The organism is Leifsonia shinshuensis (assembly GCF_031456835.1).
GTDB classification, from domain to species: Bacteria; Actinomycetota; Actinomycetes; order Actinomycetales; family Microbacteriaceae; genus Leifsonia; species Leifsonia shinshuensis_C.
This window is the reverse complement of record NZ_JAVDVK010000001.1, coordinates 218,597-273,225: the sequence shown is the minus strand read 5'-3', so window position 1 is coordinate 273,225 and position 54,629 is coordinate 218,597. Positions and strand designations below refer to the sequence as shown.

General features: G+C 71.1%; 58 protein-coding genes (2 of these 58 running past the window's edge). 21 read left to right on the top strand and 37 right to left on the bottom strand.

The features are described 5' to 3' along the window. The 3 genes in view from J2W45_RS01435 to J2W45_RS01425 are tightly spaced (at most 14 nt apart) and all read left to right on the top strand, a layout consistent with a single transcriptional unit that may run on beyond the window. Positions 1-545: the 3' portion of a sulfite oxidase-like oxidoreductase gene (locus J2W45_RS01435; RefSeq protein ID WP_310128394.1), read on the top strand. 49 nt of this gene lie to the left of the window's left edge; 545 of the gene's 594 nt are visible here — the last part of the coding sequence; the start codon falls outside the window, past its left edge; its stop codon occupies positions 543-545. 14 nt (positions 546-559) lie between these two features. Then, complete coding sequence (locus J2W45_RS01430; protein ID WP_396427103.1) at positions 560-1,312, top strand: FAD-binding oxidoreductase; 753 nt, start codon at positions 560-562, stop codon at positions 1,310-1,312. Further along, positions 1,309-1,575: a DUF6510 family protein gene (locus tag J2W45_RS01425; protein WP_310128391.1), complete on the top strand. Its 267-nt coding sequence runs from the start codon at positions 1,309-1,311 to the stop codon at positions 1,573-1,575. Before J2W45_RS01430 ends, J2W45_RS01425 begins: the two co-directional genes overlap by 4 nt. A 159-nt stretch (positions 1,576-1,734) precedes the next feature. Here the strand turns inward: J2W45_RS01425 and J2W45_RS01420 are convergent, their stop codons facing one another. Next, positions 1,735-3,546, bottom strand: coding sequence for an APC family permease (locus J2W45_RS01420; protein WP_310134855.1), 1,812 nt, complete (start codon positions 3,544-3,546; stop codon positions 1,735-1,737). Positions 3,547-3,880: 334 nt separating this feature from the next. Further along, positions 3,881-5,383 carry an SDR family NAD(P)-dependent oxidoreductase gene (locus J2W45_RS01415; RefSeq protein ID WP_310128389.1) on the bottom strand — a complete coding sequence of 501 codons (1,503 nt, stop codon included), beginning with the start codon at positions 5,381-5,383 and terminating at the stop codon, positions 3,881-3,883. Between the two features lie 29 nt (positions 5,384-5,412). Here J2W45_RS01415 and J2W45_RS01410 point away from each other — a divergent pair, with 29 nt between their 5' ends. Further along, a complete protein-coding gene (locus J2W45_RS01410) occupies positions 5,413-5,835 on the top strand; it encodes a DUF1622 domain-containing protein (RefSeq protein ID WP_310128387.1) in 423 nt (140 codons plus the stop codon). Here the strand turns inward: J2W45_RS01410 and J2W45_RS01405 are convergent. Beyond that, positions 5,832-6,230: a DUF5997 family protein gene (locus tag J2W45_RS01405; protein WP_310128386.1), complete on the bottom strand. Its 399-nt coding sequence runs from the start codon at positions 6,228-6,230 to the stop codon at positions 5,832-5,834. The two genes, J2W45_RS01410 and J2W45_RS01405, sit on opposite strands and share 4 nt — an antisense overlap. 33 nt (positions 6,231-6,263) lie before the next feature. On the opposite strand from J2W45_RS01405, the gene J2W45_RS01400 reads away from it, so the two are divergent. Next, positions 6,264-6,914, top strand: a complete 651-nt coding sequence (locus J2W45_RS01400) for a LysR family transcriptional regulator substrate-binding protein (RefSeq protein ID WP_310128384.1) — start codon at positions 6,264-6,266, stop codon at positions 6,912-6,914. Positions 6,915-6,944: 30 nt separating this feature from the next. Continuing rightward, positions 6,945-8,279, top strand: coding sequence for an alpha-hydroxy-acid oxidizing protein (locus J2W45_RS01395; RefSeq protein WP_310128382.1), 1,335 nt, complete (start codon positions 6,945-6,947; stop codon positions 8,277-8,279). A 66-nt stretch (positions 8,280-8,345) separates the two neighbouring features. On the opposite strand, the gene J2W45_RS01390 is transcribed toward J2W45_RS01395, so the two are convergent. The 4 genes from J2W45_RS01390 to J2W45_RS01375 form a co-directional block, all read right to left on the bottom strand. Further along, the gene (locus J2W45_RS01390) at positions 8,346-8,753 is read right to left on the bottom strand and encodes a cupin domain-containing protein (protein ID WP_310128380.1); all 408 of its coding nucleotides are present in this window, start codon (positions 8,751-8,753) and stop codon (positions 8,346-8,348) included. Between the two features lie 38 nt (positions 8,754-8,791). Further along, positions 8,792-9,715, bottom strand: a complete 924-nt coding sequence (locus J2W45_RS01385) for an NADP-dependent oxidoreductase (protein ID WP_310128378.1) — start codon at positions 9,713-9,715, stop codon at positions 8,792-8,794. Positions 9,716-9,832: 117 nt separating this feature from the next. Beyond that, complete coding sequence (locus J2W45_RS01380) at positions 9,833-10,861, bottom strand: 6-phosphofructokinase (protein WP_310128375.1); 1,029 nt, start codon at positions 10,859-10,861, stop codon at positions 9,833-9,835. A 96-nt stretch (positions 10,862-10,957) separates the two neighbouring features. Continuing rightward, complete coding sequence (locus J2W45_RS01375) at positions 10,958-11,572, bottom strand: CYTH domain-containing protein (RefSeq protein ID WP_310128373.1); 615 nt, start codon at positions 11,570-11,572, stop codon at positions 10,958-10,960. 76 nt (positions 11,573-11,648) lie between these two features. On the opposite strand from J2W45_RS01375, the gene J2W45_RS01370 reads away from it, so the two are divergent. Together J2W45_RS01370 and J2W45_RS01365 are read left to right on the top strand one after the other, a co-directional pair. Continuing rightward, complete coding sequence (locus tag J2W45_RS01370) at positions 11,649-12,071, top strand: DUF3224 domain-containing protein (RefSeq protein WP_310128371.1); 423 nt, start codon at positions 11,649-11,651, stop codon at positions 12,069-12,071. Between the two features lie 28 nt (positions 12,072-12,099). Continuing rightward, positions 12,100-12,285, top strand: coding sequence for a hypothetical protein (locus tag J2W45_RS01365; RefSeq protein WP_310128370.1), 186 nt, complete (start codon positions 12,100-12,102; stop codon positions 12,283-12,285). Positions 12,286-12,332: 47 nt separating this feature from the next. On the opposite strand, the gene J2W45_RS01360 is transcribed toward J2W45_RS01365, so the two are convergent. Then, a complete protein-coding gene (locus J2W45_RS01360; protein WP_310128369.1) occupies positions 12,333-14,492 on the bottom strand; it encodes a DEAD/DEAH box helicase in 2,160 nt (719 codons plus the stop codon). Between the two features lie 169 nt (positions 14,493-14,661). Continuing rightward, positions 14,662-15,009 (bottom strand): DUF6804 family protein, encoded by a 348-nt coding sequence (locus tag J2W45_RS01355; RefSeq protein WP_310128367.1) that lies wholly within the window; start codon positions 15,007-15,009, stop codon positions 14,662-14,664. A 178-nt stretch (positions 15,010-15,187) separates the two neighbouring features. On the opposite strand from J2W45_RS01355, the gene J2W45_RS01350 reads away from it, so the two are divergent. Next, positions 15,188-16,639: a basic amino acid/polyamine antiporter gene (locus tag J2W45_RS01350; protein WP_310128364.1), complete on the top strand. Its 1,452-nt coding sequence runs from the start codon at positions 15,188-15,190 to the stop codon at positions 16,637-16,639. A 21-nt stretch (positions 16,640-16,660) separates the two neighbouring features. Continuing rightward, positions 16,661-17,917, top strand: a complete 1,257-nt coding sequence (locus J2W45_RS01345) for an arginine deiminase (protein WP_310128363.1) — start codon at positions 16,661-16,663, stop codon at positions 17,915-17,917. A gap of 131 nt (positions 17,918-18,048) precedes the next feature. Here the strand turns inward: J2W45_RS01345 and J2W45_RS01340 are convergent, their stop codons facing one another. Beyond that, a complete protein-coding gene (locus J2W45_RS01340; RefSeq protein ID WP_310128362.1) occupies positions 18,049-18,477 on the bottom strand; it encodes an RbsD/FucU domain-containing protein in 429 nt (142 codons plus the stop codon). A 193-nt stretch (positions 18,478-18,670) separates the two neighbouring features. On the opposite strand from J2W45_RS01340, the gene J2W45_RS01335 reads away from it, so the two are divergent. The 3 genes from J2W45_RS01335 to J2W45_RS01325 are packed head-to-tail and all read left to right on the top strand — an operon-like array spanning position 18,671 to position 20,858. Continuing rightward, positions 18,671-18,949: a metal-sensitive transcriptional regulator gene (locus tag J2W45_RS01335; RefSeq protein ID WP_310134853.1), complete on the top strand. Its 279-nt coding sequence runs from the start codon at positions 18,671-18,673 to the stop codon at positions 18,947-18,949. 8 nt (positions 18,950-18,957) lie between these two features. Beyond that, entirely contained in the window at positions 18,958-19,491 is a 534-nt protein-coding gene (locus tag J2W45_RS01330) for an O-acetyl-ADP-ribose deacetylase (protein WP_396427049.1), read from the top strand. Continuing rightward, entirely contained in the window at positions 19,488-20,858 is a 1,371-nt protein-coding gene (locus J2W45_RS01325) for a M20/M25/M40 family metallo-hydrolase (protein WP_396427048.1), read from the top strand. Before J2W45_RS01330 ends, J2W45_RS01325 begins: the two co-directional genes overlap by 4 nt. 117 nt (positions 20,859-20,975) lie before the next feature. Here the strand turns inward: J2W45_RS01325 and J2W45_RS01320 are convergent, their stop codons facing one another. From J2W45_RS01320 to J2W45_RS01300, 5 genes are all read right to left on the bottom strand, one after another. Continuing rightward, the gene (locus tag J2W45_RS01320) at positions 20,976-21,569 is read right to left on the bottom strand and encodes an SGNH/GDSL hydrolase family protein (RefSeq protein ID WP_310128358.1); all 594 of its coding nucleotides are present in this window, start codon (positions 21,567-21,569) and stop codon (positions 20,976-20,978) included. A gap of 373 nt (positions 21,570-21,942) precedes the next feature. Beyond that, positions 21,943-22,803: an aldehyde dehydrogenase family protein gene (locus J2W45_RS01315; protein WP_310128356.1), complete on the bottom strand. Its 861-nt coding sequence runs from the start codon at positions 22,801-22,803 to the stop codon at positions 21,943-21,945. Next, a complete protein-coding gene (locus J2W45_RS01310) occupies positions 22,800-24,311 on the bottom strand; it encodes an aldehyde dehydrogenase family protein (RefSeq protein ID WP_310128354.1) in 1,512 nt (503 codons plus the stop codon). The genes J2W45_RS01315 and J2W45_RS01310 overlap by 4 nt, the downstream gene beginning before the upstream one ends. A 35-nt stretch (positions 24,312-24,346) precedes the next feature. Further along, positions 24,347-25,396, bottom strand: coding sequence for a deoxyribose-phosphate aldolase (gene deoC, locus J2W45_RS01305; protein ID WP_310128352.1), 1,050 nt, complete (start codon positions 25,394-25,396; stop codon positions 24,347-24,349). 13 nt (positions 25,397-25,409) lie between these two features. Continuing rightward, positions 25,410-26,414: a sugar-binding transcriptional regulator gene (locus J2W45_RS01300; RefSeq protein WP_310128350.1), complete on the bottom strand. Its 1,005-nt coding sequence runs from the start codon at positions 26,412-26,414 to the stop codon at positions 25,410-25,412. Positions 26,415-26,504: 90 nt separating this feature from the next. Between J2W45_RS01300 and J2W45_RS01295 the strand changes: the two genes are divergently transcribed. Next, a complete protein-coding gene (locus J2W45_RS01295; RefSeq protein ID WP_310128348.1) occupies positions 26,505-27,485 on the top strand; it encodes an ROK family protein in 981 nt (326 codons plus the stop codon). Between the two features lie 74 nt (positions 27,486-27,559). Here J2W45_RS01295 and J2W45_RS01290 read toward each other — a convergent pair whose 3' ends face one another. From J2W45_RS01290 to J2W45_RS01265, 6 genes are read right to left on the bottom strand one after another with little or no spacing between them, the layout of a single operon-like run. Further along, a complete protein-coding gene (locus J2W45_RS01290) occupies positions 27,560-28,792 on the bottom strand; it encodes an MFS transporter (protein WP_310128346.1) in 1,233 nt (410 codons plus the stop codon). Next, a complete protein-coding gene (locus J2W45_RS01285; RefSeq protein ID WP_310128345.1) occupies positions 28,792-29,805 on the bottom strand; it encodes a bifunctional riboflavin kinase/FAD synthetase in 1,014 nt (337 codons plus the stop codon). The genes J2W45_RS01290 and J2W45_RS01285 overlap by 1 nt, the downstream gene beginning before the upstream one ends. Further along, complete coding sequence (locus J2W45_RS01280) at positions 29,802-30,275, bottom strand: hypothetical protein (protein WP_310128343.1); 474 nt, start codon at positions 30,273-30,275, stop codon at positions 29,802-29,804. Before J2W45_RS01280 ends, J2W45_RS01285 begins: the two co-directional genes overlap by 4 nt. Before the next feature lie 30 nt (positions 30,276-30,305). Next, positions 30,306-30,674 (bottom strand): hypothetical protein, encoded by a 369-nt coding sequence (locus J2W45_RS01275; RefSeq protein WP_310128341.1) that lies wholly within the window; start codon positions 30,672-30,674, stop codon positions 30,306-30,308. After that, positions 30,671-31,594: a tRNA pseudouridine(55) synthase TruB gene (gene truB / locus J2W45_RS01270; protein ID WP_310128339.1), complete on the bottom strand. Its 924-nt coding sequence runs from the start codon at positions 31,592-31,594 to the stop codon at positions 30,671-30,673. Before truB ends, J2W45_RS01275 begins: the two co-directional genes overlap by 4 nt. Then, positions 31,591-32,262, bottom strand: a complete 672-nt coding sequence (locus J2W45_RS01265) for a TetR/AcrR family transcriptional regulator (protein WP_310128338.1) — start codon at positions 32,260-32,262, stop codon at positions 31,591-31,593. The genes truB and J2W45_RS01265 overlap by 4 nt, the downstream gene beginning before the upstream one ends. Before the next feature lie 73 nt (positions 32,263-32,335). Between J2W45_RS01265 and J2W45_RS01260 the strand changes: the two genes are divergently transcribed. Together J2W45_RS01260 and J2W45_RS01255 are read left to right on the top strand one after the other, a co-directional pair. Beyond that, positions 32,336-33,832: a DHA2 family efflux MFS transporter permease subunit gene (locus tag J2W45_RS01260; RefSeq protein WP_310128335.1), complete on the top strand. Its 1,497-nt coding sequence runs from the start codon at positions 32,336-32,338 to the stop codon at positions 33,830-33,832. A 30-nt stretch (positions 33,833-33,862) separates the two neighbouring features. Then, positions 33,863-34,867 (top strand): ketopantoate reductase family protein, encoded by a 1,005-nt coding sequence (locus J2W45_RS01255; RefSeq protein ID WP_310128334.1) that lies wholly within the window; start codon positions 33,863-33,865, stop codon positions 34,865-34,867. A 7-nt stretch (positions 34,868-34,874) separates the two neighbouring features. Here the strand turns inward: J2W45_RS01255 and J2W45_RS01250 are convergent, their stop codons facing one another. Beyond that, positions 34,875-35,465, bottom strand: coding sequence for a nucleoside/nucleotide kinase family protein (locus J2W45_RS01250; protein ID WP_310128333.1), 591 nt, complete (start codon positions 35,463-35,465; stop codon positions 34,875-34,877). Between the two features lie 39 nt (positions 35,466-35,504). Here J2W45_RS01250 and J2W45_RS01245 point away from each other — a divergent pair, with 39 nt between their 5' ends. After that, entirely contained in the window at positions 35,505-36,368 is an 864-nt protein-coding gene (locus tag J2W45_RS01245; protein WP_310128330.1) for an A/G-specific adenine glycosylase, read from the top strand. Here the strand turns inward: J2W45_RS01245 and J2W45_RS01240 are convergent. The 4 genes from J2W45_RS01240 to J2W45_RS01225 all read right to left on the bottom strand — a co-directional run bounded on the left by J2W45_RS01240 (position 36,353) and on the right by J2W45_RS01225 (position 40,396). After that, entirely contained in the window at positions 36,353-36,652 is a 300-nt protein-coding gene (locus tag J2W45_RS01240) for a YciI family protein (RefSeq protein ID WP_310128329.1), read from the bottom strand. The genes J2W45_RS01245 and J2W45_RS01240 overlap by 16 nt on opposite strands. Positions 36,653-36,719: 67 nt before the next feature. After that, on the bottom strand, positions 36,720-37,187 hold the full coding sequence (gene rbfA, locus J2W45_RS01235; RefSeq protein ID WP_310128327.1) for a 30S ribosome-binding factor RbfA: 468 nt from the start codon (positions 37,185-37,187) through the stop codon (positions 36,720-36,722). An 80-nt stretch (positions 37,188-37,267) separates the two neighbouring features. Then, positions 37,268-40,042: a translation initiation factor IF-2 gene (gene infB, locus J2W45_RS01230; RefSeq protein ID WP_310128325.1), complete on the bottom strand. Its 2,775-nt coding sequence runs from the start codon at positions 40,040-40,042 to the stop codon at positions 37,268-37,270. 102 nt (positions 40,043-40,144) lie between these two features. Then, complete coding sequence (locus J2W45_RS01225; RefSeq protein WP_310128323.1) at positions 40,145-40,396, bottom strand: YlxR family protein; 252 nt, start codon at positions 40,394-40,396, stop codon at positions 40,145-40,147. Between the two features lie 136 nt (positions 40,397-40,532). Here J2W45_RS01225 and J2W45_RS01220 point away from each other — a divergent pair, with 136 nt between their 5' ends. After that, positions 40,533-42,986 (top strand): cell wall-binding repeat-containing protein, encoded by a 2,454-nt coding sequence (locus J2W45_RS01220; protein ID WP_310128321.1) that lies wholly within the window; start codon positions 40,533-40,535, stop codon positions 42,984-42,986. Between the two features lie 36 nt (positions 42,987-43,022). Here J2W45_RS01220 and nusA read toward each other — a convergent pair whose 3' ends face one another. Beyond that, complete coding sequence (nusA, locus tag J2W45_RS01215) at positions 43,023-44,030, bottom strand: transcription termination factor NusA (protein WP_310128319.1); 1,008 nt, start codon at positions 44,028-44,030, stop codon at positions 43,023-43,025. Positions 44,031-44,138: 108 nt separating this feature from the next. On the opposite strand from nusA, the gene J2W45_RS01210 reads away from it, so the two are divergent. Further along, positions 44,139-44,930: a DUF1206 domain-containing protein gene (locus J2W45_RS01210; RefSeq protein ID WP_310128317.1), complete on the top strand. Its 792-nt coding sequence runs from the start codon at positions 44,139-44,141 to the stop codon at positions 44,928-44,930. A 1-nt stretch (position 44,931) separates the two neighbouring features. Here J2W45_RS01210 and J2W45_RS01205 read toward each other — a convergent pair whose 3' ends face one another. The 6 genes from J2W45_RS01205 to J2W45_RS01180 form a co-directional block, all read right to left on the bottom strand. Beyond that, the gene (locus J2W45_RS01205) at positions 44,932-45,444 is read right to left on the bottom strand and encodes a GNAT family N-acetyltransferase (RefSeq protein WP_310128316.1); all 513 of its coding nucleotides are present in this window, start codon (positions 45,442-45,444) and stop codon (positions 44,932-44,934) included. Further along, positions 45,437-45,709 (bottom strand): type II toxin-antitoxin system TacA family antitoxin, encoded by a 273-nt coding sequence (locus J2W45_RS01200; protein ID WP_310128314.1) that lies wholly within the window; start codon positions 45,707-45,709, stop codon positions 45,437-45,439. Before J2W45_RS01200 ends, J2W45_RS01205 begins: the two co-directional genes overlap by 8 nt. A 64-nt stretch (positions 45,710-45,773) precedes the next feature. Continuing rightward, on the bottom strand, positions 45,774-47,747 hold the full coding sequence (locus tag J2W45_RS01195) for an ABC transporter ATP-binding protein (RefSeq protein ID WP_310128313.1): 1,974 nt from the start codon (positions 47,745-47,747) through the stop codon (positions 45,774-45,776). 11 nt (positions 47,748-47,758) lie between these two features. Next, on the bottom strand, positions 47,759-49,492 hold the full coding sequence (locus tag J2W45_RS01190; protein ID WP_310134850.1) for an ABC transporter ATP-binding protein: 1,734 nt from the start codon (positions 49,490-49,492) through the stop codon (positions 47,759-47,761). Next, positions 49,492-50,139 (bottom strand): TetR/AcrR family transcriptional regulator, encoded by a 648-nt coding sequence (locus tag J2W45_RS01185; RefSeq protein ID WP_310128311.1) that lies wholly within the window; start codon positions 50,137-50,139, stop codon positions 49,492-49,494. The genes J2W45_RS01190 and J2W45_RS01185 overlap by 1 nt, the downstream gene beginning before the upstream one ends. A gap of 45 nt (positions 50,140-50,184) precedes the next feature. Next, complete coding sequence (locus J2W45_RS01180) at positions 50,185-51,153, bottom strand: aldo/keto reductase (protein WP_310128309.1); 969 nt, start codon at positions 51,151-51,153, stop codon at positions 50,185-50,187. Between the two features lie 131 nt (positions 51,154-51,284). Between J2W45_RS01180 and J2W45_RS01175 the strand changes: the two genes are divergently transcribed. Together J2W45_RS01175 and J2W45_RS01170 are read left to right on the top strand one after the other, a co-directional pair. Beyond that, the gene (locus J2W45_RS01175) at positions 51,285-51,782 is read left to right on the top strand and encodes a methylated-DNA--[protein]-cysteine S-methyltransferase (protein ID WP_310128307.1); all 498 of its coding nucleotides are present in this window, start codon (positions 51,285-51,287) and stop codon (positions 51,780-51,782) included. A gap of 65 nt (positions 51,783-51,847) precedes the next feature. Continuing rightward, positions 51,848-52,480 (top strand): DNA-3-methyladenine glycosylase I, encoded by a 633-nt coding sequence (locus tag J2W45_RS01170; RefSeq protein ID WP_396427102.1) that lies wholly within the window; start codon positions 51,848-51,850, stop codon positions 52,478-52,480. Positions 52,481-52,833: 353 nt separating this feature from the next. Here J2W45_RS01170 and J2W45_RS01165 read toward each other — a convergent pair whose 3' ends face one another. The 4 genes in view from J2W45_RS01165 to atpD are tightly spaced (at most 2 nt apart) and all read right to left on the bottom strand, a layout consistent with a single transcriptional unit that may run on beyond the window. Next, complete coding sequence (locus tag J2W45_RS01165; RefSeq protein ID WP_310128305.1) at positions 52,834-53,643, bottom strand: YaaA family protein; 810 nt, start codon at positions 53,641-53,643, stop codon at positions 52,834-52,836. Between the two features lies 1 nt (position 53,644). After that, positions 53,645-54,205, bottom strand: coding sequence for a P-loop nucleotide/nucleoside kinase family protein (locus J2W45_RS01160; RefSeq protein ID WP_310128303.1), 561 nt, complete (start codon positions 54,203-54,205; stop codon positions 53,645-53,647). A gap of 1 nt (position 54,206) precedes the next feature. Beyond that, a complete protein-coding gene (locus J2W45_RS01155; protein WP_310128301.1) occupies positions 54,207-54,467 on the bottom strand; it encodes a F0F1 ATP synthase subunit epsilon in 261 nt (86 codons plus the stop codon). Between the two features lie 2 nt (positions 54,468-54,469). Next, a protein-coding gene (atpD, locus tag J2W45_RS01150) for a F0F1 ATP synthase subunit beta (protein ID WP_310128299.1) crosses the window boundary here: on the bottom strand, positions 54,470-54,629 show its 3' end. Its footprint extends 1,304 nt past the window's final position; the window shows 160 of its 1,464 coding nt (coding positions 1,305-1,464); its start codon lies off the right edge, out of view; it ends in the stop codon at positions 54,470-54,472.

Below are 54,629 nucleotides of genomic sequence, written 5' to 3'. Positions count from 1 at the left end.
CCCGCCTCCCTCCCGGTCAGTACCTGACCGAGGGCTTCCCGGTGCTGTCCGCCGGGCCGACGCCCCGCATCGCGAAAGACGACTGGGCGTTCACGATCACCACCGAGAAGGGCGACGTGCACCGCTGGAGCTGGGACGAGTTCCTCGCGCTCCCGCAGGAGGACGTCAGCACCGACATCCACTGCGTGACCAGTTGGTCCAAGCTCGGCACCTCGTGGCGCGGCGTGGCCCTCGACACCCTGTTCAAGGATGTCGACACCAGCTTCGAGTACACGATGGCGCACAGCTACGGCGGCTACACGACCAACGTGCCGCTCGCCGACCTGCTGAACGGCAAGGCGTGGGTCGCTCACAGCTTCGACGGCAAGGACCTGGAGCCGGAGCACGGCGGTCCCGCGCGACTCCTCGTGCCGCACCTGTACTTCTGGAAGAGCGCCAAGTGGGTCTCCGGGCTGCAGATGCTGCCGCAGGACCAGCCCGGCTTCTGGGAGCAGAACGGCTACAACATGTACGGCGACCCGTGGAAGGAACAGCGCTACTGGTGAGCAGCGTATGGCGAGTGGCCGACGTGGTCGACACGCGGATGGAGACACCGACGGCCCGCACCATCCGGTTGCGCATCCAAGGATTGCACGGCCACCTGGCCGGTCAGCACGTCGACATCCGGCTGACCGCGCCTGACGGCTACCAGGCGGTCCGTTCCTACTCCATCGCGTCCGGCGGAGGCCGCGGCGCGCTGGACCCGCACGAGCTGCCGGACGATGAACTCGAGCTGACGGTCGAGGAGCTCGCCGACGGCGAGGTCTCGCCGTACCTGGTGCGCGGGCTGCAGAACGGCGACCAGCTGGAGGTGCGCGGACCGGTCGGCGGCTGGTTCGTCTGGCGTCCGGGCGACGACACTCCCGTCCAGCTGATCGCCGGCGGCTCGGGCGTCGTGCCGCTCATGTCGATGGCGCGCGCACACGCCGCGGCGACCAGCACGGCACCGTTCCGGATGCTGTACTCGCTGCGCGCGCCGTTCTCCGGCTACTACACCGATGAGCTCGGCACTCTCGCCGCCGACGCCGCGGCCCCGTTCCGCGTCGACTACGTGTACACGCGGCAGGCGCCGCCCGGCTCGGACGCGAAGCCCGGCCGCCTCACCGCCGAGGGCCTGATGCAGCGGGTGCTGCCGGCCTCCGACTCCCCCACCTTCTTCATCTGCGGTTCGACGCCGTTCGTCGAGGCGGTCTCCGGCTGGCTGGTCGATGCCGGCCACGACCCGGCACGCATCCGCACCGAGCGCTACGGCGGCATCGGAGGCACGCCATGACAGGCCAGGACTACCTCGACGGCAACGCGGCCGCGGGGATGCTGTCGGAGGTCTTCGCCGCCGACGTCACCACAGCGGTCGGCTGCTGCGTCAACTGCGGCGACGAGTCGGTCGTCGCCCGCGGACGGGTCTACGTGGACGAGCACGGCCTCGTGGTGCGCTGCTCCGTCTGCGGCGACGTGCTCGCCGTCGCCTCCGAGCGCGCCGGCCGCCTCATGCTCGACCTGCGCGGCCTCGCCTGGCTGGAGTTCGCGGTCGAGTAGCCCCGCGATCGGCGGAGATCCGGCGCCGATCGTCGGAGATCCGGCGCCGCTCGTCGGAGATCTGGCCATTTCGGCGCGAAATCTCCCTCCGCAGAGCGTTGCGTCGGAGATTCGGAGGGTGCTCTCCGACGATAGGCACCCCCGAGCGCAGCCCTGGCCTCAGGACACGTGCACTGCCGGCCGCCGCTTCACGTCCTTCTCCGCCTCGCGCAGCACCTCGCGCGTCACGGGCGCGACCTCGCCGACCCCCGTGATGAGGTACCGGAACATGTTCGAGATCGGGTTGCCTTCCGTCCACTCGAAGTAGATCGCCGGCACCACGCCCGTGATGTCGCGCATCTCGAGCAGCACCGCCGCGATCGTGTTCGGCACGTTGCCGCTCTTCACCTGCAGCACGCGGTAGCCGTGCTTGACCACGCCGTGCACCACCAGGTCCTCCTCGAAGTCGGAGGAGTCGGAGCGGAGCACTTCGAGGAAGATCGTGCGGGAGCGCTGCGGGATGTGGCTGAACTTGCGCTCGTCCTTGTTCTTCTGCGCGTACTCCGTGCCCGTGTCGACGTCGGGCTCGTGCGAGATGATGCGGATCTCGCCCTCCTCCGCATCCTCGAGGATGAAGTCCAGCGCGGTCACGTCGAAGGTCACCGAGGTCGCGCGCAACTGGAACGACCGCCCGACGCGCGACACGATCGACACCACCAGGATGCCGAGGATGAACAGCGTCGCGATCCGGAGGCCGTCCGGGCGCTCGATGATGTTGTCGATCGTCGTGTAGACGAAGATCGCCGTGATGACGCCGAACACGACGGTGCGCTTCGGCTGCCGCTTGCGGTACGCCGACAGCGTCACCGCGAGGGATGCGGACGTGATGAGCACCAGGACGCCGGTCGCGTACGCGCCGCCCTGCGCATCCACGCTCGCCTGGAAGATCAGCGTGATGAGGAACGCGATCGCCGTGAAGACCAGCACCAGCGGACGCACGGCCCGCGCCCACTGCGGAGCCATCCCGTACCGCGGCAGGTAGCGCGGCACCAGGTTCAGCAGACCGGCCATCGCGGAGGCGCCGGCGAACCACAGGATCAGGATGGTGCTGATGTCGTAGACCGTCCCGAACCCGTTGCCGAGGTACTCGTGCGCCAGGTACGCCAGCGCGCGGCCGTTGGCCGGTCCGCCGGGCTGGAAGTCCTTCTGCGGGATGAGCAGCGTCGTGGTGAAGCTCGACGTGATGAGGAAGACGCTCATGATGATCGCGGCCGTGGTGAGCAGCCGGCCGGCGCCGCGGATGCGCCCCTTCGGGTACGCCGGGTCGTCGTCCGGGCGGCCCGTGATCTGCGGCATGACGGCCACGCCGGTCTCGAAGCCGGAGAGGCCCAGGGCGAGCCGCGGGAACACGAGCAGCGCGACACCCACCACGATCAGCGGGTCGCCGTTCTGGCGGAACAGCGCGCTCCACCAGTCGTCGATCGCCGTCGGGTGCTGGAAGACCTCGACGATGGATGTGCCGACCACGACGACGTTCAGCGCCAGGTAGACCGCGACCAGCACCACCGCGATGCCGATCGCCTCCTTGAAGCCCTTCAGGAACACCGCGCCCAGGAGCGCCAGCAGGAAGAGGGTGATCAGGACGTTGTTGCCCTGGAACCAGCTCGGCGCGAACGGGTTCTCGACGGCGTGCGCGGAGGCGTCCGCGGCGGACAGCGTGATGGTGATCATGAAGTCCGTGGCGGCGAAGCCGAGCAGCACCAGCACGAGCAGCTTGCCCGCCCACCAGGGCAGCAGCCGCTCCAGCATGGCGATCGAGCCGGAGCCCTTGAAGCTCTCCCGCGCCACCCGGCGGTACACCGGGAGCGCGCCGAGCAGCGTCAGGGCGACGAGCACCAGCGTGGCGAAGGGCGACACCAGCCCGGCGGCGAGCGCCGCGATCGCGGGCTGGTAGCCGAGGGTCGAGAAGTAGTCCACACCGGTGAGGCACATGACCTGCCACCAGGGGTGCGTGCGGTCGGGGTTGCGGCCGTGGGGTCCCTGCTGGGTGCCGCGCTCGTCCACGAGGCCGGTGAGCAGCCAGTGTCGCACCCACCCGCCCTTCGCGGACTCGGGCACGGGCCGCGCCTGACCGGGCACGGGGATGGCGCTGCGTGGGGTGACGCGCGGAACCGGCGACGGCGCACCCGGCGCCTGCGCGGTCGGCGCCTGAGCATCCGGCACGGCTGACGCAGCCTCCGTACCCGCCGCCTCGGGCGGCGTCCGTCGTCGCGGAGTACCCGGCATCCGCGTCCCTCCGCTCACGTCCCCGTCGCCAGCGTAGCGGTCACCACGCCGAGGCACGGTAGTCCTTGAGGAACACCCCGTGAACGTCCTCACCCGCCTCGCCGCGGACGATCGGGTCGTAGACCCGGGCGGCGCCGTCGACCAGGTCGAGCGGCGCGTGGAAGCCCTCCTCGGCGAGCCGCACCTTGGTGTGGTGCGGGCGCTCGTCCGTGATCCATCCCGTGTCGACGCTGGTCATCAGGATGCCGTCGCTCTCGAACATCTCCCCCGCGCTGGTCCGCGTGAGCATGTTCAGCGCGGCCTTCGACATGTTGGTGTGCGGGTGACCCGGCCCCTTGTAGCGGCGGCCGAAGACACCCTCCATCGCGGACACGTTGACCACGTACGAGCGTCCGGCCGCCGCGAGCGAGGGTCGCAGCCGGTCGATCAGGATGAACGGCGCCGTCTGGTTGCACAGTTGCACCTCGAGCAGCTCCAGCGCGTCGATCGCGCCGATGGTCTGCGTCCAGCTGTTGACGTGCGCGACGTCGGGGACCAGCCCGCCGGCGTCGATCGCACTGCCGTCGGCGTGCCGGGCGAGCGACGACGAGCCGGCGCTCATCGCGGCGGTGGCCAGGTCGTCCGCGGTCAGCGCGGCGGGTCCGGCGAGCTCCGCGATGGTGCCGCGCACATCCGCCGCCGAGAGCAGCGGATGCGCCGCGACCGACCGCTCGAGGGCGAGAGGATGCGGGTCAGCGGTGTGACCGAACGTCTCCAGCTCGGGCAGCGGGCCGTCCGGCAGGGGCTGGGTCTCCGCGTCCGCGAGCAGCGAGTACGCGCCGGGCGAGCGGCGCACCGTCTGCGCGGCGTTGTTGATGAGGATGTCGAGGGGCCCGCGCTCCGCGACGGAGTCGGCGAGCGCGATCACCTGCGAGGGGTCGCGCAGGTCGATGCCGACGACGCGGAGCCGGTCGATCCACTGCCCGGCATCCGGCAGCTGCGAGAACCGCCGGACGGCGTCGCGCGGGAACCGCGTCGTGATGGTCAGGTGGGCGCCGTCGCGCAGCAGTCGCAGGGCGATGTGCATGCCGATCTTGGCGCGGCCGCCGGTCAGCAGGGCGCGCTTGCCGGTGAGGTCGGTGCGCGCGTTGCGCTTGAGGTGGCTGAACGCCGCGCAGGACGGGCACAGCTGGTGATAGAACCAGTCGACCTCGGTGTACTGCTGCTTGCAGATGTAGCAGGCGCGGGCCGTGAGGAGGGTGCCGGCGGTGCGGGAGCCGGTCGAGCTGGAGGTCAGCTCGCGGCCACGGGTCTCGTCGTCGATGCGGTCGGGAGCGCCCGTGGCGGTGGCCGCGATCACCGCCCGGTCGGCCTCGGCGACCTGTCGCCGCAGCTCCCGCTTGCGCGCCTGCTTGGACGCCTTGAACATGTGCGCGGTCGCCCGGCGCACGCTCACGTAGTCGGGATGCTCCTGGTCCAGTTCGTGCAACTGCTGCAGGACGCGGAGGGTGACGGCGAGATCGTCGGGGTCGAGGCCGGAGACGGCCGGGGTTTCGGGAGGCACCGGAGAATTCTACGTGGCACGATGAGCGCATGGATGCGCACCCCTTCTTCGAGACGACCGGCACGGTGTTCGAGTTCGTCGGGGTGGCCGCGATGGCGGTCGGCCTGATCGTGGCCGTCGCGCTGGCGCTCGTCGCCTGGGTGCGTCAGCGGAGCGGGACGGCGGCGTTCCGGACGCTGCGCGAGAGCTTCGGCGGCGTCATCCTGCTGGGCCTCGAGATCCTGGTCGCGGCGGACCTCGTGAAGACCGTCACGTCGACGCCGTCGCTGACCGACGCGTTCGTGCTCGGCATCATCGTGCTGATCCGCACCATCCTGAGCTTCTCGCTGCAGGTGGAGATCGACGGCGTCGCCCCGTGGCGGCGGGCGCTGGTCACCGGACCGCAGACGATCGCGCGGGCGGCGAAGAACGCGACCCGTTCACCGGACGGGACCGAGACGACCGGTCTCTAGGCCCGGTCGCCGTCGGCGGCACGGCGCGCGGCGCGCTCGGCGTCGCGCTGCTTGACCCGTGCGTTCTCGGCACGGACCGCCGCCTGCGTCGCGCGCTCGTCGACGAGCCACTGCGGCGGGTCCTCCAGCAGCGCCTTGATCTCGGCAGTGGTGAGCGCCTCCGTCACGCCGCCGCGGGCGAGGCCAGAGTTGGAGACGCCGAGCTTGCGCGCGACCACGTCGCGCGGGTGCGGGCCGTCTGCCCGGAGAGCGCGCAGCCACTCCGGCGGGTTCGCGGTCAGCTCGTCCAGTTCGGTGCGGCTGATCTCGCGATCGCGGAAGTCGTCGGGCGCCGCCGGCAGGTAGATGCCGAGCTTCTTGGCCGCTGTGGCCGCTTTCATGGTCTGCGCCTTCATGTCCCCCAGGCTACCGTTCGCTACCCTCGACTCGTGTCCTCCCGTTTCGCCATCGCCTTCCCGCTGGGTGTCGCCCCGGGCAAGTGGACGCGCACCTTCGAGCAGCGCTTCCCCGACGTGGAGCTGGTGGCGCGGCCGAACACCGACCCGCTGGCGGCCCTCGCGACCGGTGAGGCGGACATGGTCTTCGCGCGCGATGCGGAGCCGGACGACGAGCGGCACCTGATCCCGCTCTACGCGGAGGACGTCGTCGTGGTCCTGCACCACGAACACCTGCTCACGCTCGAGGAGGAGGAGCTGCACCTGGCCGACCTCGCGGACGAGCCGCGGGTCGAGGGCGAGCCGTCGGAGGCGCTGATGCGGAGCGTCGCCGCGGGCGACGGCGTCGCCCTGTTGCCCGCCTCGGTGGCGAAGGCGCTGCGGCGGCGTGACGTCGTCGCGCTCCGGGTCGCGGACGCCCCGCAGAGCCGCATCGGCCTGACCTGGCCCCGCGAGGGGCAGCATCCCCTGGTCGACGAGTTCATCGGCATCGTGCGCGGGCGCACCGCGCACAGCTCGCGCAATCCCGAGGTCGCGGCGCGCGAAGCCGCCGACAGCGGCCGCAAGGCGCCCGCGGCCCGCAAGGCGGCCGCCCGGGCGCCGAAGGCGACGCCCACGACGCGCAAGCGCCCGCGCCGCCGCTGACAAGCGGGCGCCCGGGAGCATGATGGGGACATGACCACGAGCGCCGGACGTGATGCCCAATCCGAGATCTACCGCGCCGGTGTCGCGGGACGGCGCCCACGCATCCCCGTCGGGTTCGCCCAGCTGGAGCGGGCGGCGCAGCGCCGGATGAGCCGCGCGGCGTTCGCCTACGTCGCCGGGTCCGCCGGACTGGAGCGCACCGCCGACGCCGACCTCGACGCGTTCCGGCGTCGCCGCATCGTGGCGCGGGTGCTGCGGGACGTGTCGTCGCGCGACCTCTCTGTGGACCTGTTCGGCGTGCGCCGTCCCACTCCCCTGCTCCTCGCTCCGATCGGCGTGCTGGAGCTCGCCCGTCGCGGCGGGGACGCCGCCGCGGCCCGTGCCGCCGCGCGCCTCGGGGTGCCGGCCATGCTGTCCACGCAGGCGTCGCAGCCGATGGAGGAGGTGGCGGCGGCGATGGATGCGGCGGCTCCCGGGGCGTCGCGCTGGTTCCAGCTGTACTGGAGCTCGTCGCGCGAGCTCGTCGCGAGCCTGGTCGAGCGGGCGGAGCGCGCCGGCTGCGAGGCGATCGTCGTCACCCTCGACACGCACGTGCTCGGCTGGCGGCCGCGCGACCTGGCGCTCGGCTACCTGCCGTTCAGCCGCGGTCTCGGCATCGCGCAGTACACGAGCGATCCGGTGTTCCAGGGGCTCGTCCGCGAGCGGGCCACGCGGAAGCGGACCAGCGATCGCCCCGGCGGTGGCCCGGCCACCACGCCGACGCCGGCGGCGCTCGCGTCTTTCGCGAGCATCCTGCGCCACCACCCGGGACCGCTGCGCGAGAAGCTGCGTTCGGGCGAGCCGCTCGCCGCGGTGGAGACCTTCCTTGACGTGTTCGCCGACCCGTCCCTGACCTGGGACGATCTCGCCTTCCTGCGCGAGCGCACCCGGCTGCCGATCGTGCTCAAGGGCGTGCTCCATCCGGACGACGCCCGGCGCGCGGTCGACGCCGGGGTGGATGCGGTGCAGGTCTCCACGCACGGCGGTCGGCAGATCGACGGGGAGGTCGGGGCGCTGGATGCGCTGCCCGGCGTGGTCGACGCCGTCGCCGGCCGCATCCCCGTGCTCTTCGACAGCGGCATCCGCGGCGGGTCGGATGCGCTGGTCGCCCTCGCCCTCGGCGCGAGGGCCGTGGCGATCGGGCGCCCGTACGTCTACGCGCTGGCGCTCGCGGGCGAGGAGGGCGTGCGCGAGCTGCTCCGCAACACGATCGCCGAGCTGGACATCACCCTCGGGCTGGCGGGCGTCCGCCGCGTCGCGGACCTCGACCCGTCGGTGCTCGCGCCCTCCGGGACCGGGACGTCCGTGCTCGCCGGCGGCCGCTGAGCGCCCGACGCTACGAGACGGCCGCTACCAGACGCCCGCTACGAGACGCCCGCTACGAGACGGCCGCTACGAGACCGACGCTCCGATCAGCGACAGCAGCGCCTGCGCGTAGGCGGTCGCCGCGTCGTCGTGCTCGAACATCCGCTCCTGGTCGCCGAAGAACACGGTCACGCGGTAGCCGTCCGGAGTGCGGGCCAGGTGCCGGAAGCTGCCGCCGAGCAGCTCGCGCAGCTGATCCTCGCGGGGGATCCACAGCGCGTCCTCGACGGCGAGCGAGTCCAGCGCCCACTCCGTGGTGCCGTTGAAGCCGAGGATCGTGCCGGTGTCGAAGTGGTGCGGTTCGATGGTCATCTCGCTGACCGTGAACCGTTCCCCCTCCATACCCGGGCGGTCGATGGCGAAGGTGTCCCCCGACGCCGGCTGCCAGCGCAGCCCCGCGGCCCGCAGCTGGCGGGCGATGTCCTCTGCGATCATGGATGCTCCTCTCGCCGGCCGGGTGCGCCGGCCGGACTTCAGTCGGTGACGACGACGACCTTGCCGCGCACGTGGCCGCCCTCCAGCCGCCCGAACGCTTCGACCGTCCGCTCGATCGGGTAGATGGAGTCGATGGGCAGCACGAGCTCGTTCTCGGCCAGCAGGTCGGCGAGTTCGGCCAGCTCGTCGTTGCCGGCGGAGTGCCCTCCGACGTTCTTCGCGCCGCGCGCGGCGGGCCCGAAGACGGCGATCGAGTTCACCCGCTCGATGGGCACCCCCAGCTCCAGCGCGGCGTCGATGGTGTCCGGTCCGTGGTTGTCGAGCACGGCCGTGACCCGGTCGTCGTCCAGAACGTCGCGCACACGGTCGGCGAGCCCCTCGCCGTAGGCGACCGGGATGACGCCGAGGGACTCCAGGAACTCGTGGTTCTCCTCGCTCGCCGTCCCGATGACGGTGGCGCCCGCGCGCACGGCCAGCTGCGCGGCCAGCACGCCGACGCCGCCCGCGGCGGCGCTGACCAGCACCGTGTCGCGTTCGTGCAGGTCGAGGGAGCGGACGCTCGCCATGGCCGTGCGTCCTGCGACGCCGAGCGACCCGGCGACCTCGAACGTGAGCGCGTCCGGCTTCAGGATCACCTGGCCGTCCTCCGGCACCACGACGAAGTCGGCGATCGCGGCGAACGGCGCGGTGCCCAGCACCGCCTGGCCCAGCTCGAACCGGGTGACGCCCTCGCCGAGCTCCTCGACGAAGCCGGAGAAGTCCGAGCCGATCCCGCTCGGCAGCGTGACGCCGCTCCGGGCGGCCGCCCGCTCATCGCGATACGCCTTGTAGTCCGACGGGTTCAGCCCGGCCGCCATCACGCGCACCAGGATCTGACCGGGGCCCGGCCACGGCCTCTCCCGCTCGACCACGTGCAGGTAGTCGCGGGAACCGAACTCCTCGAACTGGACGAAACGCGGCACGGACGGGCTCCTTCCCTCTGGTAGGAGGGAGCCTAGCCCCGACCGCCGCCGAAAGGCACGGAGTGCACCGGACGCTCAGCCGACCGGAAGCGGCGGCGGGCCGACCGGAAGCAGCGCTCAGCCGAAGAGCAGCGCCGCCTCCTCGTAGCGCGCGTCCGGAACGGTCTTGAGCCCGCCGGTCGCGTCGGCGATCGAGACGTTGACGACGTCCGTGCCGCGCAGCGACACCATCGAGCCCCAGCGGCCCTCGTATACCGCATCCACCGCCGCCATGCCGAGGCGGGTCGCGAGCACGCGGTCGTAGGCGCTGGGGACGCCGCCGCGCTGCATGTGGCCGAGGACGGTCGCGCGCGACTCGATGCCGGTGCGCTCCTCGATCATCGGGGCGAGCATCTCGCCGATGCCGCCGAGGCGGGGACGGTTGAACGCGTCGAGTCCCTTGTGGGAGTGCGCCTCCTCCATCGTGTCGAGGTGGAAGCCCTCGGACACGACGATGACCGGGGCGCGTCCGCGGTCGCGGACCGACTCCACCCACTCGCAGATCTGCTCGATCGACTGAGGCTGCTCCGGGATGAGGATGGCGTGCGCGCCGCCCGCCATGCCCGAGTGCAGGGCGATCCAGCCGACGTGGCGGCCCATGACCTCCACGACCATGCAGCGCTGGTGCGACTCGGCGGTCGTGCGGAGGCGGTCGATCGCCTCCGTGGCGATCTCCACGGCGGTGTCGAAGCCGAACGAGTAGTCGGTCGCCGCCAGGTCGTTGTCGATGGTCTTCGGGACGCCGACGATCTTGAGGCCGGCGTCGGTGAGACGGCGTGCAGCGGTCAGCGTGCCCTCGCCGCCGATGGCGATGATGGCGTCGATGCCGTTCTCATCCATCATCCGCTGGATGTTCTCCGGGCCGCCCTTCTCGCCTTCGAACGGGTTGGTGCGGCTGGAGCCGAGGATGGTGCCGCCCTGGCGGGACAGCCCGCGGACGCTGTGGCGGTCGAGCGGCATGATGTCACCCTCGACCACTCCGCGCCAGCCGTAGCGGAAACCGGCGAACTCGGAGTGGTGGACGCGATCGCCCTTCAGGACCGCGCCCCGGATGACCGCGTTCAGTCCCGGGCAGTCGCCGCCGCTGGTGAGGATGCCGATCTTCATGCTGCTCCGTTTCTCGTGCGTGCTTGAATCATGCCCGCCCCGACCGGGCTGCACAAAATCGCACTGGACGAGAAGCCGCGTGCAGTGGTAGGCGGATCAGAGCCCGAGCGCCCGCTGCAGCTTCGACGAGCTGGCGGACGGACGCGCTCCGGCGGCGAGCAGCCGCTCCTCGATCTCGTCGAGCAGGGCCGTGCGGCGCTCGCGCGTGTCCGGCGCCCCGGCGAGGAGCTCCACCTCCCACTCGCGCCACTCCTGCGTGCCGCCCGAGCGCAGGTTCTCGCTGCGCACGTGGTCGTCGGTCAGCTCGGCGAGCTCGAAACCGGCCGCATCCTGCAGCAGCACGCTGTCGCGCTGGTTGGTGACCCGGGCGATCGGCTGGAGGGGCCGGTCGCCGATCAGGTCGCGCAGCTGCTCCCGCAGTTCGGCGGGCGGCTCGTCGCCGTCGGTCAGCGGCCAGTGGAGCTCGGTGCGGCCCTCGTCCGCCGGCAGCTTGACGTGCCACCCGGCGTCGTGGCCGCCGCGGCGCACGCGCACGGCTGTGCGGTGCTGGGCCAGGGTCAGGTCGGCCGTGTCGAAGTACGTGGCGACCAGCTCGTGCCGCTCGGGCTCGCCCTGGACGGCGACCGCGCCCACGCCGACGAGCTGGGGGTGCTGCGCCTCAGCGTCGACGTCGTACTTCCGCTCGATCTCGACCTGGGAGTGATGGGGCATATCCCCTGTCTAGCCCAGAATTCCCCTGTCGCGAAATTACAAGATGGGCGGCCTGCGCCCGGTCTACGGTGAACGCATGACAGCTGAGACCATCATCGCCCGCTTCGACGTGACCGGATGGGAGCCCGCGGACCTCCCGGGACTGGGACTCGGCGGCGACCCGGGCGACTGGCTCGGAGCCGTCGTCATGCGCAAGACCTACACCGAGGGACTCGTCGGCGAGTCGGTCGCGCATTTCATCTCGTCGGGCACCGAGGAGGGCGGCCGCGGCTACCTCGCCGCGGAGCGGATCAGCGGACGCCTCGACGACGGGAGGACCGGCTCGGTGACCGTCCACCACGGCGCGCTGCAGCATCCCTCGGACGCGTCGGCGTTCGGCTACATCGTGCCGGGGACGGGCACCGGGGACTTCGTGGCGTTCAGCGGGCGCGCCCGCATCGAGCACGACGAGCGCGGCCCGTTCTTCGTGTTCGAGGTCGACGGAGACCGGCCTTCCTGACCGGCCCCAGCGGCGGTACCCTCAGGGCATGAGCGACCCCAGAGGTGACGAGGACCTCGACGATTTCCGCGAGGCGCAGGAGACCGACTACGAGCCGGAGCCGGTGGTGCACGACCCGGAGGACCTGCCCGTGGTCGACGACGAGGACGATGAGCTGCTTCCGGACGACGACCGGCCGGTTCCGCTCGACCCGGACGACGCCGAGATCGCCTGAGCGGCGACGCCGACGGCGACCGCCGGCGGTGACCGCGACGGGCGGCCTCAGCCCAGCGCGTCCTCCAGCAGGGTGATCAACGCGTCCAGCTGCACCGAGTCCGCCGAGCCGAGTTCGACGTCGCTGCCGTCGAGGGCCCGCGCCGCGAGTCCCTGCTTGGCGTCGATCAGCTCGGCGATCTTCGCGTCGATGGTCTGCGCGGCGATGATCCGCCACGCGGTGACCGGCTCCTCCTGACCGATGCGGTGCACCCGGTCGATCGCCTGGGTCTGCTCGGCCGCCGTCCACGACAGCTCTGCGAGCACGACGTTGGATGCGGCCTGCAGGTTGAGTCCGACGCCCGCCGCGGTCAGCGAGCACACCGCGACCGCCACGTCGGGATCGTTGTTGAAGGCGTCGATCTCCTTCTGGCGGGCGAGGGCGGACTGGTCGCCGCGGATCGAGATGGTCTTCAGATCCCGGGCTGCGAACGCCTCCTCAGCAGCATCCATCACGTCGATGTGCTTCGCGAAAAAGACGACCTTGCCGACCGAGCGCGCCAGCTGCGCGGTGTAGTCGGACGCGAGCCCGGCCTTGGCCTGACCGATCTTGCGGACCATCGTGAACACGTTGTCGCCGGTCTTCGACGACTTCGCCTCCTCGAGCTCCGACTGGGCGACCAGGCGGATGAGGTGGCGGCGGTGCGCCTCGTCGTCCCCGTCGAAGGAGTCGGGACGACCGGCCGCTGCGGCTCGGTGGTAGCGGGCGACGAGGCGGGCGGCGAGCTCCTTCTCGGCCTGACGGACGGAGCGGCCCAGCTCGTCGTCGAGTTCGACCGGCAGGTCGACGACACGGCGGCTGGGCAGGTCTGCGGCGACGTCGATCTTGCGGCGGCGCACGATGCCCATGTCGATGACCGCCTCGCGGGCGGCCGCGTAGAAGCCGAAGTCGGCCGGGGTGAGCCCCGTCTCCTCCAGGTGCTCCATCAGCTGCGCGGTCGGCTTGTTGCCGTCGATCCAGCCGAGGAACTGCCAGATCGCCTTGAAGTCGTCGATGTCGTTGATCAGCGGCGTACCGGTGAGCGCGATCATCAGCGGGTCGGGCGTGGCCTGACGGATGGCGTCCGCCAGTCCGAGCACGAGCCGCGACCGCTGCGAGTGCAGGTTCTTGATGAAGTGCGCCTCGTCGACGACCATCCCCTTGAAGCCGAGGGTGCTCAGCCAGGAGAGGTGACGGTCCAGCACCTCGTAGTTGACGATCACGACGTCGGCGAAGGCGTCGAGGCCCTCCCCGTCGCCGTGGATGACGGTCGCCCGGCGCATCGGCGTCCATCGCTCGACCTCGCGCGCCCAGTTCATCTTGACGACGTTGGGCACGACGGCCAGCAGCGGATACGCGCCGGCGACGGAGGCGGCGAGCACCGACTGCGCGGTCTTGCCGAGGCCCGGCTCGTCGGCGAGCAGGAAGCTGCGGTGCCCCAGCCGGACGCTCTCGATGAAGCGCGACTGGTGGTGCATCAGCTCCATATCGTGCGGCGAGTAGCGGTCGATCAACGGTGCGGGAGGGAGGTCCATGCTGGCCGCCTGGCCGCCCGCGCCGTACTCGAACGACTTGAACAGCGGACCGAGCAGCTCCCACGAGTCGAGGCGGCGCCGCGGAGTGGGAGCCGACGGCGTCAGCCGCGAGAGGTCGGGGGCGAGGAACGGGTTGGAGAGCTGGCGCGCCTTCACCGACGGAGGCACGACCTGCTTCTCGGCGAGCTCCGGCGGGATGACGCTGTCCTGCTTGGCGACGGGACGCTCGATCGTGATGATGAGGTCGTCCGGCGACAGCTCCGTGCCCGACTCGAGCAGCCAGTCCCGGCGCATCTTCTGGGCGGTGGCGCTCGACGGCGACTCGCTCTCGAGCAGCGAGATGAGCGACGTGTCTCGCGCGGCCGTCTTGGCCAGGATGGTCGCGATGCCGTCGAGGCGCTTCAGCTGCTCGGCGCGGGCGGCGTCGCTCAGGTCGGGGTCGGACTTCGCCCGCGCGCGCTCCTCGCGCATGAGGAAGGCGATGACCTGGAACTTGGTGCGGTTCGTCGGGCCGAGCTTCTTGCCGTCGGCGGCCTTCGCCTCCACCTCGCGCACCTTGCGCGCGAGCACGGGGATCAGCCCGTCGTTGTTGGCGTGCCGGTTCTTCCGCTGCTGCGGCCTGGTCGGGCTGGTGCGCTGACCGGAACGAGACATGGTCCTCCAGAGGAGGCGTCGCGCGCTGTCGGAGGACGCGACGCCGTGTGGTCGTGAGGCCGGCGGGGGCGGGAGGACCGGTACCGAGTGGACCGGGCTCACGCGGGTGACGCCGGGAGCGCGGCACGAGATGGCCGCGCAGCACCCATTCTACCGGGTGTGGAGCCGTTCAGCGACGAGTGTCGGCGGGGATCTTGATCGTGACCGCCGCGGCGACGAACAGCACGACGCCGGCGAACGACAGACCCTGCACCACCGCGTCGCTCAGCGGCAGCGGCCAGACCGGGTTCCAGACGACGGCGACGGGGATGAGGCCGGCCAGCCACCACCACTGCTTGGCCTGCCCGGCGAACACGCACAGGATGAGCGCGAGGATGCTGACCGCGTACCGCACGTAGAGGTACCACTCGCCGCCGACCAGTGCGAGGCCGGCCAGCAGCACGATCGCCCCGAGGAGCCCGGGCGCCAGCGCGGCGCGGTTGAAGGCGGGCTGCTGCGGCGTGTGTGGTCTCGACACGAAGGACCACTCTACGTGGTGCGCCCGCCCGGTACGCTTCGCCGGCCGACGCCGGGAGCCGTCGAAATCAGTGCTTGCCAGGCTCACGCTCGGCGGGTTTGACTGTGCGCGTCGAAACGCGTCGAGTGCGGAGCCGATCCATCCGCCCCTCGGCGCGGCGCACCCCTGGGGAGGGTCGATGACGAGAACGGACCACGCACCGCAGCAGGCGGCCGCGCCCGCGGTCAAGCTCACGATGCTCACGATGACCGGGATGGTCGTCGGGTCGATGGTGGGAGCCGGGGTGTTCTCGCTCCCCCGCCGGTTCGCGCAGGAGACGGGCGTCGCCGGGTCGCTGATCGCCTGGTCGATCGCCGGCGTCGGGATGCTCATGCTGGCGTTCGTCTTCCAGATGCTGGCGAACCGGAAACCGGAGCTCGACGCCGGCGTCTACGCCTACGCGAAGGCCGGTTTCGGGCAGTTCCTGGGCTTCTTCTCGGCGATCGGGTACTGGGCCAGCGCCGGGATGGGGCTGGTGTTCTACTGGGTCTTCATCATGTCGACCATCGGCGCGGTGCTTCCGGCGCTGGGCGACGGCGACAGTCTCCTCGCCATCGGGATCTCATCGCTCGGGCTGTGGGGTTTCTTCTTCCTGATCCGCCGCGGCATCAAAGAGGCCGCCGTCATCAACCGCATCGTGACCGTGGCCAAACTCGTGCCGATCGTGGTCTTCATCCTGCTCTGCCTGTTCGTGCTCAAGCCGCAGGTGTTCGCCGAGAACTGGGCGGGGGCCGACTACGCGGGCTCCCTGTTCGATCAGGTCACCGGCACGATGCTGGTGACCGTGTTCGTCTTCCTCGGCGTCGAGGGGGCGAGCGTGTACTCCCGTCACGCGAAACGCCGCGCCGACGTCGGCAGGGCCACCATCCTCGGCTTCGTCAGCGTCTTCGCGATCTTCGCGTCGGTCACCATCGTGTCGTACGGAATCCTGCCCATGGGCGAGATCGCGCAGCTGCGGCAGCCCTCGATGGCCGGCGTCCTCGCCGCCGCCGTCGGGCCGTGGGGCGCCTGGTTCGTGAGCGTCGGGCTGGTGGTCTCCGTGCTCGGCGCCTACCTCGCCTGGTCGCTGATGGCGGCGGAGGTGCTGTTCGTCGCCGCAAAGGACGACGACATGCCGCGCTTCCTGGCGCGCTCCAACAGCGCCGACGTCCCCGTGCCCGCTCTGCTGATGACGGCGATCTTCGTGCAGGTCATCCTGGTGATCACCTACTTCTCCCACGATGCGTTCAACCTGGCGCTCGACCTGACCAGCGCTCTGACGCTCATCCCGTTCTTCCTGGTGGCGTGCTACGCCATGAAGCTCGTCATCACGAAGGAGTCGTACGAGGACGCGCCGCGCGGCCGCGGCCGGGAGACCGCCATCGCGATCCTGGCGACGATCTACACGGCCTACCTGATCTTCGCCGCAGGCGTCACCTTCGTGCTGCTCTCGTTCATCATCTACGCGCCCGCGACGATCCTGTTCGTCATGGCCCGTCGCGAGCAGGGGCGGCGCGTCTTCTCCGGCCGTGAGCTGGTCATCCTCGCGGTCGCCCTGATCGGGGCGGTCACCGGGATCGTGGCGCTGGCCGCCGGCTGGATCACCCTCTGACCGTCTCACCAAGGAGGAACCATGACGGATACGTCCACGATGCCGCGCTACGGCGTCCACTCGGAAGTCGGGCAGCTGCGGAAGGTGCTCGTCTGCTCGCCCGGTCTCGCCCATCGCCGGCTGACCCCGAGCAACGCCGACGATCTCCTGTTCGACGACGTGATGTGGGTGGACAAGGCGATCGAAGACCATGCCGCGTTCGTCGCCGACCTCCGGGCGAACGACGTCGAGGTTGTGGAGTTGCACGGCCTCCTCGCCGAGACGATGGCCGATCCCGAGGCGAAGTCGTGGCTGCTCGACCGCAAGATCGTCGCGGGCGAGGTCGGCCTCGGCCTGATCGAGGGCACCCGCGCGTACCTCGACGCCCTGCCGCCGGCCGAGCTCGCCGGGTACCTCATCGGCGGCCTCGCCACGTCGGACCTACCCGAGGACCACCGCACCGGCTATGTAGCGCTCGCGCGCGAATCCACCGGCGTCCGCGAGTACCTCATGCCTCCCCTGCCGAACACCCTCTACACCCGGGACACGACGTGCTGGATCTACGGCGGCGTCACCCTCAACCCGCTGTACTGGCCGGCGCGCCACGACGAGACCCTCCTCATGAAAGCCGTCTACCGCTTCCACCCCGACTTCCGCGACGCCACCGTCTGGTGGGGCGACCCGGAGACCGACTGGGCGCAGGCGACCCTGGAGGGCGGAGACGTCATGCCGGTCGGCAACGGCGTGGTGCTCATCGGGATGAGCGAGCGGACCTCACGGCACGCGATCACGCAGGCAGCGGCCGCCTTGTTCGCCCAGGGCGCCGCTACGCAGGTGATCGTGGCCGGGATGCCCAAGCTGCGTGCGGCGATGCACCTGGACACGGTGTTCACCTTCGCCGATCGCGACATCGTCACGCTCTATCCGGCGATCATGGATGCCGTCCACACCTTCACACTCGTGCCCGAGGACGCGGCGCCCGGACTCAGCGTCATCGACCACGGGAGCCGCGCGTTCGTCGACGTGGTCGCGGAAGCGCTCGGACTGCCCCGGCTCCACGTCGTCGAGACGGCCGGCGACAACTACGAGTCCGAACGCCAGCAGTGGGACAGCGGCAACAACGCGGTCGCCCTGCGCCCCGGTGTGGTCTACGCCTACGACAGGAACACCGCGACGAACGCCCTCCTCCGCAAGGCGGGCGTCGAGGTCATCCCGATCGCGGGAGCCGAGCTCGGCCGCGGTCGCGGGGGCGGGCACTGCATGACCTGCCCGATCATCCGGGACCCTGTCGAGTTCTGAACGGCCCGGGCGGCGCCTCGCGGGACCACGCCAGACGTGGTGCGCCCGCCCGGTGACGGAGACCTCACTCTCCGGCCGGACGGGCGACGTGGTGGTGCAGGGTGCTGTGTGGGTGGTGGGGAGGCTGTGGGTTACAGCGCTCCCCGGCGGAGCAGGAACGCGCACGGCGGCGCGTCGGCGCCGACACGCACGGTGACGGCGGAATCGCGGGCGAGCTCGAGGAAAGGCTCGAGCTCGAGTCGGGTCATGGGGACTCGGCGGAGTTCGGCGTCGGACGCGATCCCGTTCACCGCGAACGCGACGTCGGGTACGTCGTAGGGTTCGTCGGCGAGGTCGAGGAACACGATGGGCGACGCGTCGTCCTGGTCGAGCGGGAACACGGAGAGGATCGCCTCGGCGGCGGCCTCTGTCGTGACGTCGTCACCCAGGTGGATGACGGGTGCGGTGATCTGATCTTCCGGGTAGCCGCTGCCCACGAGGGTCAGCGTCTCGCCATCTCTCATGGCGTCGAGCGCGCTCAGGAGCGCGCCGGACAGCAGCGGGCTGAGGTTCTTCAGCAAAGTCGGGCCTTTCCTGTTAAACGAATATTTCTCAACCCCTCCCTGGAGGATAGACCCAGCGGTATGTCCACCCCTACCCCCCCATTAGGGGGGAGTACTGTTGACGCACCCCGCCGAGCGGCGGCCACGGTGCACAGAGACCAGCGGCAGCTACCCCCTCGGGGTATGCGCCCAGCGGGCCTATCCTGGGGAGGTGATCGCAGACATCAAGAAGCGCGCGCTGCATCGGACGCGCATCCTGGAGGGCCAGCTCCGGGGACTCGAGAAGATGATCGAGAACGAGGACTACTGCGTCGACATCCTCACCCAGTCCCTCGCCATCCAGAAGTCGCTCGGCTCGCTCAACAAGCTGCTGGTCGAGAACCACCTGAAGACCCACGTCTCCGAGATGTTCGAGGAGGGCGGGAGCGCACGCGACGACGCGATCGCCGAGCTGCTCAAGGTGTACGAGCTCTCGAACAACCGGGGCTGAGGCCGATCGTGACCGGAGAAGAACTGATCACCATCGTCCGCGGCGACATCACCGACGAGCGGGTCGATGCGATCGTGAACGCGGCCAACTCCTCCCTGCTCGGCGGCGGAGGGGTCGACGGCGCCATCCACCGACGCGGTGGACCGGCGATCCTCGAGGCGACGCGCGAGCTGCGGGCGACGACACTGCCCGACGGGCTCCCCACCGGCCAGGCCGTCGCCACGACCGCCGGCGACCTGCCCGCGACCTGGGTCATCCATACGGTCGGTCCGGTGTGGTCGGCGAGCGAGGACCGCACGCCGCTCCTGCAGAACGCCTACCGCTCGTCGGTGCGCGTCGCGCGCGAGCTGGGCGCGCGGACGATGGCGTTCCCCGCGATCTCGGCCGGCGTGTACGGCTGGCCGCTCGAGGACGCCGCCCGGATCGCCGTCAGCACGGTGCGCGCCGTGCTCTCGTCGGGTGTCGGGTCGGTCGAGCACGTGCGCTTCGTGCTGTTCAACGACGACGCGCTGGCCGCGTTCCGCGCGGCGGCCGGCGAATGACGGCCGAGGTGACGGACGGAGCGCCCGACCGGGTGGCCGACCGGCCCGAGGAGGCGCTGGAGCGGTTCCGGGCGCTGGTGCGCATCCCCACGATGTCCCGGAACGCCGTCGAGGAGACCGACTGGGAGGCGTTCGAGCGCTTCATCGACGCCCTGCCCCGGCTCTACCCGGCGCTCCACTCGGCGCTCGAGCGGGAGCGTCACGGGCACTCGCTGCTCTACCGCTGGCGCGGGCGCGCCGACGGCGCCCCGAGCGTCCTGATGGCCCACTACGACGTGGTACCGGCGACCGACGAGGGATGGACGCATCCACCGTTCGAGGCCGCCGTCACCGGCGCCGGCGAGGAGCGACTGCTGTGGGGCCGCGGAGCGATCGACGACAAGGGGGCGCTGGTCGCCATCCTCGAGGCGGTCGAGCGGCTGGTCGTGAGCGGCTTCCAGCCCGAGAACGACGTCTACCTGAGCTTCGGCCACGACGAGGAGACCGTCGGGTCCGGCGCCCGGGCGATCGCGGAGCTGCTGCGGGAGCGCGGCATCCGCCCGGCGCTCGTGCTGGACGAGGGCGGAGCGGTGGTCGAGCGCATCTTCCCCGGCGTCAGCGCGCCCATCGCGGTGGTCGGCGTCAGCGAGAAGGGCATCACGAGCGTCCGGCTGGTCGTGGAGCAGGACGGCGGCCACGCCTCCACTCCCCCGCGGATGACCGCGACGGTCCGCCTGGCGCGCGCCATCACGCGCATCGCGGGGCGCCCGTTCCCCGCGCGGCTCAGCGAGACGAACCTGCGGATGGTGGAGACGCTGGGCGCCCACGCCAGCGGCCCGCTGCGCGCGGTGTTCACCCGGGCCCGGCGGCTGCGGCCGCTGCTCGTCGCCGTCTTCGGTCGGCTCAGCGACGAGACGCGCGCGATCGTGCGCACCACGACGGCCGTGACGCAGCTGCGCGGCAGCCTCGCGGCGAACGCGCTGCCCGAGACGGCGGAGGCGATCGTCAACACCCGCATCGCCGTCGGTTCGTCGGTCGCCGAGACGCTGGACCACCTGCGCCGGGCGATCCGCGACGACGCCGTGCGGGTCGAGGCGCTCGACGCCAGCGAGCCGTCGCCCGTCTCGCCGTGCGAGGGACCGCAGTGGGAGCGGCTGGCCGCATCCATCCGGTCCGTGCATCCGCGGGCCGTCGTGACGCCGTACGTCATGCTCGGAGCGAGCGACAGCCGCCACTTCACCGGGATCTGCGAGGCGGTGTACCGGTTCACCCCGTTCGAGCTGAGCGCCGGCGAGCGGGCCGCGCTGCACGCGCGCGACGAGCGCATCCACGTCGCCACCTGGCTGCGCGGCATCGACGTCTACGCGCACCTCCTCCGCCACTCCTGACCCGCCCCCGGTCTCCGGTCTCCCCGGGTCTTCGCCCTCCGTCGAGTACACGAAAAGTGCACGCTCCAGCGGCGCGTCGCGTGCACTTTTCGTGTACTCGACGGTGGCCGGAGGGGGCTAGGCGGCGCCGCCGAGGTCGGGGAGGGTGATCGCGCGGCTGTTCGGGGGGAGCTCGCGGATGCGCTCGAGAGCGGGAGCCAGCTCGCCGGCCCAGGCGCGGTAGCCCTCGGCGTTCAGGTGCAGGCGGTCCTCGGTGTAGACCGGGTTCAGTTCGCCGTCTTCCAGCGCCAGCGCGGGCCAGAGGTCGAGCCAGCCGGCGTGCGCGCTCGGCGCGAACTGCCACAGGTGGCGGTTGATGTCGCGGATCTGGTCGGCGAACTCGCGCCCGCGCGGCATCACCGACTGGGCCAGGATGCGCGTGTCGGGCAGCTCCTTGCGAAGCGTCACCAGCATGGTCTCGATGTTCCGCACGACGTGCTCGACGGACCGGCGCCAGGCCAGGTCGTTGGTGCCAATGAGGAGGGCGATCGTGGCGGGCCGCGCATCCATCACGTCGCCGAGGCGTGCGATGACGTCGTCGGTGGTGTCGCCCGCCATGCCGAAGTTGCGGACGGACTCGCCGGGGAGGAGCGCATCCCAGTCGCCGTTCTGCGTCAGGCTGTCTCCGACGAGGGCCAGGTCACCGCGCTCCGGTCTCCACTCGTCCGCCATCCTCAGCCTCCCTCGTCACCCCCATCCTCCCCCACAACCGCACGGAGGGGAAGGAACGGGGCGAGCAGCCGCAGCTGCGGGAAGCGCGCGAGCTACCGTCGGAGAAGTGGTCTGGGATCTCCGACGCAGCGCTCTGCGTAAGGATTTCGCGGGCGGATTCGCTTGAACCTCCGACGCACCGTCGCGAATCTCCGACGTTCGTCTCGGTGCCGAAGGGTGCAGGGGCGCCGCCACCCGGTGCTTCCGTCGGAAAAGTGGTCTCGAATCTCCGACACAGCGCTCTGCGTAAGGACTTTCCGGCCGGAATCGCTCGGATCTCCGACGTACGGTCGCGGATCTCCGACGGAAGCGGGCGGCGGGCGGAGCAGCGCGCCTACAGCAGCGACTTCGTGTGCCAGACCGTCTTCGTCTCGGTGAAGAACGCGATGCGGTCGAGCGAGGGCGCCGCGGCGTCCGGTCCGTTCTCGGGGGTGAGCACGCGCTTGAGCGTCTCCGCCGCCGCGATCTGCAGGTCCACCCAGTCGAGGTCGCCCGCGCCGACCAGGTCGAGCGCGTTGACGTCGGCGTGGGAGGCGAGCCACGGCGCGATCTCCGCCGGCGAGCCGGTGAGGATGTTGACCACACCGCCCGGGACGTCGCTCGTCGCGAGCACCTCGCTGAGGCTGATCGCCGAGAGCGGGAACCGCTCGCTCGCGATCACGACGACCGTGTTGCCCGCGACCAGCGCCGGCGCCACGGCGCTGACGAAGCCGAGCAGGCTCGAGTCCTGCGGCGCCACGATGGCGACGACCCCGGTCGGCTCGGGCACCGAGATGTTGAAGTACGGCCCGGCGACGGGGTTGGCGTTGCCCGCGACCTGCGCGAACTTGTCCGCCCATCCCGCGTACCAGACCCAGCGGTCGATCGCCTCGTCCACCTGCGCCGTGGCGGCCGACGCCGAGACGCCCTCCGCCTTCTGGATCTCGTCGACGAACTGCGCCCGGCGGCCTTCCAGCAGCTCGGCGATGCGGTACAGCACCTGCCCGCGGTTGTACGCCGTGGCGCCGGACCAGCCGGACACCGCCGCGCGGGCGGCGACGACCGCATCCCGCGCATCCTTGCGGGACGCCTTGGCGGCGTTCGCGAGGAAGGCGCCCTTCGACGAGACGACCTCGTAGGTGCGGCCGGACTCGCTGCGCGGGAACTTCCCGCCGATGTAGAGCTTGTAGGTCTTGGGGACGGCCAGGCGGCTCATTTGGTGACTCCCTTGCGGGCCGGGCGGACGGAGGGGATGCGCGACGTGAGCGAGCCGGCGGCGGGCACGGAACGGCCGGGCACGAGGTAGGCGCCCAGGCCGTGGCGGCCGCCCTCGCGGCCGTAGCCGGACTCCTTGTAGCCGCCGAACGGGCTGGCCGGGTCGAAGCGGTTGAAGGTGTTCGCCCAGACGACGCCCGCGCGGAGCTTGTCGGCGACGGCGAGGATGCGGCTGCCCTTGTCCGACCAGATGCCGGCCGACAGACCGTAGGGCGTGTTGTTCGCCTTGGCGATGGCCTCGGCGGGCGTGCGGAACGTCAGCACCGAGAGCACCGGGCCGAACACCTCCTCGCGGGCGATGCGGTGGCTGGTCGAGACGTTGTCGAAGATCGTCGGCGCGAACCAGAACCCGTTCTCCGGGATGGCGCAGTCGGCGGTCCAGCGCTCGGCTCCCTCCGCCTCGCCGATGTCGGAGAGCTCGCGGATGCGCTGCAGCTGCTCGCCGCTGTTGATCGCGCCGATGTCCGTGTTCTTGTCGAGCGGGTCGCCCAGGCGGAGCGTCGACAGGCGGCGCTTGAGCCGGTCGACGACCTCGTCGTGGATGCTCTCCTGCACCAGCAGACGGCTGCCCGCGCAGCAGACGTGTCCCTGGTTGAAGAAGATGCCGTTGACGATCCCTTCGATCGCCTGGTCGATGGGCGCGTCGTCGAAGACGATGTTCGCCGCCTTGCCGCCGAGCTCCAGCGTGAGCTTCTTCTGGGTTCCGGCGACGCTGCGCGCGATCTCGCGACCGACCGCGGTCGAGCCGGTGAAGGCGACCTTGTTCACGTCCGGGTGCGCGACCAGCTCGCGGCCGGTCTCCCCCGCGCCGGTGACGATGTTGACGACACCGGCGGGCAGGTCGGCCTGCTGCACGATCTCGGCGAACAGCAGCGCGGTGAGCGGAGTGGTCTCGGCCGGCTTCAGGACGACCGTGTTGCCCGCGGCGAGCGCCGGCGCGATCTTCCACGCGAGCATGAGCAGCGGGAAGTTCCACGGAATCACCTGCGCGGCGACGCCGAGCGCGCGGGGCGCGGGGCCGAGGCCGGCGTGCTCGAGCTTGTCCGCCCATCCCGCGTAGTAGAAGAACCAGGCGGCGACGAGCGGGACATCCACATCCCGGCTCTCCTTGATCGGCTTGCCGTTGTCGAGGCTCTCGGCGACGGCCAGCTCGCGCGACCGCTCCTGGATGAGGCGCGCGATGCGGAACAGGTACTTGCCGCGGTCGGAGCCGCTCATCCGCGACCAGACGCGGTCGTAGGCGCGGCGGGCCGCCGCGACGGCGGTGTCGACGTCGGAGGCGTCGGCGGTCGCGATGGTCGCCAGCCGCTCCTCCGTCGCCGGGGAGATGGTCTGGAACGGCGTGCCGTGCCCGGCGACGAACTCGCCGTCGATGAACAGCCCGTACTCGTCGCGCAGGTTCAGGATCGACCGCGACTCGGGAGCCGGGGCGTATTCGAGGAAACTCATGGTGTCAGCTCTCTGTCTGTCAGGCTCGGGGTCGTTCAGTCGATCGTCACGTAGTCGGCGCCGGAGTAGTGGCCGGTGGCCAGCTTCTGCCGCTGCAGCAGCACGTCGTTGAGGAGGCTGGACGCGCCGAACCGGAACAGGTGCGGCTGCAGCCAGTGCTCGCCGACCGTCTCGGCGACGGTGACCAGGTACTTGATGGCGTCCTTGGAGGAGCGGATGCCGCCGGCGGGCTTCACACCGATCTCCTCGCCCGTCAGCCGGTGCCAGTCGCGCACGACCTCCAGCATCAGCAGCGTCACCGGCAGCGTGGCCGCGGGCGACACCTTGCCGGTGGAGGTCTTGATGAAGTCGCCGCCGGCCAGGATGCTCAGCCAGGATGCCCGGCGCACGTTGTCGTACGTGTTCAGCTCGCCGGTCTCCAGGATCACCTTCAGGTGCGCGTAGGTGCCGTCTTCGCGGCGGCACGCCTCCTTGACGGCGACGATCTCGTCGAACACCTGCCCGTAGCGGCCGGACAGGAAGGCGCCGCGGTCGATGACCATGTCGATCTCGTCCGCGCCGGCGGCCACGGCGTCCGCCGTGTCGGCGAGCTTGACCTTGAGGGATGCGCGTCCGCTCGGGAACGCGGTCGCGACAGCCGCGACGTTGATGCCGCCATCGCCTCCGGCGCGACGCACGGCACCGGCGTGGGCGGCGCCCAGCGCCTCGACCGCGTACGGGACCATGTCGCCGTACACGCACACCGCGGCGGGCCGCGGGGTCGACGGGTCGGACGCATCCGGCACCAGTGCCTTCGCCACCAGCGAGCGCACCTTGCCGGGCGTATCCGCGCCCTCGAGCGTCGTCAGGTCGATCAGCTCGATGACGGTGTCGAGCGCCCACTTCTTGCTGGTCGTCTTGATGGAGCGGGTGCCGAGGCCGGCGGCGCGCTGCTCCAGGCCCACCGCATCCACACCCGGGATGCCGCCCAGGTAGCGGCGGAGGGAGCCCTCCGTCAGGTCGCCGCCGAGCACCTCGACGGCCCGGGCCGCGGGCGCGAGGGTGCGCACGGGCGGCGTTGTCTCGATGGTCACGTGTTCCTCCATGGTGGTGCCGGGTTCAGTTCCGGGCCGCGGCCGAATCGGTCGCAGCGGTGGGCGCGGGCTGTCCCGACAGAGCGGAACGGCCGAGCAGGTCGTTGGCGGTCGCCTCGTCGGTGATCAGGATGGTGCACAGCCCGCTGGCGACGACGGCGTGCGCCACGCGGTGCTTGGCCTCGCCGGCGATCACGGCGATGGAGGTGCGGGCGCCGCGCAGCTCGTCGAGGCTGAGCCCCAGCGTGCGCGAGTTGAGCTCGGGGTCGGCGACCTGGCCGTCGTCCGTGATGAAGCGGCCGACCACGTCGCCGACGGCGCCCTTCTCGGCGAGCGCGGACACATCCTCGACGGACAGGTAGCCGGAGTCCACGTGCACCGAGCTGGTGTCGACGACGCCGGCGCTGAACAGGTACGCGTTGGCGCTGCGGGCGAGCTCGAGGACGCTCTGCACCGAGCGGTCGGCCTCGATGGCGCGGCGGGTGGCGGCGTGCTCGAAGATCGCGGGGCTGGGCAGGAGTGTCGCGGTGCCCTGCGCCTTGCGCGCGATGACGACGGCGGTGTCGGCGGCGGCGGTGGCCTGCCGGGTGGACGACACGCTCCCGTTGATCTGGACCGGGTTGACGCCGACGGCCCAGCCCGGGCGGAGGCGCGCGGCCACGGCGTGCAGGGTGCGGCCCCAGCTGACGCCGAGCGTGCGCGGCACGGGGCGGAGGGTCGTCAGGTAGTCGGCGGCGGCCTGTGCGACACGTCCCTGGACTTCGGCGTCGGAGTCGGCCGCGGGGACGACCACCGCGTCGGTCAGCCCGTAGAAGCCGCACAGCTCGCGCTCCAGCGAGAAGCGGCGGGCGCTCGGGTGCACGATCTCGATGCGGACGAAGCCGTGCTCGCGCGCCGCGACCAGCAGCCGCCCCACCTTCCAGCGGGACACGTTGAGCGCGACGCCGATCTCGTCCTGCGTCTTGCCGGCCTCGTAGTAGAGCTCTGCGGCTTTGACGGCGAGGATCTCGTCGGAATCGTTCAGGGCCACCCGTCCAGCTTAGGAAGCGTCGCGCACACGAGCAACATGTGCGTGGTAGCTGCTCAAATGAGCACAGCGCGTTTCGTTTATCGTTGGGTCGTGCCCACAGACCCCACCGCCTCCGCCCGCGCCTACGCCCTCGCCGTCGACTTCGGCGGGACGAAGGTCGAGGCCGCCCTCGTCGACACCGACGGCCGCCTCGTCGAGGGCTCCCGCCACCGCCGCCCGACCGGACGGAACGCCACCGTCCCGGAGCTGGAGGACTCGGTCGGCGGCGTCGTGCGCGCGGCCGCGGCATCCCTCCCGGACGGGGCGCGGATCGTCGGCGTCGGCATCGGCAGCGCCGGACCGATCGACCGCGCGCGGGGGCTCGTGTCGCCGCTGAACGTCCCGCACTGGCGCGACTACCCGATGCGCGACTACGTCGCCTCGGTCGCCGCCGAACTCGGGCTCGACGTGCCGGTGGTGCTCGAGATGGACGGCGTCGCCATCACGATGGCGGAGCACTGGGTGGGCGCCGCGCAGGGCGTCGACAATGTCATGGGGATGGTCATCTCGACCGGCATCGGCGGCGGCCTCATCGTCGGCGGCCGCGTGATCACCGGTCCGACCGGCAACGCCGGCCACATCGGCCACGTCGAGGTCGGCGCCACCTTCGGCGGAAAAGCACTGCGGGGTGAGGACACCTTCGGCAACCCGTACGCGCTGGAGGCGATGGCCTCCGGCCCGCACACCGTGGCGTGGGCGCGCCAGCACGGCTTCGAGGGCGCGACCGGCGAGGAGCTGGCCGCCGCCTACGCCGCCGGCGACCTCGTCGCCCGCGAGGCGATCGCCCGCACCGGCGAGGCGGTCGGACGCGCGATCGCGTCGGCGACGGCACTGCTCGACCTGGAGCTGGTGGCGATCGGCGGCGGCTTCTCGCACTCGACGCCCGACCTCTTCGACCACATGCGCACCGTGATCGAGCACCACTACTTCCCGTTCGTGCGCAAGGTCCGCATCGTCCCCTCCGCCCTCTCGTCCGAGGGCCCCCTCATCGGAGCCGCCGCCCTCATCCACCGCGCCCACCTCCTCCCCTAGCCATCTGTTCCTCACTTAGTCCGCGTTTCGGGACTGAAATCGCGGAGGAAGTGAGGAAGCGATGGTGGGGAGGGTCAGTCCTCCAGGTAGCGGGGGCGGGCGGCGACGGCGCCGGCTGCGGCGGCGGCGAGAGCGGTGGCCGTGAGGACGGCCAGGGCCAGGGTCCAGGAGTCGGTCAACTGGTGCAGCACGCCGACGGCCAGGGGGCCGAGCGCGCCGAGCGTGTAGCCGAGTCCCTGGGTGAAGCCGCTGAGCGCGACCGATCCGGCGTGGGTGCGGGTCCGCACGTTGATGAGCACCAGGCAGAGCGGGAACAGCAGCGGGCCGAGACCCGCGAACGCCACCCACAGCCACGTCGCCGTGCCGGGCACGAGGATGAGGCCCAGGTACCCGATGATGAAGAACGCGACGCCTGCGTAGATCAGCAGGGCCACGTTCCGCATCCGCGCGGCGAGCAGTGGCACCAGCAGTCCGGCCGGTATGCCCATCCCGGCATACACCGAGAGCAGGGCTCCCGCCTCCGCCGGGGGCACGCCCGCGACGTCGTGCAGGATCTGCGGCAGCCACGCGAACATGGCGTACGCGTTGAGGCTCGACACCGCGAAGATGACCGCCAGCGCCCATGCCAGGGGTGCGTGCCAGACACGGCCCTGCATGGCCGGCTGCGCGGTCTCCACCTCCGCGTCGCTGTCCGGGTGCGCCGGACGCTTGGTGATCAGGATGCGCAGCCACGGCAACACCGCCAGCAGGCTGACGACACCCCACATCCCCACCGAGACATGCCATCCGGCCGCGTCCGCGACGGGCACGGCGATCAGCGGAGGCAGCAGCGTGGACACCGACATGACGGTCGCGTATAGCGAGGTCACCAGCCCGATGCGGTCCGGGAAGTAGCGCTTCACGAGCGGCGGCAGCAGGACGTTCCCCACGCCCATCCCCGCGAAGGTCACGGCCGAGCCGATGGCGAGCACGACGAAGGAGGGCGCCGCGGCGCGGAGGAGATGCCCGATCACCATCACGCCGAGGGCGAGCACCACAACCGCCTCGAGGCTGAGCCGGCGGGTGAAGGACGGGGCGATCAGCCCGAACAGGGCGAAGCACACCGGCGGCAGCATCCCGAGCAGCCCGACGCCGATGCTGGAGACGGGGAAGTCGGCGCGGATCTCGGCGAAGATCGGCGACAGCGCGGCCACGGCCGTGCGCAGGTTCGCCGCCACCAGCAGGATGCCGACCAGCGCGATCGCGCGACCGTGCCAGAGCGGCCGTGCGACGGCAGTCGCGGAGGCGTCGGCGGAGGCGTCCGCCATCAGGAGGGCTCGCCCGCGGCCGCGGCCTCGTCGGCGGCGGGAGCGCTGCCCGTCGTGCCGGCGCCGGTCCCCGTCCCCGTCCCCGTCCCAAGGATGCGGCGGGCCTGCTCCACGTCGTCCGCGATCTGCGCGATGAGCGGCTCGATGCCGGTGTAGGCGACCATCCCGCGGATGCGCTGCACGAACGACACCTCGACGGTGTGGTCGTACAGGTCCAGCTCGCGGTCGAGCACGTAGGCCTCGACCTGCTTGTGCGGCACGCCCTCGAACGTCGGGTTGTTGCCGACGGAGATCGCGGCCGGATAGCGCCGGCCGGCATCCGTCAACCAGCCCGCGTAGACGCCGTCGGCCGGGATGAGGCCCTCCGACTCCGGGGACAGGTTCGCGGTCGGGAAGCCGAGTTCGCGTCCCCGCGCGGCCCCGTGCACGACGAGCCCGCGCACGGTCGGCGCCGACCCGAGCAGCTGCGTGGCATGGCCGACGTCGCCGTCGGCGAGCAGTTCGCGGATCCACGTGGACGACACCCGGCGGCCGTGCTCGGGGCGCACGTCGTCGATGAGCTCGACCGAGAAGCCGTACGTCTCGCCCAGCCGGCGCAGCATGTCCACGTCGCCGGCCCCACGGGCGCCGAAGCGGAAGTCGCTGCCGACGAGCACCGCCGCAGCGTGCAGCCGGTCGACGAGGATGTGGTGCACGAACGCGTCCGGCGCAAGCGAAGCGAGGGCGCGGTCGAACGTCACCATGAGCGTCGCGTCGACGCCCGTCGCGGCCAGCAGGTCGAGCTTCTGGGCGTTGCTGACCAGCGATGCCGGGCACTTCTCGGGCGCGAGCACCTCGAGCGGGTTGCGGTCGAAGGTGATGACCGTCGACACCAGCCCGCGCTCGGCGGCCACCGCCCGCAGCCGGTCGATCACCGCGCGGTGCCCGGTGTGGACGCCGTCGAACTTGCCGATCGTGACCGCGCTGGGCCCCCAGCCGTCCGGGATCTCGGCGACCTCGTGGAAGACCCTCACGACGCCGCTCCCGGACGGTGCGCGCGCAGCCAGAGGAGGCCGAGGATGGGCAGCACCAGTGGGATGAAGAGGTAACCCATCCCGTACACCGACCACACCGTGGCGTCGCGCCCGAACGGGTCGATGTCGTGCAGGCCGAGCGCTTCGGGCGCGAACAGGCTCAGCGTGCCGATCACCAGCACGCCCGCGAGCTCGAAGCTGATCGTGATCCACGCGACGCGGTACCAGACGCGGCCCGGGGCGACGAGCGCCACGGTCGCGACGATGTAGACGAGCGCCGACAGAGCGGACAGCGTGAACGCCACGGGCGCCTCGTGGAAGCGGTCGATGATCTGGAACACACTGCGTCCGGTCGCCGCCAGCGCAAGGATGCCGTAGACGAAGACGAGCACCCGGCCGACCCCCGACATGCGCCGCCTCGGGGCGGCGGGCTCGGAGTTCGTGCGCGTTGACGTGGTGTGGTGGGACATCGCTTCGATTCTATTTGCCGCGAGGGGACCTCAGGCGCCCTGCACGAACCAGATCTGCCCCATCCGGTAGACCATGACGGCGATCGCCAGGCAGACACCGCCCAGGATGACGGTGCTCCAGCGGTTCCGCTCGATCAGCGCCCAGAACCCGCCCGCCAGGGGCAGGATGATCGCGGAGATCAGGTAGATGTAGAACTCGGCCAGGCTCCCGGAGGGCGAGTTGCCCACCGCCGGCGCGATGATCGCGATCACCAGCTGCACGAGCAGCAGCAGCTCGACGAGTGCGACCGCCCCCATGCTGAGGTCGCCCGGCACCCGGCCGATGAGGCCGAGCACCACGCACAGGATGCCCGCGGCGCAGGCCACGACGACCTGCACCGTGGTGAACCAGTCGATCATGCGCTGCCCTCCGACGGCGCGACGGCTTCGTCCGTGGGGAAGTTCACGAGCGTCCTGGCTTCCTTTCCGCGGAATTCGACCAGCCCGACGAGCGCGCCGCTCGGGGCGACGGCCGCGACCGGCTCCCCGCCCGGGCCCTCCCGGTCGGCGAGGTGGATGCGGCGGCCGTGGGTCAGGTCGATGGCCTGCTGCTCGGTGAGGTCGAGCCGCTCGAACAGCCGGGTGGCCGCCTCGACCGCCGGGATCAGCGCGGCCTGCGCGTCGAGTCCGGTCAGCTCGTGCGCATCCTGAACCGAGAAGGCGCCGATGCGGGTGCGGCGGAGCGCGGTCAGGTGCCCACCCACGTCGAGGGCGGCTCCGAGATCGCGGGCCAGCGAGCGGATGTACGTTCCCGACGAGCAGACGACCCGCACATCCAGGTCGATGAAGCCCTCACCGCGCCGCGTCTCGAGCAGTTCGAACTCGGCGACCGTGACGGCCCGCGCCTTCAGCTCGACCTGCTCCCCCGCGCGCACGCGGGCGTAGGCGCGCTTGCCGTCCACCTTGATGGCGCTCACCGAGCTCGGCACCTGCTCGATCTCGCCGGTGAGCGCGAGGATGCCCGTGGCGATCGCCTCGCCGCTCACGGCATCCAACTCCTCCGTGGTCGCGGGCGGAAGCAGCTCGCCCTCGGCGTCGTCGGTCGTGGACGCCGCGCCCAGACGGATGGTCGCCAGGTACTCCTTGTCGGCCCCGACGATGTAGGTGAGCAGGCGCGTGGAGGAGTTGACCCCGACGATGAGCAGCCCGGTCGCCATCGGGTCGAGCGTGCCGGCGTGGCCGACCTTGCGCGTTCCGGCCGCCTTCCGCACGCGCGCGACGACGTCGTGACTCGTCATCCCGTCGGGCTTGTCGATCAGGATGAGGCCGCTTCCGGTCATGCGCGAGCGCCTTCGGTGGCGGACACGTCGAGGACCAGCTGCAGCTTGGTGCGGAAGGTGCACTCGATGAGCTCCTTCGCGGCCGGGTCGGTGTCGTACTCGTCGGTCATCCGCAGGCCCAGCAGCGTGTTGAGCAGCATGCCCTCGGCCAGGAACGACCGCGACTCCTCCGGCGAGAACCCCGCACCTTCGCGCAGCAGGCGGTAGATGGTCAGGAACCCGTCGCGCGCCTTGCCGCCGATGGTCGGGTCCTGGCCCATGCTGAACGCCTGCATGAGGGACAGCAGGAGGCCGCGGTCCTCGATCAGGTTGACGTACGCCAGGCCGAGGCGGCGGCCGATCTCGCCGTGCACCCCCGCCGGCGTCACCGCCGACGGGCCCTCCGGACTGTCGGGGCCCTCCGGCGACCCGTCCGCCTTCCACTGCTCGATCGTGTCGGTGAAGGCGACGAGCAGCCGCTCCAGGGAGCGCGAGAGCACGCCGACGAACAGGTTCTCCTTGCCGCCGAACATCCGCACCACGTAGGGCTGGCTGATCCCCGCCTCGCGCGCGATCTGGTCGGTGGTCGCGCCGAAGTAGCCGCGTTCGCCGAACACGCGGCTCGCGGCCTCGAGGATCTGCACCCGGCGTTCGGCCGAGGGGATCCGTTCGTTGTTCCTGTCCGTCACTCTTGACAGGTTATCAGGCGATTACTAAGGTCAGCTCTTGTAATCATCCAATAACAACAACCGGAGGCGTCGCATGTCCGCTCCCACCGCGTCGCGCACCCGCGCGGTGCCCGTCTGGCTGGCGATCGTCGCCGCCTCGCTGCCCATGTTCATGGCGACCCTCGACAACCTGGTCGTCACCAGCGCCCTGCCGGTGATCGCCCGCGACCTGTCCGCATCCATCGAAGAACTCCAGTGGGTCGTGAACGCCTACACGCTGAGCTTCGCCACGCTGATGCTCATGGCGGTCGGCCTCGGCGACCGGCTCGGCCGCCGGTCGGTGTTCCTCGCCGGGATCGCCGTCTTCACCCTGGCGAGCGCCGCGAGCGCCCTGGCGACGGAGCCGTGGATGCTGATCGGCGCCCGCGCATTGCAGGGTGCCGGAGCCGCCGCGCTCCTGCCGCTGTCGCTGACCCTGCTCGCCGGGAGCGTGAGCGCCCGCCTCCGCCCCGCCGCCATCGGCATCTGGGGCGGCATCTCCGGCCTCGGCGTCGCCCTCGGCCCGCTGATCGGCGGCGCCGTGGTGCAGGGCTGGAACTGGCAGGCCATCTTCTGGCTCAACGTGCCGCTCGGCGTGATCGCCGTGCCCCTCGTACTGCTCGCCCTGCCGAACACCTTCGGCGAGCGCGTCCGCGCCGACGTCGTCGGCCTGCTGCTGGCTGCGCCGGGCGTGCTCGGGGTCGTCTACGCGATCGTCCGCGGCAACGACGCGGGCTGGGGCAGCGCAGAGGTGCTGATCCCGCTTATCGCCGGCTCCGCCCTCCTGGTCGCGTTCGTGCTGTGGGAGTCGCGGACCACCGCGCCGTTGCTGCCGCTGCGGCTGTTCCGGGACCGCAGCTTCACCGTCGCGAACCTGGTCGGCGTCACCTTCAGCTTCGGGATCTTCGGCGCCATCTTCATCCTGATCCAGTTCCTGCAGGTGGTGCAGGGCCACACGCCGCTCGAGGCCGGCGTCATGACCATGCCGTGGACGCTCGCGCCGATGGTCGTGGCCCCGCTCACCGGACTGGCCTCCTCCCGGACCGGGACGCGCCTCCCCGTCGTCGTGGGCCTCGCGCTCCTCGCCATCGCCATGAGCTGGATCGCGCTGACCCTCTCGGCGACGCTCCCCTACTCGCAGATGTGGCCGCCGTTCCTGCTCGCCGGCATCGGGATGGGACTCGTCTTCGCGCCGAGCTCGACCGCCGTGCTCGCCAACATGCGCCCGGCCGACCACGCCAAGGCGTCCGGCACGAACTCGACCCTGCGGGAGGTGGGCGTGGCGCTGGGTGTCGCCGTCCTGACCGCCGTCTTCACCGGCGCCGGCGGCACGCTCACCCCGACCGGCTACGTGGATGCGGCGATCCCCGCCGTCTGGGTCGGAGCCGGGGTGCTCGGCGCCGCGACGCTGATCGCCCTCGCCCTGCCGAGCCGCCGCGCGGCCGCCCGGGCCGCCGCCGCGGTCGCGGCGGCCGAGCCGGCGCCCGTCGCCGAGCCGGCGCCCGTCGCCGCCCTCGCGGCCGCCGAGCCCATCCCGCTCGTCGCCGACTGAGCATCCAGGGACGCCGTTAGGCTGGAACGCGTGCGAATCGGCGTGATCGGAACCGGGGCCATCGGCGGCACGATCGCGGCGCTGCTCGACCGGGTCGGGCACCTCGTCGAGGTGACCGCGCGCGGCGCGCAGCTGGAGGCCATCCGCGCCGACGGTCTACGGCTCGACGGCGGCTGGGGCACCCACACAGCGCGGGTCGCCGCGGCGGAGACCCTGCGGACCGGGCCGGAGCTGGCGTTCCTGTGCACGAAGGCGCAGGATGCGGCGGCCGCGATCCGCGCCAACGCCGACCTCCTCGACGGCATCACGGTCGTCGTGGTGCAGAACGGCCTCGCTGGTCTGCGCGAGGCCCAGCAGCTCCTCCCCGGCTCCGACTGCGTCGGCGCGCTGGCCCTGTACGCCGCGAGCTTCCTCTCCCCCGGACGCGTCTCCGTCACCACCACCGCCAACACGTATTTGGGCGCCGGCGACGGCCCGCCGCCGGCCGCGGCGGTGGAGGCCGCGCGCATCCTGGACGCCGCCATGCCCGCGTTCGCGATCGACAACTTCACCGGCGCCCAGTGGACCAAGCTCATCGTCAACCAGATCAACGCGCTCCCTGCGATCACCGGGCTGAGCGCTCAGGAGGTCATCGGCGACCGCCGGCTGCGCGCCGTCCTGACGGCGAGCCTGCAGGAGGCGACGCGCATCGGCTACGCGCGCGGCGTCCGCTACGGCAGCATCCAGGGCCTGGACGACCGGCTACTGCGCGTCGTCGCCCGCGCACCGCGCTGGGCGGCGCAGGGCGTCCCGCTGCTGATGCGCCGCCGGATGGGCTCCACGCCCAACCCGGGCTCGACCCTGCAGAGCATCCGCCGCGGCCAGCTCACCGAGATCGACTACCTGAACGGCGCCGTCGTCGACGAGGCCCGCGCGGCCGGGCAGGATGCGCCGATCAACGCGGCGCTCACGGCGCTCGTCCACGAGGTGGAGCGCACGGGCGCCTTCCTCACCCCGGCCGAGGTCGCCGAGCGGATGCGACCTCTGATCTCCTGACGTCTACTCAGGGAACCCGCTCCACCCACCGCGGCTCCCCCGCGTCGCTCTCGTCGACCAGGAAATCCGCGGTGCCCTCCGGGTCCGCGTCCGCCACATAGAGCGGGTCGAGCACGGCATTCGTCAGCAGGATGGACGCGTTCCACGCACCGCGCAGCGACGGCCGCAGCACGAACTCGCCGTCCACGACGAGCACCGCGTCCTGCCCGGCAGTCAGCCAGCGGGACTCCACCGGCTGATCGCGCGCCTCGTCGAACGCGCTCAACTGGAAGCCCGCACTCCCGCCGAGCCGGAACGGATCGAGGAGCACGCGCCGCAGAGTGCTCTCGTCGTACCCGTCGCGGTAGTAGCTCTCCGCCGTCTCGCGCCCCAGCCGCGTGCGGTAGGCCCGCGAGGTGTGGAAGCCGTCGAGCGAGGCGCGGAACGTGTCCGCACCCGACTCCCGGAAGACCGCGGCGAGGTCGTCCGCGAAGACGGTCCCGCCTCCCGGCCCGCCGCCGTCCACGGCGACGATGACCCGCCCCGCCCGGTACGACCGCCGGATCGCGGCCAGCAGGCCGCGCAGCGCCAGCACCCGCGGGGTCGGGGGAAGCATCATGCGACGAGCATAGGCCGCCGCACCGGTTAGCCTCGATGCATGCACGACTTCGCCGCGACGGTGGTGGCCTGGTACCACGCCAACCGGCGCGACCTGCCGTGGCGGCGCGACGGGTTCACCCCGTGGGGAACCCTGGTCAGCGAGTTCATGCTGCAGCAGACGCCGGTGAGCCGCGTCATCCCGCGGCTCGAGGAATGGCTGACCCGCTGGCCGACTCCCGCCGACCTCGCCGCCGTCCCGCCGGGCGAGGCCGTACGCGCGTGGAAGTCACTGGGCTACCCGCGCCGCGCCCTGTGGCTGCACTCCGCGGCGGTAGCCATCACCGAGCGCCACGGCGGTGTCGTGCCGGAGGACGTGGATGCGCTGCTCGCGCTGCCCGGGATCGGCGACTACACCGCACGCGCCGTCGCCGTCTTCGCGTACGGCAACCGGCATCCGGTCGTCGACACGAACATCCGGCGCGTCATCGCCCGGGCGGTCGACGGCCAGGCGGAGCCCGGCCCGCCGAGCCGGCGCGACCTCACCGCGATGGAGGCGCTGCTCCCGGAGGACCGGCCGGCCTCGGCGGCCTTCAACGCGGGGATGATGGAGCTCGGCGCGATCGTGTGCGTCGCGCGGACCCCGCGTTGCGACGAGTGCCCGCTCGCCGCGCAGTGCGCCTGGCGCCGCGCCGGCTACCCGCCGTACGAAGGCCCACGGAAGGCGACGCAGAAGCGCTACGAGGGAAGCGACCGCCAAGTGCGCGGCCGCATCCTCGCCGAGCTGCGGGCGGCGCACGTGCCGGTCACCGATGCGGAGCTCGAGGGCGTCTGGCCGGATGCGGCGCAGCGCGACCGCGCCCTCGCAGGCCTGCTCGCGGACGGCCTCGCGGTGGCGGCGGAGGGCGGCTACACGCTTCCCTGAGCGGGGAACACCAGCGGATCCCAGTCCAGGATGCGGTGGCTGTGCACCAGCCCCTCCGTCATGAACGGATCGCCCGCGAGGAACCGCTCCGCCGCCTCCCGCGAGCGGAAGATCGCCATGGATCCCTGCGTGGCCGGTTCGCCGAAGGTGCCGATCATGAGCACGTCGCCGCACGTCGCGAACTCCTGGAGGTACGCGTGGTGGCGGGGGTAGGTGTCGACCAGCCGCTGGAAGTGCTCGGGACCCGCATCCGGGTCGGCGTCGTAGAACGTGACGGCGTACATGCCGTCAGCATAGGACTGCGCGGGGCGTCACGACCGGCGGGTTCACCCCGCCGGCCGCGACGTCGCGTCACTCCTCGTCGTCGTCCTCGTCGGCGTCGTCGTCATCCTCGTCGAGCGACCGCGGCTTCACATACGGGTCCTCGTCGCCCGCGTACGCCGCGCCCGCGGCGAGACCGGCCACCTCGGTGTCGCGTTGACGCGCCTCCCGCAGCAGGTCCTCGATGTGGGCCGCGTTCTCCGGGATCGCGTCGAGCTGGAACTCGAGCGTCGGCGTGAGCCGGGCCGTGATGTTCTTGCCCACCTCGCTGCGCAGCATCCCGGTCGCAGCCTTCAGGGCGGCTGCGCTGTCCTCGCGCTCCTGCTCGGTGCCGTAGACCGTGTAGAACACGGTCGCGTGCTGCAGGTCGCCCGTCACCTGGACGTCGGTGATGGTCACGAAGCCGAGCCGCGGGTCGCGCAGCCCGCGGTCGAGCCGCTTGGCGATGATCTCCTTGATTCTGTCCGCGAGCTTCCTCGCGCGTGCCGGATCGGCCATGAAACGGTCCTCCCTCTGAAATAACCCGATGAAGCCGGAAGGCCCGGCGGGATGAACCGCCGGGCCTTCACTGCGTTCGACTAGACGCGCGGCTTCTCGCGAAGCTCGGTCGTCTCGATCTCGTCGCCGATCTGGATGTCGTTGTACTTGCCGAGACCGATACCGGCCTCGAAGTCCGTACGGACCTCCGTGACGTCGTCCTTGAACCGGCGCAGCGACTCGATGGCGAGGTTGTCCCCCACCACGACGCCGTCGCGGATGACCCGCGCCTTGGCGTTTCGCGTGATCGTCCCGGAGCGGACGATGACACCGGCGATGTTGCCGAACTTCGAGGAGCGGAACACCTCGCGGATCTCGGCGACACCGGACTGGACCTCTTCGAACTCGGGCTTGAGCATGCCCTTGAGCGAGTTCTCGATGTCCTCGATGGCGTTGTAGATGACCGAGTAGAAGCGCACATCCACACCCTCGCGGGCCGCACGCTCGCGCGCCTTCACGTCCGGGCGGACGTTGAAGCCGATCACGATCGCGTTGTCGATCGTGGCCAGGTCGATGTCCGACTCGGTGATGGCACCCACACCGCGGTGCAGGATGCGCAAGGACACCGACTCGTCGACCTCGATCTTCATGAGCGACTCCTCCAGCGCCTCCACGGCACCGGAAACGTCGCCCTTGATGATGAGGTTGAGCGCCTCGACCTTGCCCTCTTCCAGAGCGCGGGTGAAGTCCTCGAGCGAGATGCGCTTGCGGGCCTTGGCCAGCTGGGCGTTGCGCTCGGCGGCTTCGCGCTTCTCGGCGATCTGCCGGGCCGTGCGGTCCTCCTCGGTGACGAGGAAGACGTCGCCGGCGCGCGGGACGCTGGAGAGACCCTGCACCTGGACCGGACGCGACGGGGCTGCCTCGAAGACGGCCTCGCCGTTCTCGTCGGCCATGGCACGGACGCGGCCGTAGGCGGTGCCCGCCACGATCGCGTCGCCCACCCGGAGCGTTCCGGACTGGATGAGCACGGTCGCCACGGCGCCGCGGCCCTTGTCGAGCTTCGCCTCGATGGCGACACCGCGGGCGTCCTTGTTCGGGTTGGCGCGGAGGTCCAGACCGGCGTCGGCGGTCAGCAGGACCGCGTCGAGCAGGTCCTGGATGCCGATGTCGTTCCGGGCCGAGACGTCGACGAACATGACGTCGCCGCCGTACTCCTCAGCCACCAGGCCGAACTCGGTGAGCTGCTGGCGCACCTTGGCCGGGTTGGCGTCCGGCTTGTCGATCTTGTTGACCGCGACCACGATCGGCACGTTCGCCGCCTGGGCGTGGTTCAGCGCCTCGATGGTCTGCGGCATGATGCCGTCGTCCGCCGCGACCACGAGGATCGCGATGTCCGTGACCTGCGCACCACGGGCACGCATGGCGGTGAACGCCTCGTGACCCGGGGTGTCGATGAAGGTGATGGCACGCTCGATGCCCTCGTGCTCCGTCCACACCTGGTACGCACCGATGTGCTGGGTGATGCCGCCGGCCTCGCCCGCGACGACGTTCGCGTTGCGGATGGCGTCGAGGAGGCGCGTCTTTCCGTGGTCGACGTGGCCCATGACCGTGACGACCGGGGGCCGGATCTCGAGGTCCTCGTCGGACTCGCCCTCCAGCTCCGCGTCGAGGTCGATGTCGAAGCCCTCCAGGAGCTCCTTGTCCTCGTCCTCCGGCGACACGACCTGGATCTTGTAGCCCAGCTCTTCACCGAGCACCTCGAAGGTGGCCTCGTCGAGCGACTCGGTCGCGGTCGCCATCTCTCCCAGGTGGAAGAGGACGGTGACCAGCGACGCGGGGTTCGCGTCGATCTTGTCGGCGAAGTCGGAGATCGAGGCGCCACGGCGCAGCCGGATGACGGTGCTGCCGTCGCCGCGGGGAACGGTCACGCCGCCCAGCGACGGGGCCTCCCGCATCTCGAATTCCTGACGCTTCGCGCGCTTCGACTTGCGTGCCTTGCTCTTGCCGCCACCGCGGCCGAACGCGCCGGCCGTGCCGCCGCCCGGGCCACGACCACGGCCGCCGCCGCCACCGGGGCGCGGTCCGCCGAAGCCGCCACCGGGGCGCTGGAAGCCGCCGCCGGCGCCTGCTCCCGCACCGCCGCCGGTGCCGGGGCGCTGCTGGAAGCCGGGACGTCCGCCGCCGCCGCCCTGACGCGGGCCGGGACGGTTTCCGCCGCCCTGGCCGGGAGCGCCGATACGCGGCGAGCCGGGACGCGGCGGGGTGGGACGCGGGATGTTGCCGGGCGAGGGCCGCTGGCCCATGCCCTGCGACGACGAGAAGGGGTTGTTGCCGGGGCGCGGAGTGCGCTGGCCCATCCCCTGGTTCGACGAGTACGGGTTGTTGCCCGGGCGCGGAGCGCTCGGGCGCGGGATGCTCCCGCCGCCGGGGCGGGGCGCGGCCGGCTTGACCGCGTCGGGCGTCTCCGGCTTGGTCTCGGCTCCCGCCTTGCTCGCGGCGGCCTTCTCAGCCGCCTTCTCGGCGGCGGCCTTCTCGGCCGCGGCCTGACGCTCGGCGACCGACATCGGCGCCTGCGGCTTCGGGCCTGCCGCGGCGTCTTCCGCCACAGGGGCCTGCGGCGGGCGCGGCGCGGCGGGGCGCGGAGCCTGCGACGGCGCCTTGGGAGCCGTCGCGGTCGCCTTCTCACCGGCCGGCTTGGCCGAGCCGGAGTGTCCCTCGGCCTCGAGGGCGGCACGCAGCTTGCGGGCTACCGGAGGCTCGATGCTGGAGGACGGTCCCTTGACGAACTCGCCCATCTCCTTGAGTTTCGCGAGCGCGACTTTGCTGTCGACGCCGAGCTCGCTCGCGACCTCGTGTACGCGTGGTTTTGCAGCCACAATTCTCCTGTCTGGGCCTACCCCGGACAGGGCAGGCGTTAGTAGCGGACGGATCTCATTTCGAGCCGCTCATCGGTTGTCACTCATGTGAAGTCAACTTCTTCAGCCTGTTCTTATGAATTGCGACCGGATGGTCGCGGTGCCGAGTTCCCCGTTCACCCGAAGAGCACGCCCGAAGGCACGCCGTTTCAGGGCGAGGTCGAGACACTCGTCGACCGGATGCAGCCACGCACCCCGCCCGGGAAGAGTGGCGGAAGGATCCACCACGAGTTCCGAATTCTGGGCGACGATCCTCAGAAGTGAGGACCGGGGAGCGCGAGAACGGCATCCGACGCAGGTTCTGACGGGTTCCATCTTACTCCTCCCGGCGCGCTGCGCCGAACGGACGGTCCACCGGCCCATCCAGGCTAGCGGTGCGCGAACGCGTGTCCGTCACCTGGAGGACTTGCCGCCGGGCACGGAGCGGCGGACACTGCGCGCGGGAGGGAACATGAACACACCTCGCGATGAAGCGAACCCCGTCATCCGGCGCACTCTGCGCCTCCTGCTCGCCAGTGCCCTGGCCGCGACGGCCATCGCCGCCGCCCAAGCCGCGCAACCCGTGGTCGCACCGGCATCGGCCGCGTCGGTCGCCTGGAGCCAGTTCGGAAACGGCCCCTCGCACACCGGTGTCAACGCCGCGGAGACCCAGATCATTCCGTCGACGGTCGGCGCGCTGACCCCGCTGTTCACGGCGACCCTCCCGGGCGTCTCGGACGGTCCGCCGGTCGAGCAGCCCGGCGTCGCGACCGCCGGCGGCACCCGCGACCTGCTGTTCACCACGACGAAGGACGGCTGGATCACCGCGACCGACGCCACCACCGGCGCGGAGGTGTGGAAGCACCAGAACGGTCCGGGCTCGTGCAAGATCAACAACGGCAGCACCACCTGCTACACCACGTCCTCGCCGGCCGTCGATCCGTCCGGCGCCTACGTGTACAGCTACGGTCTCGACGGCAAGGTGCACAAGTACGCGACCGGCAGCGGAGCCGAGACGACGAGCGGAGGCTGGCCCGAGGTCGCCACGGTCAAGCCCTACGACGAGAAGAGCTCCCCCGCTCTCACCATCGTCACCACCGGCGGGCACACGTACCTGTACGTCGCGAACGGCGGCTACCCCGGCGACCGCGGCGACTACCAGGGGCATGTGACCACCATCGACCTGGGGACCGGTGCGCAGCGGGTGTTCAACACGCTCTGCAGCAACTTGACCGGGCACATCGCCGCGGGCGGCTGCGCGAACGTGCAGTCGGCGGTGTGGGCGCGCCCGAGCGTGGTGTGGGATGCGGGCACCCAGCGCATCCTGTTCTCCACGGGCAACTCGGTCTTCGACGGCACGCGCAACTTCGGCGACACGGTCCTCGCCATCAACCCGGACGGCTCCGGCGCGAACGGCGGCCCCGTCGACAGCTACACGCCGTCGAACTACGCGAGCCTCAACGCCGCCGATCTCGATCTGGGAAGCACGGCCCCGCAGGTGGTCGCCCCTCCCGCGGGCTCGAACCTGACCCATCTCGCCGTGCAGAGCGGCAAGGATGCGAAGATCCGCCTGCTCAACACCGCGAACCTGAGCGGGCAGGGTCACCCGGGGGCGACGGGAGGCGAACTCCAGTCCATCGACGTCCCGCAGGGCGGCCAGGTGCTCACCCAGCCCGCGAACTGGGTGGACGGCGCGGGCACCTCCTGGGTGTTCATCGCCAACAACAGCGGCATCTCCGCGCTCAAGCTCCAGTCGACCAATGGCACTCCCTCCCTCGTGCCGGTCTGGCAGCAGGCGACGGCGGGTACGACCCCGATCGTCGCGGGCGGCGTGCTGTTCTACCTCTCGAGGAACGGCGTCCGCGCGCTGAACCCCGCGACCGGGGCCCAGCTCTGGACGGACAGCGCGGGCGCGAGCGGTCTGCACTGGCAGAGCCCGATCGTCGTCAACGGCCGGCTCTACTTCACCGACGGCGGCGGCAAGCTCCGCGCCTACGCCCTCCCCGCGAGCGCTCAGAAGGTCGGGCGCCTGGCGGGAGTCGACCGCTTCGGCACGAGCGCCGCCGTCTCCGCGGCGACTTACCCGGCCAACGCGCCCGTCGCCTACGTCGCGTCCGGGCTGCAGTTTCCGGATGCGCTGTCCGGCTCCCCGGCCGCCGCGCGGGCCGGCGGTCCCATGCTGCTCGTACAGCCGGGCGCCGTGCCACCGGCCGTCCAGACGGAGCTGCAGCGACTGCATCCCGCGAAGATCGTGGTGCTCGGCGGCCCGAACTCGATCGCCGACTCCGTCCTGACGCAGCTGAAGTCGTACACGACCGGAACGGTGACGCGCGTGAGCGGCGGCGACCGGTACGACACCAGCGCGGCCGTCTCGAGCGCGACGGCGACGACCGGTCCGGCCGTCGCGTACGTGGTGTCGGGAGAGTCGTTCCCGGACGCGCTGGCCGCCGGCGCCCTCGCCGCCCGGACGGCCGGAGCGCCCCTGCTGCTGACCGCGGGATCGTGGATCCCCGCGCCGACGGTCACGGAGCTGCAACGGCTCGCGCCGAAGTCGATCGTCGTGGTCGGCGGGCCGGCCGCCGTGTCGGACGCGGTGCTGAACGGGCTGAAGGCGTACACGACCGGGTCGGTCACCCGCGTGAGCGGATCCGACCGGTTCGCCACCGCGGCCGCCGCAGCCGGCGCGTTCCCGGCGGGGACCGCCTCGGCGTTCGTCGCATCCGGCGTCGACTTCCCCGATGCGCTGTCCGCCTCGGCTGCGGCGGGCACGAGCGGCGCCCCGCTCCTGCTGACCCTCGGCGGAGCCGTGCCCGACGGCGTGGCCGCGCAGCTGTCGCGTCTCGGTCCGACGCACATCGCGCTCATAGGCGGCGACAGCGTGGTCAGCGACGGCGTGCAGGCGGCGCTGGGCGCGTACGTGAAGTGAGCCCGGCGGGCCCGGTCGCCCGGAGGGGCGACCAGGTCAGTCGCGGTCGAGGATCGAGTCCGGCTGGATGTCGATCTTTGCACCGGTGAGCTTCGCCGCGAGGCGGGCGTTCTGCCCCTCCTTGCCGATCGCCAGCGACAGCTGGTAATCGGGGACGAGGGCGCGGACGGCCTTCAGCGACTCGTCGATGACGAACGCGCTGGTGACCTTCGCGGGCGAGAGGGCGCTCGACACGAACGTGGCCAGGTCGGGCGAGTAGTCGACGATGTCGATCTTCTCGTTGTTGAGCTCCGCGGTCACCGCGCGCACGCGCTGGCCGAGCTCGCCGATGCAGGCGCCCTTGGCGTTCACGCCGGGCTCGGTCGCGCGCACCGCGATCTTGGTACGGTGCCCGGCCTCGCGGGCGAGGGAGACGATCTCCACGACACCGCTGGCGATCTCCGGCACCTCGAGCGCGAACAGCTTGCGGACGAGCGCCGGATGCGTGCGCGAGACGGTGATCGACGGACCCTTCGGCCCCTTGGTGACGCTCGTGACGTAGACCCGGATGCGGGAGCCGTGCGCGTAGTCCTCGCCGGGCACCTGCTCCTCGGGAGGCAGGATGGCCTCCACCGACCCGAGGTCGACGTGGATCATCCGCGGGTTCGGACCCTGCTGGATGACGCCGGCGACGATGTCGCCCTCGCGGCCGCGGAACTCGCCGAGCACCGCGTCGTCCGCGATGTCGCGCAGCCGCTGGTTGATGACCTGCTTGGCCGCGAAGGCCGCGATGCGCCCGAAGTCGCTGGGGCTGTCCTCGGCCTCGCCGATGACGTTGCCCTCCTCGTCGCGCTCCGGCACGTAGACGGTGACGTGGCCGGTCTTCCTGTCGAGGTGGACGCGGGCCGCGGGCGGCTGGTCGCTGTGGCCGTGACGGTGGTCGGCCTGGTTGGTGTGCTTCAGATACGCGGTCAGGATCGCCTGCTCGATGATCTGCACCAGCTCGTCGAAGGGGATCTCCTTCTCGCGCTCCATGAGACGCAAGACGCTGAGGTCGATGTCCATGCCGGCCTCCTCTATTCAGATCTCGCCGCCGCGTGACAGCGCGACGGACTCAGTCCTCTACGGTACCCGAGATTCCGGAAGGCGGGAACGCCGGGTACCGTTCACCCCATGACCACCCCCAGCCGGGCCGCCTCCCGCGTCGAGCGCCAGCCCGCCGTGCGCGTCCTGGCGCGTGTGGGGCTGGCCGCCATCGGCGTCCTCCACATCCTCATCGGCATCATCGCCCTCGCCGTCGCGACTGGAGCGGGAGGGAACGCCGACCAGACCGGCGCGCTCCAGGCTCTCGTGGCGGTGCCCGGCGGCCTGTTCGTGCTGTGGGCGGTCATCGTCGGGCTGATCTTCCTGTCGCTCTGGCAGATCCTCCAGGCGATCACCGCCCGGCGGCCCGGCCAGAAGGTGACGGAGGTGGCGAAGTGCGTCGTCTACGCGGCCCTCGCCGGCATCGCGATCTCGATCGCCGCGGGAGGGCGGAGCAACGCCTCGTCGTCGGAGCAGAGCATGAGCGCGAAGCTGCTGGCGATGCCGGGCGGCGTGTTCCTGCTCGCCGCGATCGGTCTCGCGGTGGTGGCGGTGGGCGTCGTGTTCATCGTGAACGGGGTCACGCACCGCTTCGAGCGCGACCTGCGCCTGCCGCCCAACCGCTGGGCGACGATCACCACGACGCTGGGCCGCGTCGGCTACGTCGCCAAGGGCATCGCCCTGATCATCGTGGGCGGCCTGGTCGTGTTCGGCGCGCTGACCTCCGATCCCGAGAAGGCCGGCGGCCTCGACGGCAGCCTGAAGGCGCTCGTCGAGGTGCCCTTCGGCGTCATCCTGCTCATCCTGATCGCCCTGGGCCTGATCGCCTACGGGGCGTTCTGGTGCGTCCGGGCGTTCGCCTCGCGCCTCCGCGACCCCTGACCTACTCCCCCGCGGCTCCTGCGAGGTCGATCGCCACACTGCTGATCCGCCGGACGAGGCGGAGTCCCTCGGGCACCCGGGTGAAGCCGAACCGCTGGTAGAACCTCGCGACGTCGGCGTCCAGAGCGTCCACGACGACCACGCGAGCGGCGACGACCTGCGTGGCGGCGACGACCCGGGTCAGAGCGTCCGCGAGGAGCACGCCGCCGAGACCCTGACCGTGCAGGGTCGAGTCCAGAGCCAGCTTGCCGATCATCACGGCGGGGATCTCGACGGGACCGCCCCGGCCGATCGGATGCGGCACCTCATCGCGGGCGACCTTGTGAGCGGACAGCGAGTAGTAGGCGACGACCCGTCCTCCACGGTTCCACACCCAGGTGACCGCGGTGTTCCGGCGCGACGCATCGTGCGCGTGCTCGCGCAGCCACACGTCCATCCCCGGTGCCCCGCACGCGAACGCGGCGGTGTCATGACGTTCGGGGTCGAACCGCTCGGAGGGCAGACCCTCACTCACCGGTCATCCCGCGCAGGCGGTCTGCGGCGGCCGCGAGCGCAGCGTTGGGTTCCCCGGGTGCGTCGAGCGCCGCGTAGAGGTCGTCGAAGAACTGCGCTGGCACGCGCGTTGTCGCCTCGTGATCGCGCAGGATCCGCTCGGCCCGCTCCTCCGCCGCATGGCGCGCGAAGGTGGACGTGGGTTCCCCGGCGAGTTCCGCCGCCTGCTCGATCCGCGCCCGGTCGGCGGGGCTCACCCGGAACTCCAGGCGTGCACTGGCTCTCATCCCATCCCCTCTCGCTCGCTGGTCTGTACGGACAAGTGTACGGCAACCCGATCGTCGGGGATGGCTACTCCCCCGCGGCTCCGGCGAACTGCGCGTTGTACAGCGTGTAGTAGGCGCCGCCGCGGGCGAGCAGTTCGGCGTGCGTCCCCTGCTCGACGATGCGGCCCGCCTCCATCACCAGGATGAGGTCGGCGTCGCGGATGGTGGACAGGCGGTGCGCGATCACGAACGAGGTGCGGTCCGCGCGGAGCGCGCTCATCGCCTTCTGCACCAGCAGCTCGGTGCGCGTGTCCACCGACGACGTCGCCTCGTCGAGGATGAGCACGCTGGGCCGGGCCAGGAACGCACGCGCGATGGTCAGCAGCTGCTTCTCACCGGCCGAGATGTTGGCGCCCTCGTCGTCGAGCACGGTGTCGTAGCCGTCCGGGAGGGAGTGCACGAAGCGGTCGACGTAGGTCGCGCGGGCCGCATCCATCACCTCCTCCTCGGTGGCGTCGGGACGGCCGTACAGGATGTTGTCGCGGATGGTGCCCTTGAACAGCCAGGTGTCCTGCAGCACCATGCCCATCCGACTGCGCAGGTCGTGCCGGCTCATCGAGGCGATGTCCACGCCGTCGAGGGTGATGCGGCCGCCGTCGAGCTCGTAGAAGCGCATCATCAGGTTGACGAGGGTCGTCTTCCCGGCGCCCGTCGGCCCGACGATCGCGACGGTCTGGCCGGGCTGCGCGACGAGCGACAGGTGCTCGATCAGCGGCGTGTCCTCGGTGTACCGGAACGACACGTCCTCGAACGCGAGCCGGCCCTTCGTGCCCTCGGGGCTCTCCGGCTCGCGCGGGTCCTCGGACTGCTCGTCCGCATCCAGCAGCTCGAAGACGCGCTCCGCGCTGGCCACGCCCGACTGCAGCAGGTTCGCCATCGACCCGAGCTGTGTGAGCGGCTGCGTGAACTGACGCGAGTACTGGATGAACGCGGTCACGTCGCCGAGCTGCATCGCGCCGCTCGCCACCTGCAGGCCGCCGACGACCGCGATCGCGACGTACATCAGGTTCCCGACGAACATCATCGCGGGCATGATGATCCCCGAGATGAACTGGGCGCCGAAGCTGGCCCGGTACATCTCCTGGTTCTTGGCGCGGAAGCGGGCCTCCACCTCGCGGTGGCGGCCGAACACCTTCACCAGCGAGTGGCCGGTGAACGCCTCCTCGATCTGGCCGTTCAGCTCGCCCGTGTGCCGCCACTGGGCGACGAACAGCTTCTGCGAGCGCTTCGCGATCACCGTGGTGATGACCAGGGTCAGCGGGATGGTGATCAGCGCGATCACCGCGAGCAGCGGCGAGATCACGAACATCAGCACGATAACGCCGACCACCGTGAGCAGGGATGTGAGCAACTGGCTCATGGTCTGCTGCAGCGACTGCGAGATGTTGTCGATGTCGTTCGTGACCCGGCTCAGCAGCTCGCCGCGCTGCATCCCGTCGAAGTACTTCAGCGGCAACCGGTGCAGCTTCTCCTCCACGTCGGCGCGGAGCCGATAGACGGTCCGCTGCGTCACGCCGTTCAGCACGTAGGCCTGCAGATAGCTGAACACCGACGACGCCACGTAGAGCGCGAGCACCCAGAGCAGCGTCTGACCGACGGCCGTGAAGTCGATGCCCGCACCCGGCGTGAACGTCGTGCCCGAGACGAGATCGGCCAGCTGGCTCTGGCCCTGGGCGCGCAGACCCGCGATCACCTGCGCCTGCGTCAGCCCCGACGGGAACTGCAGCGACAGCGCCCCCGCGAAGACCAGGTTGACGGCGTTGCCGAGCAGCTTCGGGCCGAGCACGGCGAAGGTCACCGAGATCACCGCGAGCACCGTCACGGCCGTGATGGCCAGCCGCTCCGGGCGCAGCCGGCCGAGCAGCCGCTTCGCGCTCGGGCCGAAGTTCATCGACTTCTCGACGGGCATCCCCATGCCGGCGAACGGGCCGCCGCCTCCGGGCCCGCGCCGCATCGGAGGGCCGGCGGGACGCTCGGGCGCTGTCGTCTTCTCACTCATCGCGTGTCCCCCTATGCCGCATCCTGAGCCGCGAGCTGCGACGAGACGATCTCGGCGTAGGTCGCGTTGCTCTCCAGGAGCTCGTCGTGCGTCCCGCGGCCGACCACCCGGCCGTCCTCCAGGACGATGATCTGGTCGGCGTCCACGATGGTGGACACCCGCTGCGCGACCACGATCACGGTCGCGTCCGTGACCTCGCGGGCCAGCGCGGCACGCAGCCGCGCGTCCGTGGCGGTGTCGAGCGCCGAGAAGGAGTCGTCGAACACGTAGATCTCCGGCTTCCGGACGAGCGCACGCGCGATCGCGAGACGCTGCCGCTGGCCGCCGGAAACGTTGGTCCCGCCCTGGGCGATCGGCGCCTCCAGACGCTCGGGCATCGCCTCGACGAAGTCACGCGCCTGCGCGATCTCGAGGGCGTGCCACAGGTCGTCGTCCGTGGCGTCCGGGTTGCCGTAGCGGAGGTTCGACGCCACGGTGCCCGAGAACAGGTACGGCTTCTGCGGCACGATCCCGATGCGGGACCAGAGCACCTCGGGGTCGAGGTCGGCCGCATCCACCCCGTCGACCAGCACGATGCCGCTGGTGGCGTCGAAGAGGCGCGGGATGAGGTTCACGAGCGTGGTCTTTCCGGCGCCGGTGCTGCCGATGATGGCCGTGGTCCTGCCGGACTCCGCCAAGAAGGTGATGTCGGTGAGCACGGGATGTTCGGCGCCGGGATACGAGAAGCCGACGTCGACGAACTCGACGGTCCCGTGCCCGGGCACCTCCGTGATCGGATCGGCGGACGCCCGGACCGACGGCTCGGTGCCGAGCACCTCGCCGATCCGGTCAGCGCAGACCGCGGCGCGCGGCACCAGCACGGCCATCATGGTCGACATCATGACGCCCATCAGGATCTGCGTGAGGTACTGCAGGAACGCGGTCAGCGTCCCGACCTGCAGCGTGCCGTCCTGCACGCGGAACGAACCGAACCAGATGACGGCGACGCTCGACACGTTGAGCACGAGCATGACGATCGGGAACATCAGCGCGAACAGGCGTCCGGCCTTCAGGGCCGTCTCGGTCACCTGGTCGTTCGCCGTCCGGAAGCGGTTCGTCTCCACGTCCTCCCGCACGAAGGCGCGCACGACCCGGATGCCGCTCAGCTGCTCGCGCAGCACGCGGTTCACGCGGTCGATCCTGTCCTGCATCCGGCGGAACTGCGGCACCATGCGCGCGATGATGATGCTCACGGCGACGAGCAGCGCCGGGACGCTGACCGCGATCAGCCAGGACAGGTCGATGTCCTGCTGCATGGCCAGAACGATGCCGCCGACGGCCAGGATCGGCGCGGCGACGAGCAGGGTGCAGGTCATCATGACGAGCATCTGCACCTGCTGCACGTCGTTGGTGTTGCGGGTGATCAGCGAGGGCGCACCGAAGGCGGTCACCTCGCGCTCGGAGAACTCGCCGACGCGGTGGAAGATCGCCTCGCGCAGATCCCGGCCCACGAGCATGGCCACTTTCGCCCCGAAGTACACGGCGGTGATGGCGCAGGCGATCTGGACGAGCGTCACGCCGAGCATCTCCGCGCCGACGGAGAGGATGTAGCCGGTGTCGCCCTTCGCGACGCCGTTGTCGATGATGTCCGCATTGAGCGTGGGCAGCCAGAGCGACAGCAGAGACTGCGCGAGCTGGAAGACGAGCACCCCGATCAGGAGGGGCCAGTGCGGCCGGAGGAACCGGCCGAGGAGTCTGAGGAGCATCATGCCTCCGTGGTGGACGACGTCGATGAGGTCGGGATGGGGTGATGGAGGTCGGCGACGTAGGGCGACTCGCCCGCGACGCCGACGAGCACCATGCGGGCGAGGTCGTCGATGCTGAACTCGATGCCCTCGTTCAGTGCCGGGAACGCGGCGGAGAAGCTGATGAGACGGAGCACATGCGCCACGCGCTCGGGCGGCCAGTTCAGGTCGTCGGACTGCGGCTCCATGATGCGCGCGATGATGCGCGCGAACTCGCCCCGCTCCTGCGGGACCGGCGGCCGCTGCGGGCCGATCACCGGCATGATCCGCATCACGCTCTGGAACCGCTCCCGGAGCAGGTACAGGATGGCGCGGACCTTGTGCTCGAGCGGCAGCGCCGGGTCGATGCTGCGCAGCGCCTCACGCAGCGGCTCGGGATCGAGGTACTTCTCGATGGCGGCCTGCACGAGGGTCTCCTTGTCGCCGAAGGCGCGGAAGATCGTGCCCTCCGCGATGCCGGCGGCCTCGGCGATCTGGCGGGAGGTCATCCCCCGGCCGTGCTCCAGCAGCAGCGGGATGACGGCGTCGACGATCATCGCCTTGCGGTCGTCCGCCGACATCGACGGGGCGCGGGTGCGCGGGGCGTCGCGCACATCATCCTGATTCACGCGCTCACTCTAACGGAGTGAGTGCTCACTCACAAGGTTTTGGGGTCAGTCGCGCGCGAAGATCTCGGAGATCTCCGCCACCTCCGCGTCGGTGGGCGACCAGGCGGTCGCCGCCTCGGCATTGGCGACGATCTGCTCCGGCTTCGTCGCCCCCGCGATGACGCTCGTGAGTCCCGGCTGAGCCAGCAGCCACGCGAAGGTCGCCTCCAGCATCGTGACGCCGTGCTCGTCGCACAACGCCTGGAACCGGTCCATACGATCCCACGGGGCGTTGTCGAGCAGGTGCTTGCGGATGTTCATGATGCGGCTGTCGGCCGGACCGCCCTCACGGGTGAACTTGCCCGTGAACAGCCCGTTGTACAGCGGGAAGTAGGGCAGGAAGCCCAGCCCGTAGCGGTTGACCGCCGGGAGCACCTCGCGCTCGGCGTCGCGCGCGAGCAGGCTGTACTCGTTCTGCGCGGAGACGAACTTCGGGTGGCCGTGCAACTGCGCGGTGAACTCGGCCTCGGCGATCTGCCAGCCGCTCAGGTTGGAGTGGCCGATGTAGCGGATCTTGCCCTCGGCGATCAGGTCGTCGAGCGTCTCGAGGGTCTCCTCGATCGGCGTCACCGGGTCGGGCTGGTGCAGCTGGTACAGGTCGATCCAGTCGGTGCGGAGCCGCCGGAGCGAGCTCTCGACCGCCAGCCGGATGTAGCGGCGCGACCCGCGCACTCCCCAGTCGGGCCCGTTGAGCCCGGCCATGTCCATCCCGAACTTCGTGGCCAGCACGATCCGGTCGCGCTTCCCCTCCAGCGACTTGCCCATCAGCGTCTCGGAGAGTCCCCGCTCGCTGCCGTAGATGTCGGCGGTGTCGAACAGCGTCACTCCGGCGTCGATGGCCGCGCCGATGACGGCATCCGTGCCCTCCTGCGTCTCGGTCACGGTGCCTGCGCGGCCGAAGTTGTTGCAGCCGAGACCGATCGTGGAGACGATCAGGCCGGACGGTCCGAGGGTGCGGTATTCGATGTTCGCCATGCTCCGAGTCTAGGCACGCGCTCCCGCCCGACCATCATCCGGAATCCCTCCACAACCTGGCCTCCAGACGGCTTATCCCCAATGTCCGAATCCCGCGAGTGGACGTCGGCGGCGCGCTCTAGAGTCGACCCATGAGCAGTTCCTTCGCCTACCTCCTCCGCACCACGAGCCCCATCGGGCGCCTCGAACTCACCAGTGACGGCACCGCGGTGACGTCGCTCTCCATCGAACGGGCCGGCCGTCTGCCGCTCGACGACCATCCCGAACGCAGCACGGCCGTGCTCGACGACGCGGCGGCGCAGCTCGACGAGTACTTCGCGGGCACGCGTCGCACCTTCGACGTGCCGGTGCGCCTGCAGGGCACCCCCTTCCGGCAGGCGGTGTGGGAGCGGCTCGCCGAACTCGAGTTCGGCACCTTCGTCTCCTACGGCGAGCTGGGGGCGTCGCTCGGTCACGCCGGCTACGGCCGCGCCATCGGTGGAGCCGTGGGCGCCAACCCGGTGCCGATCATCGTCGGCTGCCACCGGGTGCTCTCGTCCAGCGGCCGGGTCACCGGCTACAGCGGCGGGGACGGCATCCCCACCAAGCTGTGGCTGCTCGAGCACGAGGGGATCCTGCTGGCGGCATGAGCGAGGCGACCACGGAGACCCCGAACAGCACGGACAGCACGGACAGCACGGACAGCACGGACGGCATGGAGGCCCCGGCCGGCACGGAGAGCACGAGCGACGCGGTGAGCCCGGCCAGCACAGAGCCACGCTCGGCGCTGGTCGTCGGCGAAGACGGACTCGCACGTTGCTCCTGGTCGGCGAGCGACCCGGAGTACCGGCGATATCACGACGAGGAGTGGGGGCGCCCGCAGCACGACGCGCGTGCGCTGTACGAGAAGCTGTGCCTGGAGGGCTTCCAGGCGGGGCTCTCGTGGATCACCATCCTGCGCCGGCGTCCCGCCTTCCGCGAGCTGTTCCTCGGGTTCGAACCCGAGAAGGTGGCGGCGATGACCGAGGCCGACGTGCAGCGGCTGCTTCAGGATGCGCGCATCATCCGCCACCGCGGCAAGATCGAGGCGACCATCTCGAACGCGCGGGCGGTGCTCGCGCTGGAGGAGCCGCTGGATGAGCTCATGTGGGGCTTCGCGCCGCCCGCGGGCGACAGACCGCGTCCGCGATCGTGGGGGGAGATCCCCGCCGTGACGCCCGAGTCGACCGCGATGAGCAAAGAGCTCCGCCGCCGGGGATTCCGGTTCGTCGGGCCCACGACGATGTACGCGCTGATGCAGGCGACCGGCATGGTCGACGACCACTTCGAGGGCTGCTTCCGCGCGTGACGCGGCCGGCGGTACCGAGAGAGTCGGGCCGACGGCGGATATGGCTCCGACGCCGGATTCTCGCTGGTGAGGACGCTACCGCTCGTGCCCGACCGCAGGCGGATTAATGGTGCTCACACTCCGGTGTGGAAACGGCGCATGGGGATGACACGCCGGCCACCACACGTCGGCCCGACTAAGTGAGGCCGAGTTCGCACCAGGTGCGTCCACGCCCTCGGATCAGTGATCCTCTCTCTTGGTTGTGAGCATAGCTCACTTTCTCGGCGTGCACCACTGGGAATTGCCGGTGAGGCGCGCATCCACGCGGCGAAGGGAAAGAGGCCGGATGCGCGCGGCCCAGCGGCCTGCGGCGGTCAGACCCGGAGGGCGGCCATGAGCCGCCCGGGCACACCGCGCACCTCGGGGACGACCAGCTCCAGGTCGCGCGTTCCGTCCGTCGCGAGGCGCAGTTCGTAGCCTTCGGCTCCGGCCCACGCCAGCAGCTCGTCGGTGGTGGCGAAGCCGGCGCCCGCCTCCAGCAACGCCCGGGTGAGCAGACCCTTCGCCTGCTTGTTGAAGTGGTTGAGCGCGCGCACGTGACCGCTCTCATCGCGGGCGAGCACGCGCACGTAGTGGGCGCCCTCCCGATCCGGAAGCGGCGCGAGGGCCGCGTAGCCCTCGGAGCGCAGGTCGAGCAGCAGGTCGTCGCGCTCCGCGAGGACGGCCGCCCCGGCGGCGGCCCACCGCTTCTTCAGCGACGGGGACCCGCGGTGAAGCGACAGCCGCGAGTCGAACGAGAGGCGGTAGGCGGGCACAGGATCCGCCGCACCCACCAGTCCGAGCAGCGCCGACTGCACCGCGACCGCATCCGCAGCGGCCGCCCATGCGGCGTCGTCGAGCGTCCCGGCATCGAGCGCGTCGTAGAGGACCCCGGTGTAGCGCTCGAGCGCGCGCATCGTCGGGGCGTCCGGGATGCTGCGGTTCCGCTCCACCTCGCCGGACTGCTTGGGGCCGAGCTTCAGAGCGCGGACGGCCGCGTCGTGATCGGCGGCCAGTTCGACGACGGCGCCGACGACCTCCCGGCGCACCGGGGTGAGCGCGGGGAAGCTCAAGCGTTCGAGGGCGAGCGGGGACCCCACTCCCCCGTCCCTCTTCGTCTCCGAGGGCGGGAGCAGGATGAGCACGCTAGCCCTCCACGAAGTCCAGGGCGGTGTTGGCGTTCTCGCCGAGTGGCGCCGCCGTGTCGAGCGTGATGCGCGGCAGCGTTCCGCACGCGCCGCGCCACTCGTCGTACTCGTCGACGCTCTGCTCGACGGCGTACGCGGCGACGATCCCGGTGCGCTTCGCGAGGCGCTCCTCGTGCAGGTCCGGGTCGGAGCACACCGTCTCGACGACCCGCAGCTTCACGTCGCAGCGCTCGGCCAGGTCGCGCCACTGAAGGCGCGCCGGCTCCACCGCGTTCACCGCGTCGACCACGACCGAGTGACCGGAGAGGAGCACCTGCTCGGCCATCGTCTCGGCGACGAGATAGGCCGCCAGCCCGGTCGGCTGGTCCGAATCGATGCCGGCGCGGAGGATGGACGCCTCGATCGGGTCCACCGAGATCACCGTGGCGCCGAGGCGCCCGGCCAGGATCTCCGCCAGGGTGGACTTGCCGGAACCGGGAAGCCCCGCCATCGCCACCAGCATCGGGACGCGGACGTCTCCGAACTGGCGCTCCAGCGGGGCTCCCGGGGTCGCAGCCATGTCAGACCAGTTCGGCCTGACGGGCCACGATGGTGACGGTGTTGTTCTCGACGGAGAGGAAGCCGTCATCGGCGCTGGCCGTGATCGACTCGCCCCCGTTGAGGGTCACGCGCACCTCGCCCTCGGCGAGGATGGCGAGCAGCGGCTCGTGGCCGGGCAGGATACCGATCTGCCCCTCCACGGTGCGTGCGACGACCATGCTCGCCTCACCGGTCCACACTTCGTGGTCGGCGGCGACGACGCTGACGTTGAGGACAGCCATGCTCAGCCGTTCTCCTTCTGGATCTGCGCCCACTTCTCCTCGACGTCGGAGATCGCTCCGACGTTGAAGAAGGCCTGCTCGGCCACGTGGTCGAACTCGCCCTTGGCGATCGCGTCGAAGGACTCGATGGTCTCCTTGAGCGGGACCGTGGAGCCCTCGACA

Bases quoted from the DNA above. Each gene is read 5' to 3' on its own strand.
- J2W45_RS01290 (WP_310128346.1), bottom strand. From the start codon at position 28,792: ATGGCGGACGCCTCCGCCGACGCCTCCGCGACTGCCGTCGCACGGCCG.
- J2W45_RS01315 (WP_310128356.1), bottom strand. From the start codon at position 22,803: ATGAGCCGCCTGGCCGTCCCCAAGACCTACAAGCTCTACATCGGCGGG.
- J2W45_RS01190 (WP_310134850.1), bottom strand. From the start codon at position 49,492: ATGCTCCTCAGACTCCTCGGCCGGTTCCTCCGGCCGCACTGGCCCCTC.
- J2W45_RS01260 (WP_310128335.1), top strand. From the start codon at position 32,336: ATGTCCGCTCCCACCGCGTCGCGCACCCGCGCGGTGCCCGTCTGGCTG.
- J2W45_RS01365 (WP_310128370.1), top strand. From the start codon at position 12,100: ATGAGCGACCCCAGAGGTGACGAGGACCTCGACGATTTCCGCGAGGCG.
- J2W45_RS01395 (WP_310128382.1), top strand. From the start codon at position 6,945: ATGACCACGAGCGCCGGACGTGATGCCCAATCCGAGATCTACCGCGCC.
- J2W45_RS01390 (WP_310128380.1), bottom strand. From the start codon at position 8,753: ATGATCGCAGAGGACATCGCCCGCCAGCTGCGGGCCGCGGGGCTGCGC.
- J2W45_RS01420 (WP_310134855.1), bottom strand. From the start codon at position 3,546: ATGTGCCTCACCGGTGTGGACTACTTCTCGACCCTCGGCTACCAGCCC.
- truB (WP_310128339.1), bottom strand. From the start codon at position 31,594: ATGACCGGAAGCGGCCTCATCCTGATCGACAAGCCCGACGGGATGACG.
- J2W45_RS01200 (WP_310128314.1), bottom strand. From the start codon at position 45,709: ATGAGAGCCAGTGCACGCCTGGAGTTCCGGGTGAGCCCCGCCGACCGG.
- J2W45_RS01380 (WP_310128375.1), bottom strand. From the start codon at position 10,861: ATGAAGATCGGCATCCTCACCAGCGGCGGCGACTGCCCGGGACTGAAC.
- J2W45_RS01360 (WP_310128369.1), bottom strand. From the start codon at position 14,492: ATGTCTCGTTCCGGTCAGCGCACCAGCCCGACCAGGCCGCAGCAGCGG.
- J2W45_RS01220 (WP_310128321.1), top strand. From the start codon at position 40,533: ATGAACACACCTCGCGATGAAGCGAACCCCGTCATCCGGCGCACTCTG.
- J2W45_RS01180 (WP_310128309.1), bottom strand. From the start codon at position 51,153: ATGGCGAACATCGAATACCGCACCCTCGGACCGTCCGGCCTGATCGTC.
- J2W45_RS01370 (WP_310128371.1), top strand. From the start codon at position 11,649: ATGACAGCTGAGACCATCATCGCCCGCTTCGACGTGACCGGATGGGAG.
- J2W45_RS01155 (WP_310128301.1), bottom strand. From the start codon at position 54,467: ATGGCTGTCCTCAACGTCAGCGTCGTCGCCGCCGACCACGAAGTGTGG.
- J2W45_RS01210 (WP_310128317.1), top strand. From the start codon at position 44,139: ATGACCACCCCCAGCCGGGCCGCCTCCCGCGTCGAGCGCCAGCCCGCC.
- rbfA (WP_310128327.1), bottom strand. From the start codon at position 37,187: ATGGCCGATCCGGCACGCGCGAGGAAGCTCGCGGACAGAATCAAGGAG.
- J2W45_RS01310 (WP_310128354.1), bottom strand. From the start codon at position 24,311: ATGAGTTTCCTCGAATACGCCCCGGCTCCCGAGTCGCGGTCGATCCTG.
- J2W45_RS01350 (WP_310128364.1), top strand. From the start codon at position 15,188: ATGACGAGAACGGACCACGCACCGCAGCAGGCGGCCGCGCCCGCGGTC.
- J2W45_RS01170 (WP_396427102.1), top strand. From the start codon at position 51,848: ATGGAGGCCCCGGCCGGCACGGAGAGCACGAGCGACGCGGTGAGCCCG.
- J2W45_RS01375 (WP_310128373.1), bottom strand. From the start codon at position 11,572: ATGCCCCATCACTCCCAGGTCGAGATCGAGCGGAAGTACGACGTCGAC.
- deoC (WP_310128352.1), bottom strand. From the start codon at position 25,396: ATGGAGGAACACGTGACCATCGAGACAACGCCGCCCGTGCGCACCCTC.
- J2W45_RS01240 (WP_310128329.1), bottom strand. From the start codon at position 36,652: ATGTACGCCGTCACGTTCTACGACGCCGACCCGGATGCGGGTCCCGAG.
- J2W45_RS01320 (WP_310128358.1), bottom strand. From the start codon at position 21,569: ATGGCGGACGAGTGGAGACCGGAGCGCGGTGACCTGGCCCTCGTCGGA.
- J2W45_RS01280 (WP_310128343.1), bottom strand. From the start codon at position 30,275: ATGTCCCACCACACCACGTCAACGCGCACGAACTCCGAGCCCGCCGCC.
- J2W45_RS01325 (WP_396427048.1), top strand. From the start codon at position 19,488: ATGACGGCCGAGGTGACGGACGGAGCGCCCGACCGGGTGGCCGACCGG.
- J2W45_RS01245 (WP_310128330.1), top strand. From the start codon at position 35,505: ATGCACGACTTCGCCGCGACGGTGGTGGCCTGGTACCACGCCAACCGG.
- J2W45_RS01345 (WP_310128363.1), top strand. From the start codon at position 16,661: ATGACGGATACGTCCACGATGCCGCGCTACGGCGTCCACTCGGAAGTC.
- J2W45_RS01175 (WP_310128307.1), top strand. From the start codon at position 51,285: ATGAGCAGTTCCTTCGCCTACCTCCTCCGCACCACGAGCCCCATCGGG.
- J2W45_RS01410 (WP_310128387.1), top strand. From the start codon at position 5,413: ATGGATGCGCACCCCTTCTTCGAGACGACCGGCACGGTGTTCGAGTTC.
- J2W45_RS01225 (WP_310128323.1), bottom strand. From the start codon at position 40,396: ATGGAACCCGTCAGAACCTGCGTCGGATGCCGTTCTCGCGCTCCCCGG.
- J2W45_RS01405 (WP_310128386.1), bottom strand. From the start codon at position 6,230: ATGAAGGCGCAGACCATGAAAGCGGCCACAGCGGCCAAGAAGCTCGGC.
- J2W45_RS01250 (WP_310128333.1), bottom strand. From the start codon at position 35,465: ATGATGCTTCCCCCGACCCCGCGGGTGCTGGCGCTGCGCGGCCTGCTG.
- J2W45_RS01275 (WP_310128341.1), bottom strand. From the start codon at position 30,674: ATGATCGACTGGTTCACCACGGTGCAGGTCGTCGTGGCCTGCGCCGCG.
- J2W45_RS01160 (WP_310128303.1), bottom strand. From the start codon at position 54,205: ATGGCTGCGACCCCGGGAGCCCCGCTGGAGCGCCAGTTCGGAGACGTC.
- J2W45_RS01195 (WP_310128313.1), bottom strand. From the start codon at position 47,747: ATGAGTGAGAAGACGACAGCGCCCGAGCGTCCCGCCGGCCCTCCGATG.
- J2W45_RS01425 (WP_310128391.1), top strand. From the start codon at position 1,309: ATGACAGGCCAGGACTACCTCGACGGCAACGCGGCCGCGGGGATGCTG.
- nusA (WP_310128319.1), bottom strand. From the start codon at position 44,030: ATGGACATCGACCTCAGCGTCTTGCGTCTCATGGAGCGCGAGAAGGAG.